The organism is Halomonas sp. B23F22_3 (assembly GCF_043496965.1).
In the GTDB taxonomy this organism is placed as follows: domain Bacteria; phylum Pseudomonadota; class Gammaproteobacteria; order Pseudomonadales; family Halomonadaceae; genus Halomonas.
Map to the genome: position 1 here is coordinate 1 of NZ_JBIEKG010000008.1, position 53940 is coordinate 53940.

Here is a 53940-nt window from a genome sequence, read left to right on the forward strand (position 1 = left end):
AGTGTGGGGCCTCCCCATGCGAGAGTAGGTCATCGTCAGGCACCTATTCCGAGAAAACCCCGAGCTCAACGAGCTCGGGGTTTTTTCATGCGCGCTCGCTTGATGATCGAGCCGGCTCGCCCGGCCGTCTGATCTGGCGCCCCAACGAAAACGCCCCCGTCTCGATTGAGGCGGGGGCGTTTTGGTTTGGAGGGGGATGGGGAGTCTCGGGCCAGCTGCTGCCAGGTGGTGTGGGGCAGGGCGACTGGGACGGCCTCGTCACGGGGCGCTGGGAAGGAAGAGGGGAGGAGGGCGCCCCTTCATGGGGCATCGGCGCACGCATGGCTCCAGGGTGCTGTCGGGGGAGTAAGGAAGGGTGTCGCGTCGACGACCTGGCGTCTTGGACGGGTGAGAGCCTCCCTGGCGGCGATCACGAGGCGCTCTCACCGGTATGTCGAATGCGTGATCGTCGTGCCGTGATTTCCGGGGCCTGCCCCCATCCGCTAGAATGGCTCATTTCCCGTCTGGGGCATGAGCATGACCATCGGTGACCTGATCCGCCTGTTGAGCGACGGCGAGTTCCACTCTGGCGAGCAGCTGGGAGTGCAGCTCGGCGTCTCGCGGGCGGCGGTATGGAAACAGCTGCAGAAACTGGAGTCTCTGGGGATCCCCATGGAGGCGGTGAAGGGGCAGGGGTATCGCCTGACGGAGCGCCTGGAGCTGCTCGACGGGCGCACCGTGGTGGCTGGCCTCTCCCGGGAGGCGCGCCCGTATCTGACGCGGCTGTTCGTGGAAGAGACCCTGCCCTCCAGCAATGCCTACCTGCGCGAACGATTCGCCCAGGGCGCTGGGCATGGCGAGGTCTGTCTGGTCGAGCAGCAGAGCGAAGGACGCGGGCGTCGGGGACGCACCTGGGTGACGCCCTGGGGGCGTACCCTGATGCTCTCGATCGGCTGGCGGGTCGACGCCGGCGTGGCGGCCCTGGAGGGGCTGAGCCTGGCCCTCGGCGTGGTGCTGGCCCGGGTGCTCGAGCGTCACGGTGCCACGCCTCGGCTCAAGTGGCCCAACGACGTGCTGCTGAAGCAGGAGGGCGGGGATCTGGGCAAGCTCGCGGGCATCCTGGTCGAGATCAGCGGCGACGCCGCCGGGCCCTGCGAGGTGGTGGTCGGCATGGGCATCAACGTCGACCTGCCCCAGGCGTTTCGCGAGCGCATCGACCAGCCCGTGGCCGCGGTGCACGACCAGGCGCCGCAACTGTCGCGCAATGCCCTGGCCGCGGCACTGCTCGATGAGCTGCTGCCGCTGCTGGCGGGCTTCGAGCAGCAGGGCTTCGCCGCCTGGCAGGAGGAGTGGAACGCCCGGCACGCCTACGCCGGCTGTGAGGTGGAGGTCCTGCAGCGCGGCGAGCGTGAAGCGGCGATTGCCGGCGACGTGGATGCGGCCGGCAATCTCTGGGTGCGCCAGGGCGAGCGGCAGTGGCGGCTGGCTGGCGGTGAAATCAGCGTGCGGAGACGGGCATGATCCTGGACCTGGATATCGGCAATACCCTGTCGAAGTGGCGACTCAAGGATGGCGACAGCAGCGAGATCCGTTCGCGCGGGGCGGTCTGGACTCGCGAGGAGTGGCGTCCCGGCGCCGATATCCCGGACCTCGACGTGGTCGAGGCGGTGCGCATCTCCAGCGTGGCGCGCCGGGCGGTTCTGGAGGAGACGGTGGCGCTGCTGCGCCGCCGCGTTGGCACCGTCCACGTGGCGCGCTCCACCCACGAGGCCCTGGGCGTCGCCAACGGCTATGAGGAGCCCGGCAAGCTGGGGGTCGATCGCTGGATGGGGGCCCTGGCCGGCTATCAGTTGGCGGGCGGCTGCTGCGCGGTGGACTGTGGCAGCGCCATCACCGTCGACTTCGTGCTGCCCGGCGGGCGACACCTCGGCGGCTATATCCTGCCGGGGCTGCGCCTGATGAAGGAGAGCCTCAAGCTCGGGACCCGCAACGTGGCCATCGACCCGGACAGCGAGGCGGAAGAGCTGCTCGAGCCGGGCCGGCGCACGGTCGAGGCGGTCAATCACGGCATCTACATGGCCGCGGTCAGCGCGGTCAACCGCATCTACAGCGAGGTCTGTGACCAGCAGGACGTCGCGCTGCCGATGCTGTTGACCGGGGGCGACGCGCGGGTGGTGTCGCGCGGCATCCAGGTCCCCCATGCGGTGTGGCCGGACATGGTCTATGGCGGACTCGAGGCCAGCTTTCCGCTGACGGCGGCGGAGCGCGCCGGCCGGCTCTCCGGGGCGCCGCAGGTGCCTGCGCCGGTGGCGATGGAAAAGATCCGTGCGGCGCTTGCATTCTCGATGCTGCTTTGACAGAATGCGTCGCGTTCCGGGAAGACGGGTCGGCTCGTTCGGCACGAAGTATCAAGATCCTGATAAATCAGAGGCTTGACACCGGAAGCAAAGGCGGTAGAATACATCGCCAGTTGGAGGGGTTCCCGAGTGGCCAAAGGGAGCAGACTGTAAATCTGCCGCGAAAGCTTCGAAGGTTCGAATCCTTCCCCCTCCACCAAGTTTGGCCGCATGCGATGCGTCGGGTGCTGGCAGCAAGAGTGGGTAGGCGGGCATAGTTCAATGGTAGAACCTCAGCCTTCCAAGCTGATGATGCGGGTTCGATCCCCGCTGCCCGCTCCAGGTATCGAGTGTTGATGCCGCAAGTTGTGCTCATGTAGCTCAGGGGTAGAGCACACCCTTGGTAAGGGTGAGGTCGACGGTTCAAATCCGTCCATGAGCTCCATATTGAGAAGGCGAGCCGCGGCTCGCCTTTTCTTTTTCTCCCTCGGGGCAACAATGTGTCGGGGGAGGGGTTGCCAGGCGAAGTGCCTTTCGCTATCATGGCGCCCGCTGTCGTGCAGGCCGCCTGCAAAGGGCGGTCGCGGAAGCAGATACAGGCCAGTAGCTCAATTGGCAGAGCAGCGGTCTCCAAAACCGCAGGTTGGGGGTTCGATTCCCTCCTGGCCTGCCAGTCTTCCCCAGGCTGGCGATATCTCATATACTTTCATGTTTCGATTGCCGCGCCCTGAGGAGTCTCGTTTTCATGAAGCATAACGCCGAGGTGCAGGAGTCGCGCCACGACGGGCTCAAGTGGGCGGTTGTCGTCACTCTGCTGGTCCTTGCCGTGGTCGGCAATACCTATTTTGCCGATCAGGCACTTCTCTATCGTGTGCTCGGTGTCGTCGTGCTCAGCGTGGCGGCGGCACTGGTGGCGCTGACCACGACCAAGGGTCGTGATCTGCTCGAGCTCGCCAGGAGTGCGAAGAAGGAAATTCAGCGCGTCGTCTGGCCGACACGGCCCGAGACCATCCAGACCACCGCCATCGTGCTGGTGGCCGTGCTGGTGGTCGGGCTGATGCTCTGGCTGATCGATACCCTTCTTGGCTGGGCGATGTCCGGCGTCATCGGTTAGGAGTTTTCATGTCCAAGCGTTGGTATGTCGTCCACGCCTATTCCGGCTTCGAAAAGCATGTCATGCGCTCGCTCACCGAGCGCGTGAAGATGTATGGCATGGAAGATCGCTTCGGCGAGATTCTGGTGCCCACCGAAGAAGTCGTCGAGGTGCGTGACGGCAAGCGTCGCAAGAGCGAGCGCAAGTTCTATCCCGGCTACGTGCTGGTCGAGATGGAGATGGACGACGAGACCTGGCACCTGGTCAACGAGACCCCGCGCGTCATGGGGTTCATCGGCGGTACCAAGGAGAAGCCGGCACCCATCACCCAGCGTGAGGCCGATGCGATCCTCAGCCGGGTGAAGGATGGCACCGACAAGCCGCGGCCCAAGACGCTGTTCGAGCCGGGCCAGTCGGTTCGCGTCATCGACGGCCCCTTCGCCGACTTCAATGGCGTCGTCGAAGAGGTCAACTACGACAAGAGCCGCGTGCAGGTCAGCGTGCTGATCTTCGGTCGCTCCACGCCCGTCGAGCTGGAGTTTGCCCAAGTCGAGAAGGAATAACCTTCCGGCCGCATCGTTTTTCGTGGCGGCCACCCGAGGGTGGTCGTCTAACCCGGGGAGCCGCAAGGCGCTACTACCCAACTGGAGTCCATCATGGCCAAGAAAGTACAGGCTTACATCAAGCTGCAGGTGGCAGCTGGCAAGGCCAACCCGAGCCCCCCCGTGGGTCCGGCACTGGGTCAGCACGGTGTCAACATCATGGAGTTCTGCAAGGCGTTCAACGCCGCGACGCAGGACATCGAAGTCGGCCTGCCGACTCCCGTGGTCATCACCGTCTACTCCGACCGCAGCTTCACCTTCGTCACCAAGACCCCGCCCGCCGCGGTCCTGCTGAAGAAGGCCGCTGGCATCAAGTCCGGCTCCGGTGAGCCGAACAAGACCAAGGTCGGCACCGTGACCCGCGAGCAGCTCGAAGAGATCGCCAAGACCAAGGAGCCCGATCTGACGGCTGCCGATCTCGACGCCGCTGTGCGTACCATTGCCGGTAGTGCCCGCAGCATGGGCCTGAACGTGGAGGGTCTCTGATCATGGCTAAACTGTCCAAGCGCGCCCAGCAGATTCGCGAGAAGGTCGACGCCAACAAGGCCTACTCCCTCGACGACGCCGTGGCCCTGCTCTCCGAGCTCTCCACCGTCAAGTTCAAGGAGTCCCTGGACGTCGCCATCAACCTCGGCGTCGATCCGCGGAAATCCGACCAGGTCGTGCGTGGCGCCACCGTCATGCCCAACGGTACCGGCAAGGACGTGCGTGTCGCCGTCTTCACCCAGGGTGCCAATGCCGATGCCGCGAAAGAAGCCGGCGCCGACATCATCGGCATGGACGACCTGGCCGAGCAGGTCAAGAAGGGCCAGCTCGACTTCGACGTGGTCATCGCCTCGCCGGACGCCATGCGCGTCGTCGGCCAGCTGGGTCAGATCCTCGGTCCGCGCGGCCTGATGCCGAACCCGAAGGTCGGTACCGTGACGCCGGACGTCGCCACCGCGGTCAAGAACGCCAAGGCCGGCCAGGTGCGCTTCCGTACCGACAAGAACGGCATCATCCATACCACTCTGGGCAAGGTCGACTTCGACGCTGCTGCCATCCGGGGCAACCTGGAGGCGCTGGTCGCCGACCTGAAGCGGCTCAAGCCGAGCACGTCCAAGGGTATCTATTTCAAGAAGTTCACCCTGTCCACCACCATGGGCCCGGGTCTGACCATCGATCATTCCGCCCTGGTCTGACCGGGCGTCGATCGAGACGAATGCAGGAACTTTGCGGTCCCCGTGCCGGGCTATCCTCGCCGGCGGGGCACCGTCAAAGACCGCAGGTGCCGCTCCTCTCCGGAAGAGCGGCTTAATCTTCCCTCGGGAAGGCCTGCGCAGATGGTGTGGCCGCCAGATCTCTGGTGAGCACCATCACCCAGGACTCCCGACCTCCGGTCGGGAGAGATGGTAACCACCGGAATCCTCTCGCGAGGTTCCGGCACGAAGGAGTGATCACTGTGCCACTAGCACTCGAAGGCAAGAAGGCAATCGTTGCCGAGGTCAGTGAAGCGGCCAAGGATGCGCTCTCCGTCGTAGTTGCCGACTCTCGTGGCGTCGCGGTCAGCGCGATGACCGACCTGCGCAAGCAGGCCCGCGAGAATGGCGTGCAGATCCGTGTTGTCCGCAACACCCTGGCACGCCGCGCCCTGTCCGGAACTCCCTGGGAGATTCTGGACGAGACCTTCTCCGGTCCGACCATGCTGGCTTTCTCCTACGAGCACCCGGGCGCCGCTGCCCGTCTGTTCAAGGAGTTCGCCAAGGGTCAGAAGGAGTTTGAGGTCAAGGCGCTGGCCTACGAAGGTGAGCTGATCCCGGCAAGCGACATCGACCGTCTGGCAACCCTGCCGACCTACGATGAGGCGATCGCCAAGCTGATGTCCGTCATGAAGGAAGCTTCTGCCGGCAAGCTGGTCCGTACCCTCGCTGCGCTGCGCGACCAGAAGCAGGAAGAGGCCGCCTGAACGGCGAACTCTTGCGCTCAGCCTGAATCGAACATTGAATCCCCGAGCCATCGCGATGCCGAGGCTCCCGCAAAGTTAGGAATCTAGACAATGGCACTGACCAAAGAAGACATCATCAACGCCGTCGCCGACATGTCCGTGATGGAAGTGGCCGAGCTGATCGAGGCCATGGAAGAGAAGTTCGGTGTCTCCGCTGCCGCTGCCGTCGTGGCCGGCCCGGGTGGCGGTGAAGCCGCTGCCGAGGAAGAGCAGACCGAATTCGACCTGGTGCTGACCGGCGCCGGCGACAAGAAGGTCAACGTCATCAAGGCCGTCCGTGAGATCACTGGCCTGGGCCTGAAGGAAGCCAAGGGTGCCGTCGACGGCGCACCGGCGACCATCAAGGAAGCCATGTCCAAGGACGACGCCGAAGAGGCGAAGAAGAAGCTGGAAGAAGCCGGCGCGAGCGTGGAGCTCAAGTAACCCTTGTGCCCATGGCTTCACGCGCTGCGTAAGCTTCCACGGCTGGTGGCGGGTCACCCGCTGCCGGCCTTTTTCTGTTGTCACTAGACGGTCGCCCTCGGGCCACCGCTAGCCGAATTCCGACGGCGAGCCTCCTGGTGGAGGCTTGCCGTCAGCGCCTGACGGAGCCGTACCCGTCGGGTGACGCCGACACGCATCGGTCACCCATGGTGAACAAGCTGGGGAATACAGATGGCTTACTCATACACTGAGAAAAAACGCATCCGCAAGGATTTCGGCAAACTGCCCCAAGTGATGGATGTGCCTTACCTGCTGGCCATCCAGCTTGATTCCTACTACGAGTTTCTCCAGCAGGATCGCTCACCCGAAGAACGCATGGAGATCGGCCTGCACGCCGCCTTCAAGTCGGTCTTCCCGATCGCGAGCTTCTCCGGCAACGCGGCCCTCGAGTATGTCAGCTACCGTTTCGGCACCCCGGCCTTCGACGTCAAGGAGTGCCAGCTGCGTGGCGTCACCTATTCGGCCCCCCTGCGCGTCAAGGTTCGCCTGATCATCTACGACAAGGATTCGTCGAACAAGGCGATCAAGGACATCAAGGAGCAGGAAGTCTACATGGGGGAGATCCCCCTGATGACCGAGAACGGTACCTTCGTGATCAACGGTACCGAGCGGGTCATCGTCTCCCAGCTGCACCGCTCGCCCGGCGTGTTCTTCGACCATGACAAGGGCAAGAGCCACTCCTCCGGCAAGCTGCTCTACTCGGCCCGCGTGATTCCCTACCGCGGCTCCTGGCTCGACTTCGAGTTCGATCCCAAGGACAGCGTCTTCGTGCGCATCGACCGTCGCCGCAAGCTGCCGGCCACGGTGCTGCTGCACGCCCTGGGCATGAGCGCCGAGGACATCCTCGCCGAGTTCTTCGAGTTCAGCACCTTCCACATCGAGAAGTCCGGCTTCTCCGTGGAGCTGGTGCCGTCGCGCCTGCGCGGCGAGACCGCGACCTTCGACATCAAGGACGGCGACGGCAACGTCATCGTCGAGGAGGGTCGCCGAGTCACCCAGAAGCACATCCGCCAGCTGGAGAAGGCCGGTCTCGAGCGCCTCGACGTGCCGATGGACTACCTCTTCGGCAAGACCCTGGCCAAGGATCAGGTCGATCCCGCCACCGGCGAGCTGATCTGCTCCTGCAACAGCGAGATCACCCCGGAGCTGCTCGAGAAGCTCGGCCAGGCCGGCGTCACCACCCTCGAGACCCTCTACACCAACGATCTCGACTGTGGTCCCTTCATCTCCGACACCCTCAAGCTGGACACCACCGGGTCCCGCCTCGAGGCGCTGGTCGAGATCTACCGCATGATGCGCCCCGGCGAGCCGCCCACCAAGGAAGCCGCCGAGACGCTGTTCACCAACCTGTTCTTCAGCGAGGATCGCTACGACCTGTCGGGCGTGGGCCGCATGAAGTTCAACCGTCGCCTGCGTCGCGACAGCGACACCGGCTCCGGCGTCCTCGACCAGCGCGACATCCTCGACGTGCTGCGCGAGATGATCGCCATCCGTAACGGCTTCGGCGACGTCGACGACATCGACCACCTGGGCAACCGCCGCATCCGCTGCGTCGGCGAGATGGCCGAGAACCAGTTCCGCGTGGGCCTGGTGCGCGTCGAGCGCGCGGTCAAGGAGCGTCTCTCCATGGCCGAGAGCGAAGGCCTGATGCCCCAGGACCTGATCAACGCCAAGCCGGTCGCGGCGGCGGTGAAGGAGTTCTTCGGTTCCAGCCAGCTCTCCCAGTTCATGGACCAGAACAACCCGCTCTCCGAGGTCACCCACAAGCGCCGTGTCTCCGCGCTCGGGCCGGGCGGCCTGACCCGCGAGCGGGCCGGCTTCGAGGTGCGTGACGTTCACGCCACCCACTACGGCCGCCTGTGCCCGATCGAGACGCCGGAAGGCCCGAACATCGGCCTGATCAACTCGCTGGCCACCTACAGCCACACCAACAGCTACGGCTTCCTCGAGACGCCGTACCGCAAGGTCGTGGACAGCCAGGTGACCGACGACGTGGTGCACCTCTCGGCGATCGAGGAGGGCGACTTCGTCATCGCCCAGGCCTCCGCCACCGTGGACGAGGGCGGCAAGCTGGTCGACGACCTGGTGCAGGTCCGTCACCGCGGCGAGACCACCTTCATGCGTCCCGAGCAGGTGACGCTGATGGACGTGTCGCCGCGCCAGGTGGTCTCCGTGGCCGCGGCCCTGATCCCCTTCCTCGAGCACGATGACGCCAACCGCGCCCTGATGGGGGCGAACATGCAGCGTCAGGCGGTGCCGACCCTGCGTGCCGACAAGCCCCTGGTGGGCACCGGCATGGAGCGCTTCGTGGCCCGTGACTCCGGCGTCTGCGAAGTGGCACGGCGTGGCGGCGTGATCGACTCGGTCGATGCCAAGCGCATCGTGGTGCGCGTCAGCGAGGACGAGATCATCGGCGGCGAAGCCGGCGTCGATATCTACAACCTGACCAAGTACCTGCGTTCGAACCAGAACACCTGCCAGAACCAGCGTCCGATCGTGCGCCCCGGCGACCGGGTGAGCCGCGGCGACATCCTGGCCGACGGTCCCTCCGTGGACATGGGCGACCTGGCCCTGGGCCAGAACATGCGCATCGCCTTCATGCCGTGGAACGGCTACAACTTCGAGGACTCCATCCTGCTCTCCGAGCGGGCGGTCCAGGAAGACCGTTTCACCACCATCCACATCCAGGAACTGACCTGCGTCTCTCGCGACACCAAGCTGGGGCCGGAGGAGATTACCTCCGACATCCCCAACGTCGGCGAATCGGCACTGGGCAAGCTGGATGAGGCCGGCGTGGTCTACATCGGCGCCGAGGTCGGCGCGGGCGACATCCTGGTCGGCAAGGTCACGCCCAAGGGCGAGACCCAGCTGACGCCGGAAGAGAAGCTCCTGCGTGCGATCTTCGGCGAGAAGGCCTCCGACGTGAAGGACACCTCCCTGCGTGCCCCGACCGGCATGAAGGGCACCGTCATCGACGTCCAGGTCTTCACTCGCGACGGCGTGGAGAAGGACTCCCGGGCGCTCTCCATCGAGCAGATGCAGCTCGACGAGGTCCGCAAGGACCTGCAGGAGACCTACCGCATCGCCGAGGATGCCACCTTCGAGCGCCTGCAGCGCACCCTCGTCGGCCAGGCCGTCAACGGCGGGCCGAAGCTGAAGAAGGGCGACGTGCTCTCCGACAGCTACCTCGAGGAGCTGCCGCGTCAGCAGTGGTTCAAGCTGCGCATGCAGGACGAGACCCTCAACGAGCTGCTGGCCCAGGCCGACGAACAGCTCGAGAACCGTCGCAAGGAGATGGACGAGCGGTTCGAGGACAAGAAGCGCAAGCTCACCCAGGGCGACGACCTGGCGCCGGGCGTGCTCAAGATCGTCAAGGTCTACCTGGCGATCAAGCGCCGCCTGCAGCCGGGCGACAAGATGGCCGGCCGTCACGGTAACAAGGGTGTCATCTCGGCGATCATGCCGATCGAGGACATGCCCTTCGACGGCTACGGCGAGCCCATCGACGTGGTGCTGAACCCGCTGGGCGTGCCGTCGCGGATGAACGTCGGTCAGATCCTCGAGACCCACCTGGGCATGGCCGCCCGCGGCCTCGGGGTGAAGATCGAGCACATGCTGCGCGACGCCCGCGAGCAGCAGGTCGGCCAGATCCGCGAGTTCCTCGGCCAGGTCTACAACGCCAGCGAGGGCACCCGCGTCGAGAACCTCGACCTGCTCTCCGACGACGAGGTGATCGCCCTGGCGAAGAACCTCAAGGGCGGCGTGCCGATGGCCACGCCGGTGTTCGACGGCGCCCAGGAGGGCGAGATCAAGCACCTGCTGCGCCTCGCCGATCTGCCGGACTCCGGCCAGACGACCCTGTACGACGGGCGTACCGGCGACGCCTTCGACCGTCCGGTCACGGTGGGCTACATGTACATGCTGAAGCTCAACCACCTGGTGGATGACAAGATGCACGCGCGTTCCACCGGCTCCTACTCGCTGGTCACTCAGCAACCGCTGGGCGGCAAGGCGCAGTTCGGGGGCCAGCGCTTCGGGGAGATGGAGGTCTGGGCCCTGGAGGCCTACGGCGCGGCCTATACGCTCCAGGAGATGCTCACGGTCAAGTCCGACGACGTGGAGGGTCGCACCAAGATGTACAAGAGCATCGTGGACGGCGACCACACCATGCAGGCGGGCATGCCGGAATCCTTCAACGTGCTGGTGAAGGAAATCCGCTCGCTGGGTATCGATATCGAACTGGAAAGCTGAGGCTGCACCGCCTGCGCTTCACAGAATGACGGTCCGCGGGGGTGGCAACGCCCCCGCCCATGACAACTCCGCAACGGAGCCGACCCCATGAAAGATTTGGTGAAAGTCCTCAAATCGCAGTCGCAGTCCGAAGAGTTCGACGCGATCAAGATCACGCTGGCGTCGCCGGACATGATCCGCAGCTGGTCCTACGGCGAGGTCAAGAAGCCGGAGACCATCAACTACCGCACCTTCAAGCCGGAGCGAGATGGCCTGTTCTGCGCCAAGATCTTCGGCCCGGTGAAGGACTACGAGTGCCTGTGCGGCAAGTACAAGCGCATGAAGCACCGCGGGATCATCTGCGAGAAGTGCGGCGTCGAGGTGACCAAGGCCGCGGTTCGCCGCGAGCGCATGGGCCACATCGAGCTGGCGAGCCCCGTCGCGCACATCTGGTTCCTGAAGTCGCTGCCGTCGCGCATCGGCATGTTCCTCGACATGACCCTGCGCGACATCGAGCGCGTGCTCTACTTCGAGAGCTTCATGGTCATCGATCCGGGCATGACCACCCTCGAGCGCGGCCAGCTGCTCAACGACGAGCAGTACTTCGAGGCCCTCGAGGAGTTCGGTGACGACTTCGACGCCCGCATGGGCGCCGAGGCGGTCCAGGCACTGCTCAAGGACATCGATCTCGAGGAGGAGATCGGTCGCCTGCGCGAGGAGATCCCGCAGACCAACTCCGAGACCAAGATCAAGAAGCTCTCCAAGCGGCTCAAGCTGCTCGAGGCCTTCCAGGGCTCGGGCAACGACCCGGCCTGGATGGTCATGGAAGTGCTGCCGGTGCTGCCGCCGGACCTGCGTCCGCTGGTGCCGCTGGATGGCGGCCGCTTCGCGACCTCCGATCTCAACGATCTGTACCGTCGCGTGATCAACCGCAACAACCGCCTCAAGCGGCTGCTCGACCTCAATGCCCCGGACATCATCGTGCGCAACGAGAAGCGCATGCTGCAGGAGTCGGTCGACGCGCTGCTCGACAACGGCCGTCGCGGCCGGGCCATCACCGGGTCCAACAAGCGCCCGCTGAAGTCGCTCGCCGACATGATCAAGGGCAAGCAGGGCCGCTTCCGTCAGAACCTGCTGGGCAAGCGCGTGGACTACTCCGGCCGCTCGGTGATCACCGTCGGCCCGACCCTGCGCCTGCACCAGTGCGGCCTGCCGAAGAAGATGGCGCTGGAGCTGTTCAAGCCGTTCATCTACTCCAAGCTGCAGTCTCTCGGCTATGCCTCTACCATCAAGGCCGCCAAGAAGATGGTCGAGCGCGAGCTGCCGGAGGTGTGGGACATCCTCGCCGACGTCATCCGCGAGCACCCCGTGCTGCTCAACCGCGCCCCGACCCTGCACCGTCTCGGCATCCAGGCCTTCGAGCCGCTGCTGATCGAGGGCAAGGCGATCCAGCTGCACCCGCTGGTGTGTGCCGCCTACAACGCCGACTTCGACGGTGACCAGATGGCGGTGCACGTGCCGCTGACCCTGGAGGCCCAGCTCGAGGCCCGCGCGTTGATGATGGCCACCAACAACGTGCTGTCACCGGCCAACGGCGAGCCGATCATCGTGCCGTCCCAGGACGTGGTGCTGGGTCTGTACTACATGACCCGCGAGCGCATCAACGCCAACGGCGAGGGCATGGTGTTCTCTGGCCTCGACGAGGTGGAGCGCGCCTTCGGCACCCAGAACGTGTCGATGCACGCCCGCGTCAAGGTGCGCCTGGACGAGGTCGAGATCGACGAGGAGACCGGCGAGGAGCGCCATCAGCGTCGCATCTACGACACCACCGTCGGCCGTGCACTGCTGTTCCGCATCCTCCCCGACGGCGTGCCCTTCGAGCTGGTCGACCAGCCGATGAAGAAGAAGGCCATCTCCAAGCTGATCAACGAGGTGTATCGCCGCGCGGGCCTCAAGCCGGCGGTGATCTTCGCCGACCAGCTGATGTACACCGGCTTCCGCATGGCCACCTGGTCCGGCGCCTCCATCGGCGTCAACGACTTCGTCATCCCGGACGAGAAGGCCGAGATCGTCGAGGCGGCCGAGGACGAGGTGAAGGAGATCGAGGACCAGTTCTCCTCCGGTCTCGTCACCGCCGGCGAGAAGTACAACAAGGTCATCGACATCTGGGCCCGCGCCAACGACCAGGTCGCCAAGGCGATGATGACCGGCATCTCCAAGGAGACCGTGGTGGACCGCGAGGGCAAGGAGGTCGAGCAGGACTCCTTCAACAGCGTCTTCATCATGGCCGACTCCGGCGCCCGGGGTAGTGCCGCCCAGATCCGCCAGCTGGCGGGCATGCGTGGCCTGATGGCCAAGCCGGACGGCTCGATCATCGAGACGCCGATCGTCGCGAACTTCCGCGAGGGCCTGAACGTCCTGCAGTACTTCATCTCGACCCACGGCGCGCGTAAGGGCCTGGCGGATACGGCCCTCAAGACCGCCAACTCCGGTTACCTGACCCGTCGCCTGGTCGACGTGGCCCAGGACATGGTCATCACCGAGCCGGACTGCGGCACCGAGAACGGCCTGACCCTGCACCCGGTCATCGAGGGCGGCGACATCATCGTCTCCCTGGCCCAGCGTGTGCTCGGCCGCGTGGTCGCCCAGGACGTGGTCGATCCGGCCACCGACGAGGTGCTGATCCCGCGCGACACCCTGCTCGACGAGGCCTGGTGTGCCGAGCTCGACACCATGGGCGTCGACGAGATCGTGGTGCGCTCGACCATCACCTGCCAGACCGCCCACGGCGTCTGCTCGGCCTGTTACGGTCGCGACCTGGCGCGTGGTCATCAGGTGAACATCGGCGAATCCGTCGGCGTCATCGCCGCCCAGTCGATCGGCGAGCCGGGTACCCAGCTGACCATGCGGACCTTCCACATCGGCGGCGCGGCCTCACGGGCCTCCGCGGTGGACAGCGTCCAGGTCAAGCACGGCGGCAAGGTGCGCCTGCACAACATCAAGCACGTCGAGCGCGGCGACGGCAAGCTGGTGGTGGTCTCCCGCTCCAGCGCCCTGGCCGTTGCCGACGACCACGGCCGCGAGCGCGAGTACTACAAGCTGCCCTACGGCGCCGAGCTGGACGTCCGCGACGGCGACCAGGTCGAGGCCGGCCAGGCCGTGGCCAAGTGGGATCCGCACACCCACCCGATCATCGCCGAGGCCGAGGGCCAGGTGCAGTACGCCGACCTCGACGAAGGCGTGACCATGCACCGCAGCGTGGACGAGATGACCGGTCTCTCCTCGATCGAGGTGATCGAGTCGGCGGCACGCCCCATGGCGGGCCGCGACAAGCGCCCGCTGATCATGCTCACCGACGCGGCGGGCAAGGCGGTCACCGTCGCGGGCTCCGACACCCCGGTCCAGTACCCGCTGCCCGGCAAGGCGATCATCACCGCCGACAACGGCGCGCGGATCGGCGTCGGTGAGGTCGTGGCGCGGATCCCGGTCGAGGCGACCGGCAACAAGGACATCACCGGTGGTCTGCCGCGCGTCGCCGACCTGTTCGAGGCGCGCAAGCCGAAGGAGCCGGCGATCCTCGCCGAGATCAGCGGCGTGATCAGCTTCGGCAAGGAGACCAAGGGCAAGCGTCGCCTGACGATCACCCCGGAAGCGGGCGATCCGTTCGAGATGCTGATCCCGAAGTGGCGCCAGATCGCGGTCTTCGAGGGCGAGTCGGTGGAGAAGGGCGAGGTCATCTCCGACGGCCCGAGCAACCCGCACGACATCCTGCGCCTGCTGGGCATCGCCGAGCTGGCCAAGTACATCACCGCCGAGGTGCAGGACGTCTACCGCCTGCAGGGCGTGGGCATCAACGACAAGCACATCGAGGTGATCGTGCGTCAGATGCTGCGCAAGGTGGAGATCACCGACGCCGGCGACAGCGACTTCATCCCGGGCGATCAGGCCGAGCTGGTGCGCGTGCTCGAGCAGAACGCTCGCCTGGAGCAGGAAGAGAAGTTCCCGGCCAAGTACCAGCGGCTGCTGCTGGGTATCACCAAGGCGAGCCTCGCCACCGAGTCGTTCATCTCCGCGGCCTCCTTCCAGGAGACCACGCGGGTGCTGACCGAGGCGGCGGTGACCGGCAAGCGTGATTACCTGCGCGGCCTGAAGGAGAACGTGGTGGTGGGTCGTCTGATCCCGGCCGGTACCGGCCTCACCCACCACGCGGAGCGCCGCCGCAAGCGTGAAGACGCCGAGCGGCTGCTCCACCCGTCGGCCTACGACGTCGAGCAGGAGCTGGGCGCCCAGCTCACCGCGCTGGACTCGGACGACGACGAGATCTGACGTTCGCATCGCGGCCTGCGCCCTCCCGGGGGGCGCAGGCTTGACGACGTGCCGCGTCAGCCATTAGAATGCGCAGCCTTTAACAGTGGGGCGGGTGCGCCCGCACCCGCTGAGTAAGGCAAGGCAACCCATTGGAGTCAGCTACACACCATGGCAACGATCAATCAGCTCGTGCGCAAGCCGCGCAAGCGTCAGGCCGCCAAGAGCGACGTGCCTGCGCTGCAGGCCTGCCCGCAACGTCGCGGTGTCTGCACCCGCGTCTACACCACCACCCCGAAGAAGCCGAACTCCGCACTGCGTAAGGTGTGCCGTGTTCGCCTGACCAACGGCTACGAGGTCTCCTCGTACATCGGTGGTGAAGGTCACAACCTCCAGGAGCACTCCGTGGTCCTGATCCGCGGCGGCCGTGTAAAGGACCTTCCCGGTGTGCGCTATCACACCGTGCGTGGCGCCCTGGACACCTCCGGCGTGCAGAACCGTAAGCAGGGCCGTTCCAAGTACGGCACCAAGCGTCCGAAGGCCTGATCGGCCTTCGCACGCAGCAGTCACCCTATTTTGACCACGGTCTGATAAGAGTAAGGTCGAGCACGGTCTGTCGCATGGCGAACGATCGCGCGTCTCGGGTTTACCTGAAGGATCCTTTGATGAGGGCTTATCATGCCTAGAAGAAGAGTTGCGGCTAAGCGCGAGATCCTGCCGGATCCCAAGTTCGGAAGTGAGCGCCTGGCGAAGTTCATGAACCACCTGATGATCAGCGGCAAGAAGTCCGTAGCTGAGCGCATCGTCTACGGTGCGCTGGACAGGGTTGCCGAGCGTAGCAAGGAAGAGCCGCTGGAGATCTTCGACAAGGCGCTGGAAACCATCCAGCCCATGGTCGAGGTCAAGTCCCGCCGCGTCGGCGGTGCGACCTATCAGGTGCCCGTGGAAGTTCGCCCCTCGCGCCGTCAGGCACTGGCCATGCGCTGGCTGGTCGACGCGGCCCGTCGCCGTGGCGAGAAGACCATGGTGCAGCGCCTCGCTGGTGAGATGCTCGATGCCGCCGAAGGCAAGGGCTCGGCCGTCAAGAAGCGTGAAGACGTGCATCGCATGGCAGAAGCCAACAAGGCCTTCTCTCACTACCGCTTCTAAGTGCGTCGTCTTCGACGCACCGCCAACCAACGGGGAGTTCCAACGTGGCTCGCAAGACTCCGCTAAATCGCTACCGCAACATCGGCATCGTTGCGCACGTAGACGCCGGCAAGACCACCACCACCGAACGCGTCCTGTTCTACACCGGCCTCTCCCATAAGGTCGGCGAGGTCCATGAGGGCGCTGCCACCATGGACTGGATGGAGCAGGAGCAGGAGCGTGGTATCACCATCACCTCCGCGGCGACCACCTGCTTCTGGCAGGGCATGAACAAGCAGTTCGATGAGCACCGCATCAACATCATCGACACCCCGGGGCACGTCGACTTCACCATCGAAGTCGAGCGTTCCCTGCGTGTGCTCGACGGCGCCGTCGTGGTGCTGTGCGGCTCCTCGGGCGTTCAGCCGCAGACCGAGACCGTCTGGCGTCAGGCCAACAAGTACGAAGTCCCGCGCATGGTGTTCGTCAACAAGATGGACCGTACCGGCGCCGACTTCTTCATGGTGGTCGACCAGCTGAAGGAGCGTCTCGGTGCCAACACCGTGCCGATCCAGATCAACTGGGGCACCGAGGACGAGTTCAAGGGCGTCATCGACCTCATCCAGATGAAGGCCATCCTGTGGGATGAGAGCAACTTCGGGATGAACTACGACCTCGTCGATATTCCGGCCGAGCTCCAGGAGACCGCCGAGAAGTTCCGCGAGGAGATGGTCGAGTCGGCCGCCGAGGCCTCCGAAGAGCTGATGGACAAGTACCTCGAAGAGGGCGAGCTGTCCGTCGAGGAGATCAAGGCCGGCCTGCGTCGTCGTACCCTCGACAACGAGATCGTCCTGGTCACCTGCGGCTCCGCCTTCAAGAACAAGGGCGTGCAGGCCGTGCTGGATGGCGTCATCGAGTACATGCCGTCGCCCACCGAGGTCAAGGCCATCGAGGGTGAGCTGGACGACAAGGATGGCACCATCGCCACCCGCGAGGCGGACGACAAGGCACCGTTCTCCGCCCTGGCGTTCAAGATCGCCACCGACCCCTTCGTCGGCACCCTGACCTTCATCCGCGTCTACTCGGGCGTGCTGAAGTCGGGTGACAGCGTCTACAACTCCGTCAAGCAGAAGAAGGAGCGCGTCGGTCGTATCGTCCAGATGCACGCCAACTCCCGCGAGGAGATCAAGGAAGTGCTGGCCGGCGACATCGCCGCCTGCATCGGCCTGAAGGACGTCACCACCGGCGACACCCTGTGCGATCTGAACGACAAGATCGTGCTCGAGCGCATGGAGTTCCCGGATCCGGTCATCTCGGTGGCCGTCGAGCCGAAGTCCAAGCCCGACCAGGAAAAGATGGGTATCGCACTGGGCAAGCTGGCCCAGGAAGATCCCTCTTTCCAGGTGCGCACCGATGAGGAGACGGGTCAGACCATCATCTCCGGCATGGGTGAGCTTCACCTGGATATCCTCGTCGACCGCATGCGTCGCGAGTTCAAGGTCGATGCCAACATCGGCAAGCCGCAAGTAGCCTACCGCGAGACCATTCGCGGCAAGGTCGAGCAGGAAGGCAAGTTCGTCCGCCAGTCCGGTGGTCGCGGTCAGTTCGGTCACGTGTACCTGCGTATCGAGCCGCTCACCGCCGAGGACAAGGGCGAGGACGAGGACATGCACTTCAAGTTCGCCTCGGAGATCGTTGGCGGCGTGGTTCCGAAGGAATACGTGCCGGCCGTCGAGAAAGGGGCCTACGAGCAGCTGCAGAACGGTGTCATCGCGGGCTACCCGATGATTGACGTCAAGGTCACGCTGTTCGACGGTTCCTACCATGACGTGGACTCGAACGAGACCGCGTTCAAGGTGGCCTCTTCCATGGCCATCAAAGAAGGTGCCAAGAAGGCGAAGGCCGTGCTCCTCGAGCCGGTGATGAAGGTCGAGGTCGTGACCCCCGAGGACTTCATGGGTGACGTCATGGGCGACCTGAATCGCCGTCGCGGCCTCGTCCAGGGCATGGATGACACCGCCATGGGCAAGGTCATCCGCGCCACGGTACCTCTGGCTGAGATGTTCGGTTACGCGACCGATCTGCGCTCTCAGACCCAGGGCCGCGCAAGCTACGTCATGGAGTTTGCGAACTACGAAGAGGCGCCGTCCAGCGTCGTTGAAGCCGTCATCAACCAGAACGGTTAACCGTTAGCTAACGTAAAGAGGTTATAGCAGTGGCTAAGGAAAAATTTGAACGTTCCAAACCGCATATCAACGTCGGTACCATTGGTCACGTCGACCACGGCAAGACCACGCTGACTGCGGCCCTGACTCGCGTTTCTGCCGAGGTGTTCGGCGGTGACTGGAGCGAGTTCGACGCCATCGATAACGCCCCGGAAGAGCGTGAGCGCGGTATCACCATCGCCACCTCTCACGTGGAGTATCAGTCCGAGACGCGTCACTACGCGCACGTCGACTGCCCGGGTCACGCCGACTACGTCAAGAACATGATCACCGGTGCCGCCCAGATGGACGGTGCGATCCTGGTCTGTTCCGCTGCCGACGGCCCCATGCCGCAGACTCGCGAGCACATCCTGCTGTCTCGCCAGGTTGGCGTGCCGTACATCGTCGTGTTCCTGAACAAGGCCGACATGGTCGACGACGAGGAGCTCCTGGAGCTGGTCGAGATGGAAGTTCGTGAACTCCTCGACGAGTACGACTTCCCGGGCGACGACACCCCGATCATCACCGGTTCCGCCCTGATGGCCCTGGAAGGCAAGGACGACAACGGCATGGGTACCACCGCCGTTGCCAACCTGATCAAGGCCCTGGACGAGTACATTCCGGAGCCGGAGCGTGCCATCGACCAGCCGTTCCTGATGCCGATCGAGGACGTCTTCTCCATCTCTGGCCGCGGCACCGTGGTCACCGGTCGCGTCGAGCGCGGCGTGGTCAAGGCGGGTGAAGAAGTCGAGATCGTCGGTATCAAGGACACCGTCAAGACCGTCGTGACCGGCGTCGAGATGTTCCGCAAGCTGCTCGACGAAGGTCGTGCCGGTGAGAACGTCGGCGCCCTGCTGCGCGGCACCAAGCGTGACGACGTCGAGCGTGGCCAGGTCCTGGCCAAGCCGGGCACCATCACCCCGCACACCAAGTTCGAGGCCGAGGTGTACGTGCTGTCCAAGGACGAGGGTGGTCGTCACACTCCGTTCTTCAAGGGCTACCGTCCGCAGTTCTACTTCCGTACCACCGACATCACCGGTACCTGTGAACTGCCGGAAGGCGTCGAGATGGTCATGCCGGGCGACAACGTCAAGATGGTCGTCAGCCTGATCGCTCCGATCGCCATGGACGACGGCCTGCGCTTCGCCATCCGCGAAGGCGGTCGTACCGTCGGCGCCGGCGTCGTGGCCAAGATCGTCGAGTAAGCGCTTCGCCGCTTGATCGATCGAAGGGGGCTCCGCCAGGAGCCCCCTTTCTGCGCACCGGAAGTGAGTGTTTGACTCTCACTGTCGGCGTGCCTATAATGCGCATCCTTTGAATGCGTGGGTTGACGGCTCGCGCCGTCAGAATCCATTGGAGTTAGGGCAAATGCAGAACCAGAAGATTCGCATTAGGTTGAAGGCCTTCGACCATCGCCTGATCGACCAGTCCGCCGCGGAGATCGTAGATACCGCCAAGCGTACCGGCGCCCAGGTCCGTGGTCCGATTCCTCTGCCGACCAATCGCGAGCGTTACACCGTGCTGGTGTCTCCGCACGTCAACAAGGACGCGCGCGATCAGTACGAGATTCGTACCCACAAGCGGGTGCTCGATATCGTCGAGCCCACCGAAAAGACCGTTGATGCCCTGATGAAGCTCGACCTCGCCGCCGGCGTTGACGTGCAGATCAAGCTCGACTGATACCACACTAGACACTCGCGGCCCAGCGTTCGCCCTCTCCTCTGAAGGTGTTCAGCAGCCGCCGCGCCGGGATGGCGCCACACAACGTGCTAGTGGAATGCTCTGGAAAGGGCAGCCATAGCGGGTGATAGCCCCGTACACTATAGGAGACTGAGAATGACTATCGGTTTAGTCGGTAGGAAGGCCGGTATGACCCGCGTCTTCACCGAAGACGGTGCATCCGTGCCCGTAACCGTGATCGAGGTTGAGCCTAACCGTGTGACTCGCGTCAAGTCCGTCGAGTCCGATGGCTACGCCGCGGTTCAGGTGACAACCGGCTCCCGCAAGGCCAAGCATCTGTCGAAAGCCCAAGCCGGGCAGTTCGCCAAGGCAGGTGTCGAGGCCGGTCGTTCGCTGATGGAGTTCCGCCTGGCAGCAGGTGACGAGGCTCCGGAAGTGGGCGGCGAACTCACCGTATCCCTCTTCGAAGCTGGTCAGATGATTGACGTGACCGGCACCTCCAAGGGCAAGGGTTTCCAGGGCGCCGTCAAGCGCTGGAACTTCCGCACCCAGGACAACAGCCACGGTAACTCCCTGGCCCACCGCGCACCGGGTTCCATCGGCATGTGTCAGACGCCGGGCCGCGTGTTCAAGGGCAAGAAGATGGCCGGTCAGATGGGCAATGCCCGTTGCACCGTGCAGAGCCTGGAAGTGGTCCGTGTCGACGCCGAACGTAACCTGCTGCTGATCAAGGGCGCCGTGCCTGGCGCTACCGGCAGTGATGTCATCGTGCGCAGCGCCGTCAAAGCAGGCTGAAGGGGAACTTACCGATGAATCTGAATCTTGCAGGTGCAGGCGCCGGTGCTGTCGAAGTATCCGATGCCACCTTTGGCAAAGAATTCAATGAGGCCCTGGTGCACCAGGTCGTCACCGCCTATCTGGCCGGTGGTCGTCAGGGTACTCGCGCCCAGAAGAATCGTTCCGACGTGCGTGGCGGTGGCAAGAAGCCGTGGCGCCAGAAGGGCACCGGTCGTGCCCGTGCCGGCACCATCCGCTCGCCGATCTGGCGCAGCGGCGGTGTGACCTTTGCGGCGCGTCCCCAGGACCATTCCCAGAAGGTCAACCGCAAGATGTACCGTGCGGCCATGCGCTCGATTCTCTCCGAGCTGGTCCGTCAGGAACGTCTGGTGGCCGTCGATGCCTTCGCCGTCGAAGCGCCCAAGACCAAGCAGCTGGTCGCCAAGCTCGAGGAGCTGGGTCTGGAGAAGGTGCTGATCGTCACCGAAGAGGTCGACGAGAACCTGTACCTCGCCGCCCGCAACATCCCGAACGTGGATGTGGTGGACGTCGCCGCCGCTGATCCGGTGAGCCTGGTCGCCTTCGACAAGGTGCTGGTCACCGTCTCCGCTCTGCGTAAATTCGAGGAGAAGCTGGCATGAACCAGGAACGTGTATTCAAGGTTCTGCTCGGTCCGCACGTGACCGAGAAGGCCGCCATGGCCGCCGAGCGCAACCAGTACGTGTTCAAGGTGGCAAGCGACGCGACCAAGCCCGAGATCAAGGCTGCCGTTCAGGAGCTGTTCGGCAAGAAGGTCGACCGTGTTCAGGTGCTGAACATGAAGGGCAAGACCAAGCGCACCGCGCAGGGTCTGGGTCAGCGCAAGGGTTATCGCAAGGCGTACGTGACACTGGCCGCCGGCGAGACGCTTGAAGACTTCTCTGGCGCCGAATAAGGGCAGGAGTACGGATCATGGCAATCGTCAAGACTAAACCCACATCCGCCGGTCGTCGCCACGTCGTCAAGATCGTTGGTGAGGAACTGCACAAGGGCCGCGCGTACGCGCCGCTGCTCGAGAAGCAGTCCAAGTCCGGTGGCCGTAACAACTACGGTCGCATCACCACCCGCCACGTGGGCGGTGGTCATCGTCATCACTATCGGATCATCGATTTCAAGCGCACCAAGGATGGCATTCCGGCCGTCGTCGAGCGCCTGGAACATGACCCGAACCGTAGCGCCCACATCGCGCTGCTGAAGTACATGGACGGCGAGCGTCGCTACATCATCGCTCCGCGTGGCGTGAGCGCTGGCGACCGTCTCGAGTCCGGCGTCAACGCGCCCATCAAGAAGGGCAACGCGCTGCCGCTGCGCAACGTCCCGCTGGGTTCCACCGTGCACTGCATCGAGCTGAAGCCCGGCAAGGGCGCACAGATCGCTCGCAGCGCCGGTACCAGCGCCCAGCTGGTGGCTCGCGAAGGCAACTACGCCACCCTGCGTCTGCGCTCCGGCGAGATGCGCAAGGTGCTGGCCGAGTGCCGCGCGACCCTGGGCGAAGTGAGCAACTCCGAGCACAGCCTGCGTCAACTTGGCAAGGCCGGTGCGAAGCGCTGGAGAGGCGTGCGTCCGACCGTTCGCGGCGTGGCCATGAACCCGGTGGATCACCCGCACGGCGGCGGCGAAGGCCGCAGCAGCGGTGGTCGTCACCCGGTGTCTCCGTGGGGCATCCCCACCAAGGGCCACAAGACCCGCAAGAACAAGCGCACCGACAAGCTGATCATCCGTCGCCGCAAGGCCCGGAAATAAGATCCAACGCCAAGACATTAAGAGGTAACGGCTGTGCCACGTTCACTGAAGAAAGGTCCTTTTATTGACCTTCATCTGTTGAAGAAGGTTGAGACTGCAGTGGAGAAGGGCGATCGCAAACCGATCAAGACCTGGTCGCGTCGCTCCATGATCCTGCCCAACATGGTCGGGCTCACCATTGCTGTCCATAACGGTCGCCAACACGTCCCGGTGCACGTCTCCGAGGAAATGGTTGGCCACAAGCTGGGCGAATTCGCTGCTACCCGCCTTTATCGCGGCCATGCGGCGGACAAGAAAGCCAAACGGTAAGCCAGAGAGGATTGAGAGATGGAAGTCACAGCAAAGCTGCGTGGCGCTCGTTTATCCGCCCAGAAGGCCCGTTTGGTGGCTGACCAGGTGCGCGATAAACCGGTCGCCGAGGCGCTCGATCTGCTGACCTTCTCCCCGAAGAAGGCCGCGAAGCTGGTCAAGAAGGTGCTGCAGTCCGCCATCGCGAATGCGGAAGAAAACAACGGCATGGATATCGACGAGCTGCGTGTCTCGACCATCTGCGTCGATGAGGGCATGACGCTCAAGCGCATCCGTCCGCGCGCCAAGGGCCGTGCGGATCGCATTCTGAAGCGCACTTGCCACATCACCGTCAAGGTAGCCGAGAAGTAGGAGTCGACCAGATGGGTCAGAAAGTCAATCCAACAGGCATTCGCCTGGGTATCGTCAAAGACCATACCTCGGTGTGGTATGCCGAGCGCGGCGCTTATGCCGACAAGCTGAACAGCGATCTCGAAGTGCGTCGCTTCCTGGAAGAGCGTCTCAAGAACGCCTCCGTGAGCAAGATCACCATCGAGCGCCCGGCCAACAACGCCCGTATCACCATTCACACCGCCCGTCCGGGCATCGTGATTGGCAAGAAGGGTGAAGATGTCGACCGCCTGCGTCGCGACGTCACTCAGATGATGGGCGTGCCCGTGCACGTCAACATCGAGGAAGTCCGCAAGCCGGAACTCGACGCCCAGCTTGTCGCGCAGAACATCGCCGGCCAGCTCGAGCGCCGCGTGATGTTCCGTCGTGCCATGAAGCGTGCCGTTCAGAACGCCATGCGTCTGGGCGCCGGCGGCATCAAGGTGCAGCTCTCCGGTCGCCTCGGCGGCGCGGAAATCGCCCGCACCGAGTGGTACCGCGAAGGTCGCGTCCCGCTGCACACGCTGCGCGCGGACATCGACTACGCCACCTACGAAGCCAAGACCACCTACGGCATCATCGGTGTCAAGGTCTGGGTCTTCAAGGGTGAAATCCTCGGGGGCATCGAGGAGGTCCGTGCCAAGGCGAAGCAGCCGCAGGCCGCACCCTCCAAGAAGAAAGGTTCCAGGTAAGGGGAGAGCGAGTCGATGTTACAACCTAAGCGTATGAAGTTCCGCAAGATGCAGAAGGGCCGCAACCGTGGCCTGGCGCATCGCGGAAGCAAGGTGAGCTTCGGCGAGTATGGCCTCAAGGCCACTGGCCGGGGTCGTGTCACCGCCCGTCAGATCGAAGCCGGCCGTCGTGCCATCACGCGTCACGTCAAACGTGGCGGCAAGATCTGGATCCGTGTCTTCCCCGACAAGCCGATTTCCAAGAAGCCGCTGGAAGTCCGCATGGGTAAGGGTAAGGGCTCCGTCGAGTACTGGGTCGCACAGATCCAGCCGGGTCGGGTCCTGTACGAGATCGAAGGCGTTTCCGAGGAGCTGGCTCGCGAGGCATTCGCCCTGGCTGCCCAGAAGTTCCCGGTCTCCACCACCTTTGTGAAACGGACGGTGATGTGATGAAAGCCCAGGAAATTCGTGAAAAGTCAGCAGAGCAGCTCCAGGAGCAGCTTTTCGAACTCCTCCGCGAGCAGTTCAACCTGCGCATGCAGAAGGCCACCGGTCAGCTGAGCCAGACTCATCTGCTCAAGCAGGTTCGTCGGGATATCGCCCGCGTGAAGACTGTGCTCAACGAGAAGGCAGGTGACTGAGATGGTCGAAGAGAAGAAAGCCCGTACGCTCACCGGCAAGGTGGTGAGCGACAAGATGGACAAGTCCATCGTTGTCATGATCGAGCGTCGTGAGCGCCACCCGATCTACGGCAAATATGTTAAGCGCTCCACCAAGCTGCACGCCCACGACGAGTCGAACCAGGCCAAGGCCGGCGACACGGTCTCCATTCAGGAGTGCCGTCCGCTGTCGAAGAACAAGTCCTGGACCCTGATCGAAGTCGTCGAACAGGCCAAGGGTTGATCGGCTTACGCCGGTCGATCCCGTGCAGTCAGATTAGGTTTGGAGAAAACCGATGATTCAGACTCAGACAATGCTGGATGTCGCCGACAACAGCGGAGCGCGCCGGGTGCAGTGCATCAAGGTGCTGGGCGGTTCGCACCGCCGCTACGCGCGCGTCGGCGACGTCATCAAGGTCACGGTGAAGGAAGCCATTCCGCGTGGCAAGGTCAAGAAGGGCCAGGTCCTCAAAGCGGTGGTGGTTCGCACCCGTAGTGGCGTCCGTCGTAACGACGGTTCGCTGATCCGCTTCGATGGAAATGCGGCTGTGTTGTTGAACAACACCAACGATCAGCCGATCGGTACCCGTATCTTCGGGCCGGTGACGCGTGAGCTTCGCAACGAGAAGTTCATGAAGATCATTTCCTTGGCGCCTGAAGTGCTGTAAGGAGCGAGGCGGATATGCAAAAGATCAAACGTGACGATGAAGTCATCGTCATCGCCGGCAAGGACAAGGGCAAGCGTGGCACCGTGAAGCGGGTTCTCGAAAACCGTTTCGTGGTGTCCGGTGTGAACATGATCAAGCGTCACACCAAGCCCAACCCGATGGCGGGCAACCAGGGCGGTATCGTCGAGCGCGAGGCATCGATTCACGCGTCCAACGTGGCCATCTTCAACCAGGAGACCGGCAAGGCGGATCGCGTCGGCATCCAGGTTCAGGAAGACGGTACCAAGGTACGTATCTACAAGTCGACGCAGTCGCAGATCGACGCCTAACGCGAGTCGGATAGCAAAATGGCGAACTTGAAAGAACGTTATCAAAACGAGGTGGTGGCTAAACTCCAAGAGCAGTTCAGCTACGCCAACGTGATGCAGGTACCCCGGGTCACCAAGGTGACCCTGAACATGGGGATCGGCGAGGCGACCAGCGACAAGAAGCTGATCGACAACGCCATCGGCGACCTGGAGAAGCTCTCCGGTCAGAAGCCGCTGGTCACCAAGGCACGCAAGTCGATCGCGGGCTTCAAGGTCCGTGAGGGCTGGCCGATCGGGATCAAGGTGACCCTGCGCTCCGAGCGCATGTGGGACTTCCTCGATCGCCTGGTGAACATCGCGATTCCCCGCGTTCGTGACTTCCGTGGTCTCAACCCGAAGTCCTTCGACGGTCGTGGCAACTACTCCATGGGGGTGCGTGAGCAGATCATCTTCCCGGAGATCGAGTATGATAAGATCGATCGGATCCGTGGTCTGGATGTCACTATCACCACCACCGCCAAAACCGATGAAGAAGGTCGTGCGCTGCTCGGCGCGCTGAACTTCCCGTTCAAGAAATAAGGGTGGGATCATGGCAAAGAAAAGCATGGTAGAGCGTGAGGCGAAGCGCACCAAGCTGGTGGAGAAGTATGCCGCCAAGCGCGCCGAGCTCAAGGCGCTCATCCAGGACGTGAACGCTTCTGACGAAGAGCGCTTCGACGCGCAGCTCAAGCTGCAGCAGCTGCCGCGTGACTCCAGTCCGGTGCGTCAGCGCAACCGCTGCCGTATTACCGGCCGTCCGCACGGCTACTACAACAAGTTCGGCCTCGGCCGCAACAAGCTGCGTGAAGCCGCCATGCGTGGCGATGTGCCCGGACTCAAGAAGTCCAGCTGGTAACGCCACGTAGAATCATCAGGAGCGCAACGTAAATGAGCATGCAAGACACTCTGGCGGATATGTTTACCCGTATCCGCAATGCGCAGATGGCCACCAAGGAGACGGTTTCCATGCCGTCCTCCAAGCTGAAGGTCGAGGTGGCCCGCGTGCTGAAAGAAGAGGGCTACATCGGCGATTTCGCCGTCAGCGAGTCCGCCAAGCCCGAACTGACCGTGACCCTCAAGTACTTCGAGGGTAAACCGGTCATCGAGCACCTGCAGCGGGTTTCCAAGCCGTCCCTGCGCCAGTACAAGGGCAAGGACGCGCTGCCGAAGGTCGCCGAAGGTCTGGGCGTCGCCATCGTCACCACCTCCAACGGTGTGATGACGGATCGCGCGGCTCGTCAGGCGGGTGTCGGTGGCGAAGTCATCTGCACCGTATTCTAGGAGTTTGGAATGTCCCGCGTAGCCAAATATCCGGTCAAATTGCCCGCAGGCGTCGAGATCAAGCTCGACGGTGACCAGCTGTCCGTCAAGGGCAGCCAGGGCACCCTGTCCATGCCCGTTCACCAGGATGTGGTGATCGGTCGGGAAGAGGGACAGCTGACCTTCCAGCCGAGCGAAAGCGCGAAGAGCTGGGCAATGGTCGGTACCACCCGTGCCCTGGTTCAGAACCTGGTCACCGGTGTCAGCGAGGGCTTCACCAAGACCCTCGAAATCATCGGCGTCGGTTATCGTGCCCAGGCCAAGGGCCAGACGCTCAATCTTACACTGGGCTTCTCGCACCCGGTCGACTACACCCTGCCTGAAGGTGTCACGGCGGAAACGCCGAAGAACACCGTCATCGTGCTGAAGAGCGCGGACAAGCAGGCGCTCGGCCAGTGTGCTGCGGAAATCCGCGCCTTCCGTCCGCCCGAGCCCTACAAGGGCAAGGGTGTCCGGTACGCCGACGAGCAGGTGCGTCGCAAAGAAGCCAAGAAGAAGTAAGGCAGGGTTATGAACGCGAAGAAAGAATCTCGTCTCCGTCGTGCCCGCCGTGCTCGCGCCAAGATCCGCGAGCTGGGCGTGTATCGCCTGTGCGTCAATCGTACCCCCCGCCACATCTACGCGCAGATCATCTCGCCGGATGGTGGCAAGGTCCTCGCCAGCGCTTCCACGCTGGACAAGGCCCTGCGCGAGGGTGCGACCGGCAACGCCGACGCCGCCTCCAAGGTGGGCGCGCTGATTGCCGAACGTGCCAAGCAGGCTGGCATCACCCAGGTGGCTTTCGATCGTGCCGGCTTCAAGTACCACGGTCGTGTGAAGGCCTTGGCTGACGCCGCTCGTGAAGGCGGCCTGGAATTCTAAAGGGTTTTACGATGGCGAAGAACGAACAGCAAAACGGCGATCTGCAGGAAAAGCTCGTGCAGATCAACCGTGTCGCCAAGGTGGTCAAGGGTGGCCGAATCTTCGGTTTCACCGCCCTGACCGTCGTGGGTGACGGTAACGGTCGTGTGGGCTTCGGCCGCGGCAAGGCACGTGAAGTGCCGGTCGCGATCCAGAAGGCCATGGACCAGGCGCGTCGCAACATGGTCAAGGTGAACCTCACCGGCGGCACTCTGCAGTACCCGGTCAAGGCCCGTCACGGCGCCTCCAAGGTGTACATGCAGCCGGCCTCCGACGGTACCGGGATCATCGCCGGCGGTGCCATGCGCTCCGTGCTCGAGCTGGCTGGCGTGCATAACGTCCTGGCCAAGTGCTACGGCTCCACCAACCCGGTGAACGTGGTGCGGGCGACCGTCAACGGTCTGGCCTCCCTGCAGTCGCCGGAAGACGTGGCCGCCAAGCGCGGTCTGCCTGTCGAAGCGATCACGGGGTAAGCACCATGTCAGCAACGATCAAGGTTACCCAGACCCGCAGCACCATCGGCGTACTGGCCAAGCACAAGGCCACCATGAAGGGCCTCGGCCTGCGTCGCATCGGTCACACGGTTGAGCTGGAAGACACCCCTGCCGTCCGCGGCATGATCCACAAGGTCAACTACCTTGTGCGTGTTGAGGGAGAGTAATCCATGAAACTCAATAGCCTGAGCCCGGCACCGGGCTCCAAGCACGCCGAGAAGCGCGTCGGTCGTGGCATCGGCTCCGGTCTGGGCAAGACCGGTGGCCGCGGCCACAAGGGCCTGAAGTCGCGCAGCGGCGGCAGCGTGAAGCCCGGTTTCGAGGGCGGTCAGATGCCGCTGCAGCGGCGCCTGCCCAAGTTCGGCTTCACCTCCGCGAAGTCGCTGGTTTCCGAGGAAGTCCGCCTGGCCGAGCTGGCCCGGGTCGCGGGTGATGACGTCACCCTGGACACCCTCAAGGAAGCCAACGTGCTCAAGGATGCCACCAAGCATGCCAAGGTGATCCTTTCCGGCGAACTGAACAAGGCGGTCACGGTCCGCGGTCTCAAGGTCACCAAGGGTGCCCGTGCCGCGATCGAAGCCGCCGGCGGCAAGGTAGAGGACTAAATGGCTAAGTCAGGAAACATGCCGGCGATGGGTAGCGGTCTGGGTGAACTCTGGGCGCGTCTGCGCTTCGTGCTCCTCGCCATCGTGGTCTACCGTATCGGTGCCCACATCCCCGTTCCCGGTATCAATCCTGACCAGCTTGCTGCCTTGTTCAGGGAGCAGCAGGGCACCATCCTGGGCATGTTCAACATGTTCTCGGGCGGTGCCCTGGAGCGCATGAGTATCATGGCGCTGGGCATCATGCCCTACATCTCGGCGTCGATCATCATGCAGCTGATGACTGCGGTCTCGCCTCAGCTCGAGCAGCTGAAGAAGGAGGGTGAGGCCGGCCGTCGCAAGATCAGCCAGTACACCCGCTACGGCACGGTACTGCTGGCTCTGGTCCAGGCCACCGGCATGTCGGTGGGTCTCGCCAGCCAGGGGATCGCCTACTCGGCCGACTTCAGCTTCTACTTCACCGCCATCGTGACCTTCGTCACCGGGGCGGTGTTCCTGATGTGGCTGGGTGAGCAGATCACCGAGAAGGGCATCGGCAACGGCATCTCGCTGCTGATCTTCTCGGGCATCGTCGCCGGCCTTCCGGGTGCCGTGGGGCAGGCCTTCGAGCTGGCCCGCAACGAAGGTGCCTGGAACGTCCTGCCGCTGCTGGCCCTGACCGTGCTGGGCATCGCCACCGTGGCCTTCGTGGTGTTCATCGAGCGCGGCCAGCGCCGCCTCACCGTGAACTATCCGCGTCGCCAGGTGGGCAACAAGATGTATGCCGGCCAGAGCAGCTACCTGCCGCTCAAGGTCAACATGGCGGGCGTGATTCCGGCGATCTTCGCCTCGAGCATCCTGCTGTTCCCGGCGTCGCTGGGTCAGTGGGTCGGGGCCGGGGATGGCATGGAATGGCTGCAGAGCGCCTCCCAGGCCCTGGGCCCGGGGCAGCCGCTCTACATCTTGCTTTTCGCCGCGGCGGTGGTATTCTTCTGCTTCTTTTACACAGCGCTGGTCTTCAACCCCAAGGATGTCGCTGACAACCTCAAGAAGTCAGGGGCCTTCCTGCCGGGCATCCGCCCCGGCGAGCAGACCGCTCGCTACATCGACAAGGTCATGACCCGCTTGACCCTGTTCGGCGCGCTTTACATCACTGCGGTTTCCCTGATGCCCCAGTTCCTGATCGTGGCCTGGAACGTGCCGTTCTTCTTCGGCGGTACCTCGCTGCTGATCGTGGTGGTGGTCATCATGGACTTCATGGCCCAGGTGCAGTCGCACCTCATGTCGCACCAGTACGAGTCGGTGATGAAGAAGTCCAACCTGAAAGGCTACGGTAGCGGCGGCATCATGCGCTGAGGCGCGCCGCTGGCGATTTGGAGAGAACGATGAAAGTTCGAGCTTCCGTGAAGAAAATGTGCCGCAACTGCAAGATCATTCGTCGCAATGGCGCCGTACGCGTCATCTGCAGCGAGCCGCGGCACAAGCAGCGTCAGGGCTAAGTCCGACGCTGCACTGAACCGGGTGCCGGCATGCCCCTTGTCCTCGAGCGAGGAAAGGGGTATGCTGTTGCGCCTTTTGTAGATGATTAATCGAGCAAGCCGCTCAAATTTCGGAGTAAGCTGATGGCCCGTATTGCAGGCGTCAATATCCCGGACAACAAGCATGCGGCGATCTCGCTGACCTATATCTTCGGGATTGGCCGTACTCGCGCGCAGGACATCTGTGCCGCGACCGGCATCGCGCCGACCACCAAGATCCAGGAGCTGTCCAGTGAAGATCTGGATACCCTGCGCTCTGAAGTCGGCAAGTACACCGTGGAAGGTGACCTTCGTCGTGATGTGACGCTGAATATCAAGCGTCTCATGGACCTGGGTTGCTATCGTGGTCTGCGTCATCGTCGTGGTCTTCCGCTGCGTGGTCAGCGTACCAAGACCAATGCGCGTACCCGTAAGGGCCCGCGCAAGCCGATCCGCAAATAACACGCACGTTCTGGCGTAAAGACAGGAATAGACATCAACATGGCTAACCCGCGTAGCAACCGTAAAAAGGTTAAAAAGCAGGTAGTGGATGCCGTCGCGCATATCCACGCCTCTTTTAACAACACGATCATTACGATCACAGACCGCCAGGGCAACGCCCTTTCCTGGGCGACTGCCGGTGGTTCGGGTTTTCGTGGTTCTCGCAAGAGCACCCCGTTCGCTGCTCAAGTGGCAAGCGAGCGTGCAGCGACCGCTGCAGCCGAGTATGGTGTGAAAAACGTCGACGTGCTGGTCAAGGGCCCCGGTCCTGGCCGTGAATCCGCCGTGCGCGCACTCAATGCCGCCGGCTTCCGCGTGCAGAGCATCACCGACGCGACGCCCATTCCGCACAATGGCTGCCGTCCGCCGAAGAAACGCCGCGTTTAAGGAGACAGATTCATGGCTCGTTACATTGGACCGAAGTGCAAACTGTCTCGTCGTGAGGGGACCGACCTCTTCCTCAAGAGCGGTGTCACTCCCTTCGAGAAGAAGTGCAAATCCGAGCAGATCCCGGGTGTGCACGGCCAGCGCCGTCAGCGTCTTTCCGACTACGGCTTGCAGCTTCGCGAGAAGCAGAAAGTACGTCGCATGTACGGCGTACTCGAGAAGCAGTTCCGCAACTACTACAAGGAAGCGGCCCGCCTGAAGGGCGCGACCGGCGAGTTGTTGCTGCAGCTTCTCGAATCCCGACTGGACAACGTCGTCTACCGCATGGGCTTCGGCTCCACGCGTTCCGAGGCGCGTCAGCTGGTCAGCCACAAGGCGATCGCCGTCAACGGCAAGACCGTCAACGTGGCGTCCTACCAGGTCAAGCCGGGTGACGTGGTCTCCGTCCGTGAGAAGGCGAAGAACCAGGCGCGCATCCAGACTTCCCTGGCCATCGCCGCCAATCGCGGCGACGTGGTGTGGGTCGAGACCGATGCCAAGAAGATGGAAGGCACTTTCAAGGCCCTGCCTGAACGCGGTGACCTGTCTGCCGACATCAACGAAAACCTGATCGTCGAGCTGTACTCCAAGTAAGCGGCGCCCGCGTCGCGCCGCCCCCGTCCGCGGGGGCGGCCTGGAGTACCGACAATCCGTTTGGCAGCCTGATAGGTGTTCATATGCAGCGTTCAGTGACAGAGTTTCTCCGTCCTCGCGACATCAAGGTCGAAGAGATCAGCGCACACCACGCCAAGATCGTGCTCGAGCCCTTCGAGCGTGGCTTCGGCCACACGCTGGGGAATGCCCTGCGTCGCATCCTGCTCTCGTCCATGCCCGGCTGTGCCGTGGTGGAAGCCGAGATCGCCGGCGTCGAGCATGAGTACAGCGCGATCGAGGGCGTCCAGGAAGATGTCATCGAAATCCTCCTGAACCTCAAGGACGTGGCGCTCCGGATGCATAGCCGCGACGAGGCAGTGCTCTCGCTGAACAAGCAGGGGCCGGCCGTCGTGACGGCAGGGGACATCGCGCTCGACCACGACGTCGAGATCGTCAACCCCGAGCATGTCATCGCCCACGTCAATGAGGGATCCGAGCTGAAGATGCAGCTCAAGGTCGCTCGCGGCCGCGGCTATGAGCCGGCGGACGCCCGTGGCGAGGCCGACGACGAGTCCCGCGCCATCGGTCGCCTGCAGCTGGATGCTACCTTCAGCCCCGTGCGCCGGGTTTCCTACTCGGTCGAGGCCGCGCGTGTCGAACAGCGCACCGACCTCGACAAGCTGATCATCAACCTGGAAACCGACGGCACCCTGGATCCGGAAGAGGCGATCCGTCGCAGCGCTACCATCCTGCAAGAGCAGCTGGCCGCGTTCGTCGACCTGGAAGCCGACAAGGAACAGGAAGTGGTGGAGGAAGAGGATCATATCGATCCGATCCTGCTGCGCCCCGTAGACGATCTCGAGTTGACCGTTCGCAGCGCCAACTGCCTGAAGGCCGAGAACATCTACTACATCGGGGATCTGATCCAGCGCACCGAAGTGGAGCTGCTGAAGACCCCCAATCTCGGCAAGAAGTCCCTGAATGAGATCAAGGACGTGTTGGCCGCCCGCGGGCTTTCTCTGGGCATGCGGCTGGAGAACTGGCCGCCCGCTAGCCTGAAGGACGACAAGGCCTCCGCGTGAGCCTCGACTCGAGTCCCAGTTTGGTAAGGAATCACAACCATGCGTCATCGTAAGAGTGGTCGTCATCTGAATCGTACCAGCACGCATCGTCAGGCCATGTTCAAGAACATGTCTGTCTCGCTGGTCGAGCACGAAGTGATCAAGACAACCCTGCCCAAGGCCAAGGAGCTGCGTCGCGTCATCGAGCCGCTGATCACCCTGGCCAAGCAGGACAGCGTCGCTAACCGTCGTCTGGCCTTCAGCCGCACCCGCTCGAAGGAAGCGGTCGGCAAGCTCTTCAACGAGCTGGGTCCGCGTTACGCCGAGCGTCCGGGCGGTTACGTCCGTATCCTCAAGTGCGGTTTCCGCACCGGCGACAACGCCCCCATGGCCTTCGTCGAACTGGTCGACCGTCCGGTCGTCGAGGAAGCCGCCGAGGAGTGATCCTCGACCGGCGACCCTCGCGTCCCGAGACCAAACCGGCTCCCCCTGGGAGCCGGTTTTTTTGTGCCTGCGGGCGGGCCAGGTGTCAGAAGCGGTAGCTGAAGGCCAGCAGCGGACCCTCGTAGATGACCTGGTCGAGGTAGTCGCCGTCGTCGAGCTTCCACTTCATGTAGCGATAGGCCGCTGTCACGCTGCTGGCCCCCCAGTCGTACGAGAGGCCGGTGAAGGCGTGCAGGGTAACCTCGGTGCTGCCGGTGCCGACGTCCAGGATGTACGGCGAGGACCAGTGCGGCGTGTAGGCATAGTGTCCGCGCACGCCGAGGGTGGCGTCGGTGAGGTTCTCCTCGGTCTCGAAGCGCCGGGCGATGCCGGTATCGGTCTCCACGGTGAGCTCGGTCTCGAACCGCGTGTAGCGAACGCCGCCGGTGGCGTAGACGGCCCATCGGGGACCACGATACCACTCGTGGCCGACATAGGCGTGGACCAGGGTCGTCTTACTGGTGAAGTCCAGCGCCGTGTCGATGCTCTCGGGGCCGTCGGGCACTGCGTTCCGTACCGGCACGTCGACGTCGCCATCCTTGCCGACGTCGGCATAGAGCGCATCGAAGCCGTACAGCCAGGGTCCGGTGCGATGCACCAGTGCGCCCATCAGGCCGAACTCCAGGTTCTCGATCAGCGTCTCGCTGCTGGTCTCCAGGCGGGTGCCGCCCTCCAGCTTCTGGTCGACGTCGTTGGCCCAGAGGAAGAGTGTGGCCGTCGTCTCGGCGGCGGCGACCTGGGTGGCCGGCAGGGCCAGGCAGAGTGCCGTACTGGCGAGCAGGCGCGAGGCTGGAGCGAAGCGGGAGGGGAAGGCGACGAGGGGCATGGGCGTTCTCCAGAGGCGCGCAGGACAGGCGATGACCGCGTCTGACCTCAAGCTAGCACATCCTGGCGGGTGCGCCGTAGGCGGGGCCTCTGGCGAGGGGCGAGGGCGCGGCTGCCCGCCCATGAGGAGGGGCAGCCGCAGCGGAGTGGGATCAGGCCGGCACGGTGTCGTCGCCGGCCTTGCTGCGCTCGAGCAGCGGCTTCAGGAAGCGGCCGGTGTGTGACGCCTCGTGGCGCGCCACCTGCTCCGGCGTGCCCTCGGCGACGATGCGCCCGCCCCCGGAGCCGCCCTCGGGGCCGAGGTCGATCAGCCAGTCCGCGGTCTTGATCACGTCCAGGTTGTGCTCGATCACCACGATGGTGTTGCCGTGGTCGCGCAGGCGGTGCAGCACCGTGAGCAGCTGACGGATGTCCTCGAAGTGCAGGCCGGTGGTCGGCTCGTCGAGGATGTAGAGCGTCTTGCCGGTATCGCGCTTGGCCAGCTCCCGGGCCAGCTTGACCCGCTGGGCCTCGCCGCCGGAGAGGGTGGTGGCGCTCTGCCCCAGGCGGATATAGGAGAGCCCGACGTCGAGCAGGGTCTGCAGGCGCCGGGCGATGGCCGGCACCGGCGAGAAGAACGCCAGCGCCTCCTCGACGGTCATCTCCAGCACCTCGTGGATGCTCTTTCCCTTGTAGGCGATCTCCAGGGTCTCGCGGTTGTAGCGCTTGCCCTTGCAGACGTCGCAGGGCACGTAGATGTCCGGCAGGAAGTGCATCTCCACCTTGATCATCCCCTCGCCCTGGCACGCCTCGCAGCGACCGCCCTTGACGTTGAAGGAGAAGCGGCCCGGCTTGTAGCCCCGGGCGCGCGCCTCCTGGGTGCCGGCGAACAGCTCGCGGATCGGCGTGAAGATGCCGGTGTAGGTGGCCGGGTTGGAGCGCGGCGTGCGCCCGATGGGGCTCTGGTCGATGTCGATCACCTTGTCGAGGTGCTCGAGGCCCTCGAGGCGATCGTGGGCGGCCGGGGTCAGGCTGGTGGCGCGGTTGAGTTCCCGGGCGGCGATCGGCATCAGGGTGGCATTGATCAGCGTCGACTTGCCGGAACCCGAGACGCCGGTGATGCAGACGAACAGCCCCAGCGGAAGCGTCAGGGTGACCTCCTGGAGGTTGTTGCCCCGCGCGCCGGAGAGGCGCACCACCTTCTCGGGGTTGCCGGGAATCCGCCACGGCGGCACCTCGATGCGCCGGCTACCGCACAGGTACTGGCCGGTGAGGGAGTCGGGGGTCGCCATGATGTCCTGGGGCGTGCCCTGGGCGACGATCTGCCCGCCGTGGACGCCGGCCCCGGGGCCGATGTCGAGCACGTGGTCGGCGGCGCGGATGGCATCCTCGTCGTGCTCGACCACGATCACGGTGTTGCCCAGGTCGCGCAGCCGCTCCAGGGTCTGCAGCAGGCGGTCGTTGTCGCGCTGGTGCAGGCCGATGGAGGGTTCGTCGAGGATGTACATCACCCCGACCAGGCCGGCGCCGATCTGGCTGGCCAGGCGGATGCGCTGGGCCTCGCCGCCGGAGAGCGTCTCGGCGCTGCGCTCCAGGTTCAGGTAGTCGAGCCCGACGTTGACCAGGAACTCCAGGCGCGCGTGGATCTCGTTGATGATCTTCACGGCGATCTCGCCGCGCCGCCCCGGCAGGCTGAGCTCGCCGAAGTAGGCCAGCGCCTCGCCGATGGGCAGCCGGACGAGCTGCGGCAGGGTGTTGTCGTCGATGTAGACGTGCCGCGACTCCCGGCGCAGTCGCGAGCCGTGGCAGGTCGGGCAGGGCTGCACGGCGATGTGCCGGGCCAGGTCCTCGCGCACCATGCTCGACTCGGTCTCGCGATAGCGGCGCTGCATGTTGGGCAGCACGCCCTCGAAGGGGTGCTCGCGAGTGACCTTGCGGCCGCGGTCGTTGACGTAGTGGAAGGCGATGTCGTCGCTGCCGCTGCCGTGGAGGATGACCTCACGTTCGTGGCGGGCCAGGTCCTGCCAGGGCGTCTCCAGGGTGAAGCGATAGTGGTCGGCGACCGCCTGCAGCTGGTTGAAGTAGTAGACGCTGCGCCGGTCCCAGCCCTTGATCACGCCCTCGGCCAGGGAGAGTTCGGGGTGGCTGATCAGCTTGTCGGGATCGAAGAACTGCTGCACGCCCAGGCCGTCGCAGGTGGAGCAGGCGCCGGCCGGGTTGTTGAAGGAGAACATGCGCGGCTCGAGCTCGGCGATGGAGTAGCCGCACACCGGGCAGGCGAAGCGCGCCGAGAAGGCGAGATCCTCCGCCTCGCCGTCCATGAAGTGGATCATGGCGGTGCCGTCGGCGAGGTTGAGCGCCGTCTCGAAGGATTCCGCCAGGCGCTGGGCCAGCCCCTCGCGGACCTTGATGCGGTCGACCACCACGCTGATGTCGTGCTTCTTGTTCTTGTCCAGCGGGGCGATGTCGTCGAGCTCCAGCACCTGGCCATCGATCATGGCGCGCACGAAGCCCTGGGCGCGCAGCTCGGCCAGCAGCTGCAGGTGTTCGCCCTTGCGTCCCTTCACCACCGGGGCCAGCAGCATCAGCTTGCTGCCCTCGGGCAGGGCCAGCACCTGGTCGACCATCTGCGACACGGTCTGCGCCTCGAGATCCTCGCCGTGCTCGGGGCAGCGCGGGGTGCCGGCGCGGGCGAACAGCAGGCGCAGGTAGTCGTAGATCTCGGTGATGGTGCCGACGGTGGAGCGCGGGTTGTGGGAGGTGGACTTCTGCTCGATGGAGATCGCCGGCGACAGCCCCTCGATGTGGTCGACGTCGGGCTTCTCCATCATCGACAGGAACTGGCGCGCGTAGGTGGAGAGCGACTCCACGTAGCGGCGCTGGCCCTCGGCATAGAGGGTATCGAAGGCCAGCGACGACTTGCCCGATCCGGAGAGCCCGGTGACCACGATCAGCTTGTCACGGGGCAGTTCGACGTCGATGTTCTTCAGGTTGTGGGTGCGCGCACCCCTGACCAGAATTGTGTCCATTCCCACCTCGCCGGACGCGGCAAAACCTCGATTATACGGGGCGGGCCGCACCGGCGGCAAAGCGCCGCCGCCCTCGGCTTTCCCTGGGGGGTGGCGAGCCGCTAGAATATGCGGTCCACCTCCGGGCCCCAGGGCCCGTCCACGGAAGTTCTAATCGCTATGCGAAAGGTCTCAGGACTGCTGTTAGCCACCGAGCGTCGTGCCATCACCGGGCTGGCCGGGCTCTATGCCACGCGCATGCTCGGGCTGTTCATGGTGCTGCCGGTGCTCGCCCTGTACGCCGACGACCTGGCGGGCGCCACGCCCCTGCTGGTCGGCCTGGCGCTGGGCATCTACGGCCTCACCCAGGCGGTGCTGCAGATCCCCTTCGGGCTGCTCTCCGACCGCCTGGGGCGCAAGCCGGTGATCGCCTTCGGCCTCGTGCTGTTCATGCTCGGCAGCCTGGTGGCCGCCCAGGCCGACTCCATCGGCGCGGTGATCCTGGGGCGCTGCCTTCAGGGCAGCGGCGCCGTGGCGGCGGCCATCATGGCGCTGCTCGCCGACCAGACCCGCGAGCAGGTGCGTACCGCCGCCATGGCCACCATCGGGCTCTCCATCGGCGTGGCCTTCGCCGTGGCCATGGTGCTGGGGCCCTGGCTCGCCGCGGATCATGGCCTCGCCGGCGTCTTCTGGTTCACCGCCGCCCTGGCGCTGCTGGGGCTCGGCGTGCTGTGGAAGCTGGTGCCGCCAGCGCCGCGCCGTGTGCGTCACCGCGACGTGGGCATGGACCGCGAGCAGCTGCGCGGCATCCTGGCGCGCAGCGACCTGTGGCGCATGGATCTCTCGATCTTCGCCCTGCACCTGGTGCTGATGGCGATCTTCGTCGCCGTGCCCTTCCGGCTGGTGGAAGCGGGGATCGCCGTCGAGCAGCACGGCCTGACCTATCTCGGCGTTATGCTGCTGGCCTTCGTGGCCATGGTGCCGCTGGTGATCGTCGCCGAGAAGCGCCGCCGCATGAAGAGCATGTGCCTCGCCGCGATCACCGGCATCACCCTGAGCCTGTTCGGGCTGGCGGGCCTCGGCGAAGGGATCTGGGCGCTGTTCGGCTGGCTGCTGCTGTTCTTCATCGCCTTCAACCTGCTCGAGGCCACACTGCCCTCGATGCTCAGCAAGCTCGCCCCGGCCGGTGCCAAGGGCACCGCCATGGGCGTCTATTCCACCAGCCAGTTCCTGGGCGCCTTCCTCGGCGGGGTGCTGGGCGGCTGGCTCGCCCAGCAGTGGGGGCTCTCCGCGGTCTTCATCGGCTGCGGCCTGCTGGGCCTCGCCTGGCTGGCGGCGATGGCCGGCATGACGCCCCCTCGCCACCTCTCCAGCGAGGTGGTGGCGCTCGATGACCACGAGCAGGACGATGCCCTGGAGACGCTGATGGCGCGCTTCGCCGACGTGGCCGGGGTGGAAGACGTGCTGGTCGTTCCCGAGGAGCGCCTGGCCTACCTTAAGGTGGACCGGCAGCGCCTCGACGAGCAGGCCCTGGCGCGCCTCACCGGCTCCGGCAATCCCCACAGCGGCGGCTGAGCCGCGTATGATCCGGAGAGGGCGCCCTGGGTGCCACTCGATCGCCGTATAACGCATTTCATGACAGCAAGGAGTTCCCCATGGCCCGTGGCATCAACAAGGTCATCCTCATCGGCAACCTCGGCCAGGATCCGGAAGTGCGTTTCACGCCCTCCGGCACCGCCGTTGCCAACCTCAACCTGGCCACCACGGACACCTGGATGGACCGCCAGAGCGGCCAGCGCCAGGAGCGCACCGAGTGGCACCGGATCGTGCTGTTCAACAAGACCGCCGAGATCGCCCAGCAGTACCTCAAGAAGGGCTCCAAGGTCTACATCGAGGGCCGCCTGCAGACCCGCAAGTGGCAGGATCAGAACGGCCAGGACAAGTACAGCACCGAGATCGTCGCCAACGACATGCAGATGCTCGACGGCCGCGGTGACGGCGGCCAGGGCGGCGGCTTCGGCGGCGGCCAGCAGGGCGGCGGTCGTCCCCCGCAGCAGGGTGGCCAGTACGGCGGCGGCCAGCCTCCGCAGCAGGGCGGCAACTTCGGCGGCGGCCAGCAGCCGCCTCAGCAGGGCGGTCAGTACGGTGGCGGTCAGCCCCAGCGTCCGGCCCCGCAGCCGGCCCCGCCTCAGCAGGGTGGCCAGCAGGGCGGCAACTACGGCGCTCCGGATCCGGGCAGCTTCGACGATTTCGACGACGAGATCCCGTTCTGATCGGGCGTTAGCCGAGGAGATGCCGTGAAGCTGCTGATTCTGGAGGCCGGCCACTGCCTGAGCCTGGCGATGGCCCGCGAGGCCAACCGGCGCAGCGACACCGAGCTCACCATCGAGCCGGCGTTGCAGACCACGCCGGCGCGGCTCGAGACGCTGCGCCCGGATGCGCTGGTGATCCCGCCGCTGTCCCGGCCGCTCAGCGCCGAGCCGGCGGCCGTCACGGCCCACGCCGAGGCGGTCGAGGCCTGCATGGAGCTCTGTCGCGAGGCGGAGATCCCGCTGGTGTGGTGCGTCTCCGACCAGCTCTACGAGGACGGCTTCGACGTCCCCATCGACGAGCACGTGATTCCCGAGCCCCGGGACGACGGCCTGCGGCGGCTGGTGCGCACCGGTGATCGGATCCGCGCCGAGCTGCCGCGCCATCTGATCGTGCGCCTGGGGCCGCTGTTCGCCCTGGAGGGCAGCCACGCCTGGTTGAGCGAGCTGCTCGACACCTTCATCGAGGGCGGCGAGGTGCGCGCGGAGTCCGACGTGATCTTCTGTCCGACCTCGGCGGATGCCGTGGCCATGGCGCTGATCGGCATGCTCCAGCAGCAGCACTGCGGCGCCGATGCCTGGGGCAGCTATCACCTGGCCGGCTCCGAGCCGGTGAGCGCCTACACCTTCGTCTCGATGGTGCGTACCCAGCTCGACACGCGCCTCGAGGGGCGCGGCGAGCGGGTCGCCCTGGGCAGTGCCAAGGCACTCAAGCACCACCACGACCAGCCGCTGCGTCGGGTGCTGAACTGCCGGCGGGTGCTGGATGTGTTCGGCGTCCACCAGAAGCCCTGGCGGCTGGAGGTCGGTCGCATGCTGGATGCCTGGTGCCTGGTCAGGGCCGAGGAGTCGGCGCCGCGATGAACGTGATCCGCAGCCTGATCTTCTACGTCGGCTATGTCCTGGCCATGCTGGTCTGCGGGGTGCTCTTCCTGCCCCCGGCCCCCTTCCTGCCGCTGGCCTCCCGCTACCGGCTGCTCAACCTCTACAACCACTTCATCATCGCCTGGTTCCGGCTGGTCTGCGGCGTGCGCTACGAGTTCCACGGCCATGAACGCCTGCCGGACGGCCCCTGCGTGATTCTCTCCAATCATCAGTCCGAGTGGGAGACGGTCTACCTGCAGCTGCTGCATCCGCCGGTCTGCACGGTGCTCAAGCGTGAACTCCTGAACATCCCGGTCTTCGGCTGGGGGCTTCGCCTGCTGCATCCGATCGCCCTGGACCGCTCGAAGCCGGCCCGGGCCATGAAGCAGGTGCTCACTCAGGGCAAGGCGCGTCTCGAGGAGGGGCTCTCGGTGCTGATCTTCCCCGAGGGCACCCGGGTCTCCCCTGGGCAGCGCGTGCGCTACAACAAGAGCGGCGCGGTGATCGCCTGTCGCGCGGGCATGCCGGTGGTACCGGTGGCCCATAATGCCGGGGAGCGCTGGCCGGGGCGCCACTGGGTCAAGAAGCCGGGGCGCCTGACGCTGGAAGTCGGCCCGCCGATCGAGACCCACGGCCGTACGGCGGAAGAGGTGATGGCGGAGGCCGAGGCCTGGATCGAGGCGCGGCTGGCCGAGATCTCCGAGGTGCCGCGGCCCGAGGCGGCCGCCGAGCGGGTGAAGCGCCCGGCCTGAGGTCGGCCCCTCATCTTGGAGGCTAACGCAAGCCGCAACGCAAGAAGGCGCCCCAAGGGGCGCCTTCTTGCGTTCTTGCGTCGATCGGGCTGGCGTGCTGGATCAGCTGAGCTCAGTCCTTGAACTTCTCCAGCACCAGGCAGGCGTTGGTGCCGCCGAAGCCGAAGCTGTTGGACAGCACGCGATCGACCGTCACGCCATCGCGGCGCTCGGTGACGATGTCGAAGCCGGCCGCCTGCTCGTCGAGGTGCTCGATGTTGGCCGAGGCGGTGATGAAGTCGTTCTCCATCATCAGCAGCGAGTAGATCGCTTCCTGCACGCCGGTGGCGCCCAGCGAATGACCGGTCAGCGACTTGGTCGAGCTCATCGCCGGGGTGCGATCGCCGAACACCTCACGAATCGCCTTCAGCTCGGCGACATCGCCCACCGGGGTGGAGGTGCCGTGGGTGTTGACGTAGTCGATGTCGCCGTCGACCGTGGCCATGGCCTGGCGCATGCAGCGGGCCGCGCCCTCGCCGGACGGGGCAACCATGTCGTGGCCGTCGGAGGTGGCGCCGTAGCCGACCACCTCGGCGTAGATCTTGGCGCCACGGGCACGGGCGTGCTCCAGGTCCTCGAGCACCAGCATGCCGCCGCCGCCGGCGATGACGAAGCCGTCGCGAGCCTGGTCATAGGGGCGTGAGGCCTTGTCCGGCGTCTCGTTGTAATGGGTCGAGAGCGCGCCCATGGCATCGAACAGGCAGGACAGGGTCCAGTGCTCTTCCTCGCCGCCGCCGGCGAACACCACGTCCTGCTTGCCCAGCTGGATCTGCTCGACGGCACTGCCGATGCAGTGGGCCGAGGTGGCGCAGGCCGAGGAGATCGAGTAGTTGACGCCCTTGATCTTGAACGGCGTCGCCAGGCAGGCCGAGACGGTGCTGCCCATGGTGCGGGTGACCCGATAGGGACCCACGCGGCGCAGGCCCTTCTCGCGCATCACGTCGGCGGCCTCGACCTGGTTGGCGCTGGACGCGCCGCCGGAGCCGGCGATCAGGCCGGTGCGCTCGTCGGAGACCTGCTCCGGCGTGAGGCCGGCATCCTCGATGGCCTGGGCCATGGAGACGTAGGCGTAGGCCGCGGCATCGCCCATGAAGCGGCGCAGCTTGCGGTCGATCAGGGCGTCCAGGTCGATGTCGACGCTGCCGGCCACCTGACTGCGGAAGCCGCGTTCGGCGTACTCTTCCTTGAAGCGAATGCCCGAGCGCCCGTTCCGGAGCGCCTCCAGCACCTGTTGTGCATCGTTGCCCAGGCAGGACACGATGCCCAGGCCGGTGACTACCACTCGTCGCATGGGAGCCTCCTGATCAGAAGTTCGCGGTGGAGGTGAACAGGCCGACGCGCAGGTCGTTGGCCTGATAGATGTCGCGGCCGTCGACGCACACGGTGCCGTCGGCAATGCCCAGGATCAGGCGCCGGGTGATGATGCGCTTGATGTTGATGCGGTAGGTGACCTTCTCCGCCTCGGGCAGGATCTGGCCGGAGAACTTGACCTCGCCGCAGCCCAGGGCGCGACCGCGACCGGGGTGGCCGAGCCAGCCCAGGTAGAAGCCGACCAGCTGCCACATGGCATCCAGGCCCAGGCAGCCGGGCATCACCGGGTCGCCCGGGAAGTGGCAGTCGAAGAACCACAGGTCGGGGCGGATATCCAGCTCGGCGATCAACTCGCCCTTGCCGTGATCCCCACCTTCCTCGTGGATGTGCATGATGCGATCGAGCATCAGCATGTTGGGGGCCGGCAATTGCGCATTGCCCGGACCGAACAGCTCGCCGCGTGAGCAGGCCAGCAGTTCTTCGCGATCAAAGGAGTGTTGCTTGGTCACTGAATCGTTCCGAGTGTCGGGATTATTGTCTGCCGAAAGCGGCCTGAGGCCGCCGGGCGGCTGTGCCTAGTCTACTGTCCACACTCGACGAATGCACGCCGAGCGGGCTGCCCCGCCGCCTCGAGACCCGTGGCGTCACCATGCCCGGCCGCTCCCGGGACGCACCGTGTGGTGGCGGGCGCGCCCGGGTCCGGTGCGGGCCGTTCGCCGCCGGCCCGGGGGCGTCGCCCGTCGGGGAGGGGTCAAGCTTCCGCCGGCGCGGCCGATAACCACTCCAGAGCCCCGCCGCCGGGGCGTTCGTCCACTCATCAAGTGAGCGTCAGCCCATGTGGCCAGCCTTCTCTCTCAATCGACCGATGACCTGGATGGCCCTCTCGGCCTTCTCGGCCAGCATCTGGCTGCCCGGCATTCCGCTGCGCCTGGCCGCGGCCGTGCTGGTGGCGCTCGGGCTGCTGGATGCCTGGCGCCAGGTGCGCCTGGAGCATCAGCGCGCGCGCCTGGGGGAGGAGGCCCTCTCGCTCTCGGACGAGGGGGTGGTCATCACCGATGCCGCCAACCGCATCCAGGCCGTCAACCCGGCCTTCACCCGCATCACCGGCTACACCCTCGAGGAGGTCCGCGGCCGCGTGGCCAGCTCCCTGTCGGCCCCGCGCCACGACAAGGCCTTCTACGAGCACTACTGGCAGGTCCTGCACAGCACCGGGCGCTGGGAGGGCGAGATCTGGAGCCGGCGCAAGCAGGGCGACGAGTACCCCGAGTGGCTGCGGGCCCGGGTCGTCGCCGACGAGGCGGGCCGCATCAGCCACCACGTCTGCCTGTTCACCGATATCTCCGTCCACAAAGCCCGTGAGCGCGATCTGCAGCGGATCGGCTTCGAGGACCCGCTGACCGGCCTGCCCAACCGTCGGCGGCTCGGTGACCTGCTGGCCTCGCGCCTGCGTCACCTGCGGGCCGGCGAGAGCCTCGACATGGCGCTGATCGACATCGACGGCTTCAAGGAGATCAACGACGGCATCGGCGTGGAGCTTGGGGACCGGTTGCTCGCGCGCTTCGGGGAGCGGCTGGCGCGGCACGTGGCCGGAGGCGTGGTCGGGCGACTGGGCGGCGACGAGTTCATGGTGATCCGCACCACGACCCACGACGACCACGATCGCTGGATCAAGGGGCTGCAGGAGCACCTCGGCCAGCCCTTCGAGATCGATACGCACAGCCTGCGGCTGGGGCTGACGATCGGCAGCTGCCGCTGTCCCGAGGACGGTCGCGAGTCCGGGGAGCTCTTCCAGCGCCTGGAATCGGCGCTGTTCAGCGCCAAGCGCAACGGCCGCAACCACAGCCAGCGCTTCCGGCCTGCCCTCGACGTTCAGGACAGTCCGCAGCTCGGCCTGCTCAACGACCTGCGCAACGCGCTGGCCGTCGGCGGACAGCTGGAACTGCACTATCAGCCGCAGTATCGGCTGGGGGACGACCGCCTGGTCGGGCTGGAGGCCCTGCTGCGCTGGCGCCACCCCCGGGACGGCATGATCTCGCCCGGCGACTTCATCCCGCTGGCCGAGCGCCACGGCCTGATGTCGACCCTGGGGGACTGGGTGATCGATCAGGCGCTGGCCCAGCTGGCCCACTGGCAGCGCAAGGGGCTGCCGGACGCGGTGGTGTGGATCAACATCTCGGCCATGCAGCTCTTCCAGGGGGATCTGGAGACCGCGCTCGCCACCGGCCTCGCCCGCCATCGGGTGCCGGCGCAGCGGCTGGGGCTGGAGCTGACCGAGTCGGTGCTGCTCGACGAGCGGGCCGGCGACATCGCCCCGCGGCTGGAGCGGCTGCGCGGCCAGGGACATCGCGTGGCCATCGATGACTTCGGCACCGGCTACTCGTCGCTGGGCTACCTCAAGCACCTGCCGCTGGACAAGCTCAAGCTCGATCGCGCCTTCATCCGCGCGCTGCCCGATGATCGCGCCGATGCCGCCATCGTTTGTGCCGTCCTGGCCATGGCCGAGGGGCTGGGGCTTGCGGTGGTGGCGGAGGGGGTGGAGACCGAGGCGCAGCGCGACTTCCTGCTGGCCCACGGCTGCGCCGAGGTGCAGGGCTTCTTCTATGCCAGGCCCCAGCCGGCGGCGCGGCTGGAGGCCGAGTGGCAGGCCCAGGCCTCAGCGGGCGCGTCCCTCGAGGGCCGGCGCTTGGCCAAGGCGACGGCTTAGCGTCAGGCAGATCAGCGCCCAGGCCAGCGCCTCGACGGGCAGCAGCCAGGGCGCCAGCTCGACCCCGGCGAGCCGGGCACCGGCGAAGTAGGAGAGCGGACCGCTGGTGGCCCCGCCGAGCACGGCGAGCCAGGGGAGCGACCAGAGCCAGGCCAGCGAGTGGTGGATCAGGGTCGCGAACAGCGGCCAGAGCAGCCACAGCCACGGCGGCATGCCGGCGATGGCGAGCGTGTCGTCGGGGAACGCGAAGCCGCCGGCGAGCGCCAGGCTGCCGTCGACCGCGAGCCCCAGGACGGCGAAGGCCAGAAGCCAGCGCCACTCCCCGGGGCGACCCAGCCAGGCGAGGTGCAGGGTGACGATCAGCGCCACCGCGAGCCCGCCGAACAGCGAGCCGCCCAGCACGCAGGCGAACCAGCCGGCCTGGAAGGCGGCCAGGTTGGCCAGCATCTTCATGGGGCCGTCGGAGAGGGCGATCATCGCGACTCAAGCCTCCCCGGTGAGCGGCGCCGGCCGGGCGCCGGGCTTGGCCAGCAGCAGCTGGCAGGTACCGATGCTGCGCTCCATGAAGCCGCCCTCGCAGTAGCAGAGGTAGTAGCGCCACATGCGGATGAAGCGCTCGTCGTAGCCGAGCTTGCGCACGGTGTCCAGGCTCGCCTCGAAGCGGTGGCGCCACTCGCGCAGGGTGCGCGCGTAGTGCAGGCCGATCTCGTCCAGGTCGGTCAGGTTGAGCGAGGTGTGGCGGGCCACGCCGTCGAGGATGGCGCGATGCGACGGCAGGAAGCCCCCCGGGAAGATGTAGCGCTTGATGAAGTCCATCTCGCGCTTGGCCTCCTCGTAGCGTTGGTCGCGGATGGTGATCGCCTGCAGCATCGCCTGGCCGTCGTCGGTGAGCAGCCGGTCCAGCGTCGCCAGGTAGGTGCCGAGGTACTGGTACCCCACCGCCTCGATCATCTCCACCGAGATCAGCCGGTCATAGCGCCCCTCGAGCTGGCGGTAGTCCTGCTGCAGCAGGGTGATGCGATCGCCGAGCCCCTCCTCCTCGATGCGCCTTGCCGTGAAGGCATGCTGCTCCGCGGAGATGGTGGTGGTGGTGACGCGACAGCCGCGGGTCTTCGCCGCGTGGATGGCGAGCCCGCCCCAGCCGGTGCCGATCTCCAGCAGGTGGTGATGCGCCTGGACGTCGAGCTTGTCGAGCATCAGGTCGAGCTTGTGGGTCGAGGCCTCCTCGAGGCTCGCCTCGGCGTGGGGGAAGACCGCGCTCGAGTACATGCGGTGCTCGCGGTCGAGGAAGGTCGAGAAGAGCGCGTTGCCGATGTCGTAGTGAGCGGCGATGTTGCGCTTCGAGCCGCTCAGGCTGTTGCGCTGCAGGCGATAGAGGCCGCCCAGCAGCCAGCGGCCGAGCCGCGCGGTGCCGTTCTCCATCTCGCCGTTGACCCGTTCCAGGTTGGCGGCGAACAGCCGCACCAGGGCCACCGGGTCGTCGGCGTCCCAGTCGCCGTCCATGTAGGCCTCGGCGGCCCCCACGGTGCCGCCCAGGGCCAGGCGCTTCCAGGCGCGGTGGTGGCGCACCACCAGCGTCACGCGCAGCGCGCCGCCCTGGCCGAGGCGATGGCGTTGATGGCCGTCGGTCAGGATGATGGTGCCGCCCTCCAGGCGGTCGAGCTGGGCCATCACCCGCGGCTTGAGCCAACGCGTCAGGCGATCGCCCTCGGCGGCCAGGGGGCGGGCGGTGGCGGAGCGAAGCGTGTTCACGACGAGCTCTCCTCACGGGAAGGGTGGTCTTGTCCGGGGTGGTCATGGACCGGGAGGCGCTTGAGCCACAGCCGCAGCGCCTCGAAGTGAATGCCGGCCAGCGTCTTCAGGCTCATCCAGGGCTGGCGCGCCAGGGTGGCGAGCAGTGCGCCTCGGGTCGCCGGGCGACCCTCGAGGGTCAGGGTGGCGTCGAAGTGGCGCTGGCCCTCCTTCCAGTTCTCCATGTGCATCGACAGCGACTCGCCGGGCGTGTCGAAGCGCCAGCGATAGGTCATGTCCATGGGGTTGAAGGGCGAGACGTGCATCGCCTTGTCGAACTCGGCGGTGTGGCCATGGCGCCGGGGCTCCACGGCGCAGGCGTAGCGGGTCCGCTCGCCCCAGGGGGTGTTGCTCACCTCGCCGAGCAGGGCGCGCAACTCGCCGCGGGCATCGAAGGCGTAGTAGAGCGAGACCGGGTTGAAGCCGAGCCCGAAGGTACGCAGCTGGGTCAGCACGCAGATGCGACCGTCAGGGGCGCTGCCGAGCTGGCGCTCGAGCTCCTCACGCACGGCCTGCTTGAGGGGGCGGTCGTGGGGGCCGAGATAATCCCGGCGGCGAAATCTCGCCAGGGCCGGTCGCCGCGCGCTGAAGGCAGGCACGCCGTCGAAGAGCTCCGGCAGCTCGTCCAGGTCGAGCCAGGCCATCCACACGTCGTAGGTGAAGGCGTGGGGACGGGGCAGGAAGCGGCGATGGCGCAGCCTGCCCCGGTAGATCCGCGAGCGCGGTGTGCGCCTCATGCCAGGCCCTCTTCGGCCGCCGGCGACCGGGTGGCGGGGCGTTCGGTGCCCGGGCCCTGCTCGCCACAGCCCAGGTCCCGGGCAACCCGCAAGGCGCTCCAGACGCCATCCTCGTGGAAGCCGTTGCGCCAGTAGGCGCCGCAGTAATGAGTGCGCCGCGACGCGCCCGAGATCTCGGCGTGGTGCGCCTGGGCCGCCTGGCCGGCCAGGGTGAACTGCGGGTGGGCGTAGGTGAAGCGGCCCAGCACCCTGGCGGGGTCGATGGCGGCGCTGTCGTTCAGGGTCACGCAGAAGGTATGCGGCGCTTCGATGCGCTGCAGGATGTTCATGTCGTAGGTGACCGAGACGCGGGCCTCGTCGCCGCGGCCGTCGAGCCGGTAGTTCCAGCTCGCCCAGGCGCGCGGCCGACGCGGCAGCAGGCGGGTGTCGGTGTGCAGCACCACCTCGTTGTCCCGGTAGGGCAGGGCGCCGAGGATCTCGCGCTCGGCGTCGCTCGGGTCGTCGAGCATCGCCAGCGCCTGGTCGGCGTGGCAGGCCAGCACCACCTGGTCGAAGGCCTCCACGCCGGCGTCGCTTCGCACCTCGACCCGATCGGCGTGGCGGCGAAGCCCGCGCACCGGGGTCGCGAGCCGGATGCGCTCGGCGTAGGGCGCGGTCAGGGCCGGGATGTAGGCGCGCGAGCCGCCCACCAGGGTGTACCACTGAGGCCGGTCGTTGACCGACAGCAGGCCGTGGTGGCGGAAGAAGCGCACGAAGAACAGCAGCGGGAAGTCGCGCAGGTCGCGGATGCTGGCCGACCAGATGGCGGCGCCCATGGGCAGCAGGTAGCGCTGCTGGAAGTCGGCGTCGTAGCCGCCGGCGTCGAGCCAGGCGCCCAGCGTCATGGCCGGGTCGAGCCGGTCCTCCTCCAGCGCCCGGGTCGCCTCGCGGTTGAAGCGCAGGATGTTGCGCAGCAGCCGGTAGAAGCGGGGGCGCAGCAGGTTGCCCCGCTGGGCGAAGAGGCTCGCCAGGGTGTGGCCGTTGTACTCGAAGTCGCGGGCCGTCTCGTGCACCGAGAAGCTCATCTCGGTGGGCTGGGCGGCGACCCCGAGACGCCCCAGCAGGCGCTGGAAGTGCGGGTAGGTCCAGTCGTTGAAGACGATGAAGCCGGTGTCGATGGCGTAGTTCCGGCCGTCGAGCGAGACGTCGATGGTCGCGGTGTGGCCGCCGAGGCGCTCCTCGGCCTCGAAGAGCGTCACCTCGTGGCGGCTCGACAGGTACCAGGCGGCCGCCATGCCGCCGATGCCGCTGCCGATCACGGCGATTCGCTGGGCGGCATTTCGCTGGGCGGCATTCCGCCGGGCGGCACCCCGCTGGGGGGCGTCATGCGGGGGGCGGATCGGGGCGTTCATCGGCGGGCCTCCACGGGCGAATCCTGCCGGGTCATGCGCAGGCCCAGACGGTGGCGCAGGCCCGGGGGCAGGATGCCCATCAGCCGGACCAGCAGCGTGAAGCGGCGCGGGAAGTGGATGTCCAGGCGGCGTCGCGCGAGGCCTTCGAGGATCGCCTCGGCGGCGGCGTCGGTGGAGATGCGCATGGGCATGTCGAAGTCGTTGCGGTCGGTGAGCGGCGTCTTCACGAAGCCGGGATGAATCAGGCTGACTCCGATCCCTTCGCCGGCCAGGTCCAGGCGCAGCGACTCCATGAAGTGGCTAAGCGCCGCCTTGGAGGCGCCATAGGCCTCGGCCCGGGGCAGCGGCAGATAGGCCGCGGCGCTGGAGGTGGCGGCCAGCAGCGGATGGCCTCCCTCCTCGCGGGCCCGGCGCAGCAGCGGCAGCGCCGCCTCGATGCAGTAGACGGCGCCGAAGAAATTGGGGGCGAAGACACGCTCGACGAGCGCGACCTCGAAGTCGCGAGCGTCCAGGTATTCGCAGGTGCCGGCGTTGAGGATCGCCAGGTCCAGGCCACCGAACGCCTCGGTCAGGCGCTCGCCGGCCCGCGCGACGGCGTCCCGGTCCGCCACGTCCAGGGGCAGCGGCAGGGCATTCTCAAAGCCGTCGCAGAGCTCGGCCAGGGCCGATGCGCTGCGGGCGCTCAGCGCCACCCGGTGGCCCTGCGCGAGCAGGCGCTCGGCCAGGGCGCGGCCGATGCCGGAGGTGGCCCCCGTCAGCCAGATGCGCTGTGTGTCGCTCGCGTTGCTCATGCGCTCTCCCCATCCTCGATGGCCGTCATTGGCCCAGTTGTCGCTTCACCCGACGTATCACCCCGCCCAGCAGGGGAAGGCGTTCGTAGAGCAGGGCGCCCGCATCGAAGTAGTCGCGATGCCGAGCCACCCGGCCATCCGGGGCGAAGCGCAGGTGTGAGCACCCCTCGACCTCGATGCCGCGTCCCCCGTCGAGCCTCGGATGCACCAGGTGCATCGTCCAGGTGACGAAGGCCGTGTCCTCCTGCTGCCATCGCTCGTGGAAGGTGAAACGGCACGATGTCACGTTGTCGTACAGGTTCTGGAAATACCCCTCCAGCGCCTCGCGGCCCTCGATCTGGTGCAGCGGGTCGGTGAAGCTCACCTCCGCAGTGTATACCTCGTCGAGTTTGTTTGTACAGGTCTTGTCCAGTTTATTGAAGAAGGCGCAGAAGGCCTCCAGGTCCGCCGTCGCGTGCATCAAGGGTCTCCCCGATGAGTGGCTGGTCAGTCCGTCTTCAGGGCCTTGAAGGCCGCAAGCGCCCGCGCCCGGGCGGCCCGGTGATCGACGATGGGGGCCGGATAGTCGACGCCGCCGAGCAGGTCGCCGGCGGGCGCGTGGCGAGCCTTCTTCGGCAGGTCGGCCAGCGTCGGCAGCCACTCCGCCAGGAAGGTGCCGTCGGGATCGAAGCGCATGGACTGGGTCGTGGGGTTGAAGATGCGGAAGTAGGGCGCGGCATCGGTGCCGGTGGAGGCCGCCCACTGCCAGCCGCCGTTGTTGGCGCAGAACTCGCCGTCCACCAGGTGGCGCAGGAAGAAGGCCTCGCCGCGGCGCCAGTCGATCAGCAGGTGCTTGGTGAGAAACATGGCGGTGACCATGCGCAGCCGGTTGTGCATCCAGCCGGTGGCCACCAGCTGGCGCATGGCGGCATCGACGATCGGGTAGCCGGTGCGCCCCTCGCACCAGGCGGCGAAGCCGGCCTCGTCGTCGCGCCAGGCGAGTGCCTCGGTATGCGCCTGGAAGGCGCGATGGCGGCAGACCCGCGGGAAGCCGACGGCCACGTGGCGGTAGAACTCCCGCCACACCAGCTCGTTGACCCAGGCCGTGAGCCCGGCGTCGCCCTCGGCCAGGGCGCCGTCGTTCTCGGCCAGCACCGCCTGCAGGCACTGGCGGTGGGAGATCATGCCCAGCGCCAGGTAGGGCGACAGCTCGCTGGTGCCGCGGATCGCCGGGAAGTCCCGCTGGCGCTGGTAGTGGCGACCGCGAAAGCGCAGGAAGCGTTCCAGGCGATCCGCGGCGGGGCCCTCGCCGGCGGGCCAGATCCGCCCGTCGATCGGGGTGTCATCGAGCTCGGGGAGCGGGGGCAGCGGATCGGAGGCGATCGGCAGCGGCGCCTGGGGCGCGGGGGTGTCGCGCAGGGCGATGCGTTCAGGTGTCAGCTGGCGATGCCAGGCCTTGGCGAAGGGGGTGAAGACCCCGTAGTAGTCGCCCTTGCCGGTGATCAGCTCGCCGGGGGCGAAGGCCACGGCGTCATGGTGGCCGGTGGCCGCGAGGCCGGCCTCCTGGAAGGCGGCGATCACCTCGCGATCGCGGCGCTGCTCGTCCAGCGGGTACTCGTGATTGAAGTGCAGGGCGCGGGCGCCGGTCTCGCGGGCGATCTCGAGCAGCGTGGCCGGGGCCTCGGTGAAGTCGTCGATATCGCGGTGCAGCAGGGGGATGCCGAGGCCCGCCAGGTCATCGCCCAGGGCGGCGACGCCGCGGCCCCAGAAGTCGAGCTTGTTGGCGCCGTGGCCATGGCGCCGCCAGTGGGGCAGGCAGCGCAGGAAGACGGCGACCACGGGGCCCTGGCGGGCGGCCGCGGCCAGGGCGGTGTTGTCGTGGATCCGCAGGTCGCTGCGAAACCAGACGATCGCGGGAGTGGGCATGGACGGCTCCGGGTCAGCGGGCGGGGAGTCGGGCCTGGAGGCACTGCATGGCCTCGTCGAGATCATCGCCGAGCAGCTCCACCTGGGTCGCCTCCAGGTCGGCCTCGCGGATGCGGGCCATGGGGCCGCAGGCCATCAGCGGCACCTCGAGCTGCTCGGCCAGGCGCGGTAGCTGGCGGCGCACCAGTTCGGCCTTCTCGGCCTTGCCGCTGGCCAGCAGCAGGCCGGCGGCCTGGAAGCGCTCCACCGCCAGCGGCACCTCGCCGAAGGGCAGCGGGGCGTCGAAGAGCCGGATGCGATAGCCGCGGTCGCTGGCGGCCAGCGCCGCGAGCAGCACCCAGAGCGGCGAGGGGTCGTCCGGCAGCGGGGCGACGAGCAGCGTCGGACCATTGCTGAGCCGGTTGGCGTGCAGCAGCCGAGTGCCGATACGGGTGCGCAGGAAGGATTCCAGGGTGCGGCGCTGCAGGGTGTCGCCCAGCTGCTCGCCCCAGCCCTCCTCGAGCTGGCGCACCACCGGCTGCCACAGCTCGGCCAGGCAGATCGGCACCGGATAGAGGGCCAGGGACTGGTTGAAGAGCGCCTCGAGGCGGTCGAGGTCCAGCGCCTGGAGGGCGCTGATCAGCTGGCGACGCTGGCCCGGCCAGTCGCCGGCCGCCGGCGCCGGGGTCTCGGCCGTCTCCGGCTGGTCGAGCAGCTCGCGGACCTGGCTGACCGGCACGCCGCGGTTGAGCCACTGCAGGATGCGCTCGACGCGCTCGATGTCCTCGCGGGCATAGAGGCGGTGTCCCTTGGGGGTCCGCTGGGGCTGGATCAGCCCGTAGCGACGCTCCCAGGCGCGCAGGGTCACGGAGTTCACGCCGGTCAGCCGAGAGACTTCGCGGATCGGATAGAGCGGGGTGTCGGCCGGGCGCCGTGCCTCGTCGTTCATGAGCGTGCCGACTCCCCTGCCTGCTCGGCGACCACCGCCGCCAGCGCCTCGACGAAGGCCGGGTGCTCGCCGACCGGCGACAGCAGGGTCAGCTCGAGGCTCGGATGCTCGGCGGTCAGCGCCTCGACCTGGCCGGGCACGTCGCGGCGCAGGTGGCGGCCGGCGGCGAAGAACAGCGGCAGGATCTCGGCGCGTGCGATGCCGGCCGCGGCCAGCTCGGCCACCGTGGACTCGAGCGACGGCTCGCTGAGCTCCATGTAGGCGAGGCGCAGCGGGGTCGACAGCCGCTCGGTCAGGGCCTTGGCGAAGTGTTCGAAGGGGGCTCGCCAGTTCGGGTCGCTGGAGCCGTGGGCGAGCAGGATCAGGGCGTAGGACATGGATGTCTCCAGTCGCGAAGAGGGAGTCAGGAAGCGTCGGCCGCCAGGGCCTCGCCGAGGTGGTGACCGGAGAGCCAGGCGTCCTCGACCCGCGGCCCGCGCCAGCCGTCGCCGCACAGCGAGAGCCCGTTGGGCGAGCGGCGGTGGTCGAGGTTGACCGCCTCGCCGCTGGCGAAGACGTCCGGCTGGGCGTAGCGCCAGCGATGGGCGCCCAGCGAGGTCGGCTCGGGCAGCGTCACGCCCGCCGGCAGCTGCGCGCGGAAGGCCTCGAGCAGGCGCCGGGCGACGCTTTCGGCGTTACGTTCCAGGTGCGCCTCGCTCCACTCGAGTCGCGCCAAGAGGCTCAGGCTCTCGCCTTGGCCGTGGCGGCCCGGCTTGTGGTCGTTGCGGCTGACGAAGCGCAGCGGCTGCTCGGCCGGGGAGCGAGTCGGGTCGGGCGCCAGGCGCACCGCCTGCCAGTCGTCGTCGACCTCTGGCAGGTCGGGCAGCGGCGCCTCGAAGCAGGCCCAGGCGGCCCAGCAGGGGCGCTGAATGACCGCCTCGCAGGCGGTCGCGAGGCTCGGCTCGTGGGGTTCGAGCAGCGCCTGGGCCTGGGGCGAGGGCAGGGCGAGCACGACGCGGGCGAAGGGGCCGTGGCGCTCGCCGTGCTGGTCGATCAGCCACCAGTCATCGCCCCGGGGCTCGAGGCGTTCGATGCGGATGCCGGTCGCGAGGGTGAGCCCCTCGGCCAGGCGGCGGCTGACCGC

The 53940-nt window shown here is 66.2% G+C and carries 61 protein-coding genes and 4 tRNA genes (1 of these 65 only partly in view); 51 read left to right on the forward strand and 14 right to left on the reverse strand.

All coding sequences use genetic code 11. The features are described 5' to 3' along the window. Nucleotides 1-516 precede the first annotated feature (516 nt). The 46 genes from ACGTNG_RS17150 to rplQ all read left to right on the forward strand — a co-directional run bounded on the left by ACGTNG_RS17150 (nt 517) and on the right by rplQ (nt 33444). Entirely contained in the window at nt 517-1500 is a 984-nt protein-coding gene (locus tag ACGTNG_RS17150; protein ID WP_394797739.1) for a biotin--[acetyl-CoA-carboxylase] ligase, read from the forward strand. Continuing rightward, entirely contained in the window at nt 1497-2336 is an 840-nt protein-coding gene (locus ACGTNG_RS17155) for a type III pantothenate kinase (RefSeq protein ID WP_394797740.1), read from the forward strand. The genes ACGTNG_RS17150 and ACGTNG_RS17155 overlap by 4 nt, the downstream gene beginning before the upstream one ends. A 115-nt stretch (nt 2337-2451) precedes the next feature. After that, nucleotides 2452-2535, forward strand: a tRNA-Tyr gene (locus ACGTNG_RS17160). Nucleotides 2536-2583: 48 nt separating this feature from the next. After that, nucleotides 2584-2657 (forward strand) — tRNA-Gly (locus ACGTNG_RS17165). Nucleotides 2658-2685: 28 nt separating this feature from the next. Beyond that, nucleotides 2686-2760: transfer RNA gene (locus ACGTNG_RS17170), tRNA-Thr, on the forward strand. A 152-nt stretch (nt 2761-2912) separates the two neighbouring features. Beyond that, nucleotides 2913-2988 (forward strand) — tRNA-Trp (locus tag ACGTNG_RS17175). Nucleotides 2989-3060: 72 nt separating this feature from the next. Then, on the forward strand, nt 3061-3429 hold the full coding sequence (gene secE / locus ACGTNG_RS17180; RefSeq protein ID WP_089848278.1) for a preprotein translocase subunit SecE: 369 nt from the start codon (nt 3061-3063) through the stop codon (nt 3427-3429). A gap of 8 nt (nt 3430-3437) precedes the next feature. Next, nucleotides 3438-3971 carry a transcription termination/antitermination protein NusG gene (gene nusG, locus ACGTNG_RS17185; RefSeq protein WP_394797741.1) on the forward strand — a complete coding sequence of 178 codons (534 nt, stop codon included), beginning with the start codon at nt 3438-3440 and terminating at the stop codon, nt 3969-3971. 93 nt (nt 3972-4064) lie between these two features. Continuing rightward, the gene (gene rplK, locus ACGTNG_RS17190) at nt 4065-4496 is read left to right on the forward strand and encodes a 50S ribosomal protein L11 (protein ID WP_108447080.1); all 432 of its coding nucleotides are present in this window, start codon (nt 4065-4067) and stop codon (nt 4494-4496) included. Nucleotides 4497-4498: 2 nt separating this feature from the next. Beyond that, nucleotides 4499-5191, forward strand: a complete 693-nt coding sequence (rplA, locus tag ACGTNG_RS17195) for a 50S ribosomal protein L1 (protein WP_394797742.1) — start codon at nt 4499-4501, stop codon at nt 5189-5191. Between the two features lie 260 nt (nt 5192-5451). Then, on the forward strand, nt 5452-5955 hold the full coding sequence (gene rplJ / locus ACGTNG_RS17200) for a 50S ribosomal protein L10 (RefSeq protein ID WP_071943769.1): 504 nt from the start codon (nt 5452-5454) through the stop codon (nt 5953-5955). A 90-nt stretch (nt 5956-6045) separates the two neighbouring features. Further along, the gene (rplL, locus tag ACGTNG_RS17205) at nt 6046-6417 is read left to right on the forward strand and encodes a 50S ribosomal protein L7/L12 (protein WP_394797743.1); all 372 of its coding nucleotides are present in this window, start codon (nt 6046-6048) and stop codon (nt 6415-6417) included. Nucleotides 6418-6648: 231 nt separating this feature from the next. Continuing rightward, nucleotides 6649-10728: a DNA-directed RNA polymerase subunit beta gene (rpoB, locus tag ACGTNG_RS17210; RefSeq protein WP_394797744.1), complete on the forward strand. Its 4080-nt coding sequence runs from the start codon at nt 6649-6651 to the stop codon at nt 10726-10728. An 87-nt stretch (nt 10729-10815) separates the two neighbouring features. Then, a complete protein-coding gene (rpoC, locus tag ACGTNG_RS17215; RefSeq protein WP_394797745.1) occupies nt 10816-15033 on the forward strand; it encodes a DNA-directed RNA polymerase subunit beta' in 4218 nt (1405 codons plus the stop codon). 150 nt (nt 15034-15183) lie between these two features. Then, nucleotides 15184-15558 (forward strand): 30S ribosomal protein S12, encoded by a 375-nt coding sequence (gene rpsL, locus ACGTNG_RS17220; protein ID WP_089848264.1) that lies wholly within the window; start codon nt 15184-15186, stop codon nt 15556-15558. A gap of 132 nt (nt 15559-15690) precedes the next feature. Then, on the forward strand, nt 15691-16161 hold the full coding sequence (gene rpsG / locus ACGTNG_RS17225; RefSeq protein WP_089848262.1) for a 30S ribosomal protein S7: 471 nt from the start codon (nt 15691-15693) through the stop codon (nt 16159-16161). A 44-nt stretch (nt 16162-16205) separates the two neighbouring features. Beyond that, the gene (gene fusA, locus ACGTNG_RS17230; protein ID WP_394797746.1) at nt 16206-18326 is read left to right on the forward strand and encodes an elongation factor G; all 2121 of its coding nucleotides are present in this window, start codon (nt 16206-16208) and stop codon (nt 18324-18326) included. Between the two features lie 29 nt (nt 18327-18355). Next, on the forward strand, nt 18356-19549 hold the full coding sequence (gene tuf, locus ACGTNG_RS17235; protein ID WP_394797747.1) for an elongation factor Tu: 1194 nt from the start codon (nt 18356-18358) through the stop codon (nt 19547-19549). A gap of 163 nt (nt 19550-19712) precedes the next feature. Next, nucleotides 19713-20024, forward strand: a complete 312-nt coding sequence (rpsJ, locus tag ACGTNG_RS17240) for a 30S ribosomal protein S10 (protein ID WP_089848256.1) — start codon at nt 19713-19715, stop codon at nt 20022-20024. A 156-nt stretch (nt 20025-20180) separates the two neighbouring features. Continuing rightward, complete coding sequence (gene rplC, locus ACGTNG_RS17245) at nt 20181-20819, forward strand: 50S ribosomal protein L3 (protein WP_089848254.1); 639 nt, start codon at nt 20181-20183, stop codon at nt 20817-20819. A 14-nt stretch (nt 20820-20833) separates the two neighbouring features. Continuing rightward, nucleotides 20834-21442: a 50S ribosomal protein L4 gene (gene rplD, locus ACGTNG_RS17250; RefSeq protein WP_394797748.1), complete on the forward strand. Its 609-nt coding sequence runs from the start codon at nt 20834-20836 to the stop codon at nt 21440-21442. Next, complete coding sequence (rplW, locus tag ACGTNG_RS17255) at nt 21439-21735, forward strand: 50S ribosomal protein L23 (RefSeq protein ID WP_040183135.1); 297 nt, start codon at nt 21439-21441, stop codon at nt 21733-21735. The genes rplD and rplW overlap by 4 nt, the downstream gene beginning before the upstream one ends. A gap of 17 nt (nt 21736-21752) precedes the next feature. After that, complete coding sequence (gene rplB / locus ACGTNG_RS17260; RefSeq protein ID WP_349759286.1) at nt 21753-22583, forward strand: 50S ribosomal protein L2; 831 nt, start codon at nt 21753-21755, stop codon at nt 22581-22583. Nucleotides 22584-22616: 33 nt separating this feature from the next. Continuing rightward, nucleotides 22617-22892: a 30S ribosomal protein S19 gene (gene rpsS / locus ACGTNG_RS17265; protein WP_071943800.1), complete on the forward strand. Its 276-nt coding sequence runs from the start codon at nt 22617-22619 to the stop codon at nt 22890-22892. 18 nt (nt 22893-22910) lie between these two features. Next, nucleotides 22911-23243: a 50S ribosomal protein L22 gene (gene rplV, locus ACGTNG_RS17270; protein ID WP_089848247.1), complete on the forward strand. Its 333-nt coding sequence runs from the start codon at nt 22911-22913 to the stop codon at nt 23241-23243. Nucleotides 23244-23254: 11 nt separating this feature from the next. Further along, a complete protein-coding gene (gene rpsC / locus ACGTNG_RS17275; protein WP_089848246.1) occupies nt 23255-23953 on the forward strand; it encodes a 30S ribosomal protein S3 in 699 nt (232 codons plus the stop codon). Between the two features lie 15 nt (nt 23954-23968). Next, the gene (rplP, locus tag ACGTNG_RS17280; RefSeq protein ID WP_021819610.1) at nt 23969-24382 is read left to right on the forward strand and encodes a 50S ribosomal protein L16; all 414 of its coding nucleotides are present in this window, start codon (nt 23969-23971) and stop codon (nt 24380-24382) included. Beyond that, nucleotides 24382-24573 carry a 50S ribosomal protein L29 gene (rpmC, locus tag ACGTNG_RS17285; protein ID WP_040183129.1) on the forward strand — a complete coding sequence of 64 codons (192 nt, stop codon included), beginning with the start codon at nt 24382-24384 and terminating at the stop codon, nt 24571-24573. The genes rplP and rpmC overlap by 1 nt, the downstream gene beginning before the upstream one ends. 1 nt (nt 24574) lies before the next feature. After that, the gene (gene rpsQ / locus ACGTNG_RS17290; RefSeq protein WP_071943809.1) at nt 24575-24835 is read left to right on the forward strand and encodes a 30S ribosomal protein S17; all 261 of its coding nucleotides are present in this window, start codon (nt 24575-24577) and stop codon (nt 24833-24835) included. Between the two features lie 52 nt (nt 24836-24887). Then, nucleotides 24888-25259, forward strand: coding sequence for a 50S ribosomal protein L14 (gene rplN / locus ACGTNG_RS17295; RefSeq protein ID WP_071943813.1), 372 nt, complete (start codon nt 24888-24890; stop codon nt 25257-25259). A gap of 14 nt (nt 25260-25273) precedes the next feature. Further along, nucleotides 25274-25588 (forward strand): 50S ribosomal protein L24, encoded by a 315-nt coding sequence (gene rplX / locus ACGTNG_RS17300; RefSeq protein WP_394797749.1) that lies wholly within the window; start codon nt 25274-25276, stop codon nt 25586-25588. Nucleotides 25589-25606: 18 nt separating this feature from the next. Then, on the forward strand, nt 25607-26146 hold the full coding sequence (rplE, locus tag ACGTNG_RS17305; protein ID WP_108447069.1) for a 50S ribosomal protein L5: 540 nt from the start codon (nt 25607-25609) through the stop codon (nt 26144-26146). Nucleotides 26147-26156: 10 nt separating this feature from the next. After that, nucleotides 26157-26462, forward strand: coding sequence for a 30S ribosomal protein S14 (gene rpsN, locus ACGTNG_RS17310; protein ID WP_394797750.1), 306 nt, complete (start codon nt 26157-26159; stop codon nt 26460-26462). A 32-nt stretch (nt 26463-26494) separates the two neighbouring features. Next, nucleotides 26495-26887, forward strand: coding sequence for a 30S ribosomal protein S8 (gene rpsH / locus ACGTNG_RS17315; RefSeq protein WP_089848240.1), 393 nt, complete (start codon nt 26495-26497; stop codon nt 26885-26887). 9 nt (nt 26888-26896) lie between these two features. Then, the gene (gene rplF / locus ACGTNG_RS17320; protein ID WP_394797751.1) at nt 26897-27427 is read left to right on the forward strand and encodes a 50S ribosomal protein L6; all 531 of its coding nucleotides are present in this window, start codon (nt 26897-26899) and stop codon (nt 27425-27427) included. A gap of 9 nt (nt 27428-27436) precedes the next feature. Next, nucleotides 27437-27787 carry a 50S ribosomal protein L18 gene (gene rplR, locus ACGTNG_RS17325; protein WP_089848238.1) on the forward strand — a complete coding sequence of 117 codons (351 nt, stop codon included), beginning with the start codon at nt 27437-27439 and terminating at the stop codon, nt 27785-27787. A gap of 11 nt (nt 27788-27798) precedes the next feature. Then, a complete protein-coding gene (gene rpsE, locus ACGTNG_RS17330; RefSeq protein ID WP_089848236.1) occupies nt 27799-28299 on the forward strand; it encodes a 30S ribosomal protein S5 in 501 nt (166 codons plus the stop codon). A gap of 5 nt (nt 28300-28304) precedes the next feature. Continuing rightward, the gene (gene rpmD, locus ACGTNG_RS17335) at nt 28305-28487 is read left to right on the forward strand and encodes a 50S ribosomal protein L30 (protein ID WP_013331010.1); all 183 of its coding nucleotides are present in this window, start codon (nt 28305-28307) and stop codon (nt 28485-28487) included. Nucleotides 28488-28490: 3 nt separating this feature from the next. Next, complete coding sequence (gene rplO, locus ACGTNG_RS17340) at nt 28491-28925, forward strand: 50S ribosomal protein L15 (protein WP_138181607.1); 435 nt, start codon at nt 28491-28493, stop codon at nt 28923-28925. Then, nucleotides 28926-30257 (forward strand): preprotein translocase subunit SecY, encoded by a 1332-nt coding sequence (secY, locus tag ACGTNG_RS17345; protein ID WP_071943836.1) that lies wholly within the window; start codon nt 28926-28928, stop codon nt 30255-30257. A gap of 29 nt (nt 30258-30286) precedes the next feature. Continuing rightward, complete coding sequence (gene rpmJ / locus ACGTNG_RS17350; RefSeq protein ID WP_008959154.1) at nt 30287-30400, forward strand: 50S ribosomal protein L36; 114 nt, start codon at nt 30287-30289, stop codon at nt 30398-30400. A gap of 123 nt (nt 30401-30523) precedes the next feature. After that, entirely contained in the window at nt 30524-30880 is a 357-nt protein-coding gene (gene rpsM, locus ACGTNG_RS17355; RefSeq protein ID WP_282734482.1) for a 30S ribosomal protein S13, read from the forward strand. Nucleotides 30881-30919: 39 nt separating this feature from the next. After that, nucleotides 30920-31306, forward strand: a complete 387-nt coding sequence (gene rpsK, locus ACGTNG_RS17360) for a 30S ribosomal protein S11 (protein WP_013331014.1) — start codon at nt 30920-30922, stop codon at nt 31304-31306. 12 nt (nt 31307-31318) lie between these two features. Further along, a complete protein-coding gene (gene rpsD, locus ACGTNG_RS17365) occupies nt 31319-31939 on the forward strand; it encodes a 30S ribosomal protein S4 (RefSeq protein WP_108447061.1) in 621 nt (206 codons plus the stop codon). An 83-nt stretch (nt 31940-32022) separates the two neighbouring features. Next, nucleotides 32023-33021 (forward strand): DNA-directed RNA polymerase subunit alpha, encoded by a 999-nt coding sequence (locus ACGTNG_RS17370; RefSeq protein WP_138181610.1) that lies wholly within the window; start codon nt 32023-32025, stop codon nt 33019-33021. A gap of 39 nt (nt 33022-33060) precedes the next feature. Further along, nucleotides 33061-33444, forward strand: a complete 384-nt coding sequence (gene rplQ, locus ACGTNG_RS17375) for a 50S ribosomal protein L17 (protein ID WP_349759282.1) — start codon at nt 33061-33063, stop codon at nt 33442-33444. A gap of 85 nt (nt 33445-33529) precedes the next feature. Here rplQ and ACGTNG_RS17380 read toward each other — a convergent pair whose 3' ends face one another. Both ACGTNG_RS17380 and uvrA read right to left on the reverse strand, forming a co-directional pair. Next, complete coding sequence (locus tag ACGTNG_RS17380; protein ID WP_394797752.1) at nt 33530-34309, reverse strand: TonB-dependent receptor; 780 nt, start codon at nt 34307-34309, stop codon at nt 33530-33532. A gap of 151 nt (nt 34310-34460) precedes the next feature. Next, complete coding sequence (gene uvrA, locus ACGTNG_RS17385) at nt 34461-37316, reverse strand: excinuclease ABC subunit UvrA (protein WP_394797753.1); 2856 nt, start codon at nt 37314-37316, stop codon at nt 34461-34463. Nucleotides 37317-37475: 159 nt separating this feature from the next. Here uvrA and ACGTNG_RS17390 point away from each other — a divergent pair, with 159 nt between their 5' ends. The 4 genes from ACGTNG_RS17390 (at nt 37476) to ACGTNG_RS17405 (ending at nt 41220) form a co-directional block, all read left to right on the forward strand. Next, on the forward strand, nt 37476-38870 hold the full coding sequence (locus ACGTNG_RS17390; RefSeq protein ID WP_394797754.1) for an MFS transporter: 1395 nt from the start codon (nt 37476-37478) through the stop codon (nt 38868-38870). An 80-nt stretch (nt 38871-38950) separates the two neighbouring features. Next, complete coding sequence (gene ssb, locus ACGTNG_RS17395; RefSeq protein ID WP_394797755.1) at nt 38951-39568, forward strand: single-stranded DNA-binding protein; 618 nt, start codon at nt 38951-38953, stop codon at nt 39566-39568. Nucleotides 39569-39592: 24 nt separating this feature from the next. After that, entirely contained in the window at nt 39593-40468 is an 876-nt protein-coding gene (locus tag ACGTNG_RS17400; protein ID WP_394797756.1) for a sugar nucleotide-binding protein, read from the forward strand. Further along, nucleotides 40465-41220, forward strand: coding sequence for a lysophospholipid acyltransferase family protein (locus ACGTNG_RS17405; protein ID WP_394797757.1), 756 nt, complete (start codon nt 40465-40467; stop codon nt 41218-41220). The genes ACGTNG_RS17400 and ACGTNG_RS17405 overlap by 4 nt, the downstream gene beginning before the upstream one ends. Nucleotides 41221-41332: 112 nt before the next feature. Here the strand turns inward: ACGTNG_RS17405 and fabB are convergent, their stop codons facing one another. Together fabB and fabA are read right to left on the reverse strand one after the other, a co-directional pair. Then, nucleotides 41333-42550 (reverse strand): beta-ketoacyl-ACP synthase I, encoded by a 1218-nt coding sequence (fabB, locus tag ACGTNG_RS17410; RefSeq protein WP_394797758.1) that lies wholly within the window; start codon nt 42548-42550, stop codon nt 41333-41335. Nucleotides 42551-42563: 13 nt separating this feature from the next. Further along, a complete protein-coding gene (gene fabA, locus ACGTNG_RS17415; RefSeq protein WP_089848204.1) occupies nt 42564-43079 on the reverse strand; it encodes a 3-hydroxyacyl-[acyl-carrier-protein] dehydratase FabA in 516 nt (171 codons plus the stop codon). Between the two features lie 326 nt (nt 43080-43405). Between fabA and ACGTNG_RS17420 the strand changes: the two genes are divergently transcribed. Beyond that, complete coding sequence (locus ACGTNG_RS17420; RefSeq protein ID WP_394797759.1) at nt 43406-45274, forward strand: putative bifunctional diguanylate cyclase/phosphodiesterase; 1869 nt, start codon at nt 43406-43408, stop codon at nt 45272-45274. On the opposite strand, the gene ACGTNG_RS17425 is transcribed toward ACGTNG_RS17420, so the two are convergent. The 10 genes from ACGTNG_RS17425 to ACGTNG_RS17470 form a co-directional block, all read right to left on the reverse strand. Continuing rightward, nucleotides 45224-45751 (reverse strand): DUF2878 domain-containing protein, encoded by a 528-nt coding sequence (locus tag ACGTNG_RS17425; protein WP_394797760.1) that lies wholly within the window; start codon nt 45749-45751, stop codon nt 45224-45226. The genes ACGTNG_RS17420 and ACGTNG_RS17425 overlap by 51 nt on opposite strands. Before the next feature lie 6 nt (nt 45752-45757). Then, on the reverse strand, nt 45758-46945 hold the full coding sequence (locus tag ACGTNG_RS17430) for a class I SAM-dependent methyltransferase (RefSeq protein WP_394797864.1): 1188 nt from the start codon (nt 46943-46945) through the stop codon (nt 45758-45760). A 77-nt stretch (nt 46946-47022) separates the two neighbouring features. Then, on the reverse strand, nt 47023-47802 hold the full coding sequence (locus ACGTNG_RS17435) for a DUF1365 domain-containing protein (protein WP_394797761.1): 780 nt from the start codon (nt 47800-47802) through the stop codon (nt 47023-47025). Further along, nucleotides 47799-49193: an NAD(P)/FAD-dependent oxidoreductase gene (locus ACGTNG_RS17440; RefSeq protein WP_394797762.1), complete on the reverse strand. Its 1395-nt coding sequence runs from the start codon at nt 49191-49193 to the stop codon at nt 47799-47801. Before ACGTNG_RS17440 ends, ACGTNG_RS17435 begins: the two co-directional genes overlap by 4 nt. Continuing rightward, nucleotides 49190-49984: an SDR family NAD(P)-dependent oxidoreductase gene (locus ACGTNG_RS17445; RefSeq protein ID WP_394797763.1), complete on the reverse strand. Its 795-nt coding sequence runs from the start codon at nt 49982-49984 to the stop codon at nt 49190-49192. The genes ACGTNG_RS17440 and ACGTNG_RS17445 overlap by 4 nt, the downstream gene beginning before the upstream one ends. A gap of 25 nt (nt 49985-50009) precedes the next feature. Beyond that, entirely contained in the window at nt 50010-50444 is a 435-nt protein-coding gene (locus tag ACGTNG_RS17450; protein ID WP_394797764.1) for a nuclear transport factor 2 family protein, read from the reverse strand. 26 nt (nt 50445-50470) lie between these two features. Beyond that, nucleotides 50471-51889, reverse strand: coding sequence for a deoxyribodipyrimidine photo-lyase (gene phrB / locus ACGTNG_RS17455; protein WP_394797765.1), 1419 nt, complete (start codon nt 51887-51889; stop codon nt 50471-50473). A gap of 13 nt (nt 51890-51902) precedes the next feature. Beyond that, nucleotides 51903-52817 (reverse strand): MerR family transcriptional regulator, encoded by a 915-nt coding sequence (locus tag ACGTNG_RS17460; protein WP_394797766.1) that lies wholly within the window; start codon nt 52815-52817, stop codon nt 51903-51905. After that, the gene (locus ACGTNG_RS17465; RefSeq protein ID WP_394797767.1) at nt 52814-53194 is read right to left on the reverse strand and encodes a sirohydrochlorin chelatase; all 381 of its coding nucleotides are present in this window, start codon (nt 53192-53194) and stop codon (nt 52814-52816) included. The genes ACGTNG_RS17460 and ACGTNG_RS17465 overlap by 4 nt, the downstream gene beginning before the upstream one ends. 26 nt (nt 53195-53220) lie before the next feature. Then, a protein-coding gene (locus ACGTNG_RS17470) for an NAD(P)/FAD-dependent oxidoreductase (protein ID WP_394797768.1) crosses the window boundary here: on the reverse strand, nt 53221-53940 show its 3' portion. The gene runs 339 nt beyond the window's last position; 720 of the gene's 1059 nt are visible here — the last part of the coding sequence; its start codon lies off the right edge, out of view; it ends in the stop codon at nt 53221-53223.

What these genes read in the sequence shown, in the direction of transcription:
- ACGTNG_RS17150 (WP_394797739.1), top strand. Translation starts at nt 517, where the DNA reads ATGACCATCGGTGACCTGATCCGCCTGTTGAGCGACGGCGAGTTCCAC.
- ACGTNG_RS17155 (WP_394797740.1), top strand. Translation starts at nt 1,497, where the DNA reads ATGATCCTGGACCTGGATATCGGCAATACCCTGTCGAAGTGGCGACTC.
- secE (WP_089848278.1), top strand. Translation starts at nt 3,061, where the DNA reads ATGAAGCATAACGCCGAGGTGCAGGAGTCGCGCCACGACGGGCTCAAG.
- nusG (WP_394797741.1), top strand. Translation starts at nt 3,438, where the DNA reads ATGTCCAAGCGTTGGTATGTCGTCCACGCCTATTCCGGCTTCGAAAAG.
- rplK (WP_108447080.1), top strand. Translation starts at nt 4,065, where the DNA reads ATGGCCAAGAAAGTACAGGCTTACATCAAGCTGCAGGTGGCAGCTGGC.
- rplA (WP_394797742.1), top strand. Translation starts at nt 4,499, where the DNA reads ATGGCTAAACTGTCCAAGCGCGCCCAGCAGATTCGCGAGAAGGTCGAC.
- rplL (WP_394797743.1), top strand. Translation starts at nt 6,046, where the DNA reads ATGGCACTGACCAAAGAAGACATCATCAACGCCGTCGCCGACATGTCC.
- rpoB (WP_394797744.1), top strand. Translation starts at nt 6,649, where the DNA reads ATGGCTTACTCATACACTGAGAAAAAACGCATCCGCAAGGATTTCGGC.
- rpoC (WP_394797745.1), top strand. Translation starts at nt 10,816, where the DNA reads ATGAAAGATTTGGTGAAAGTCCTCAAATCGCAGTCGCAGTCCGAAGAG.
- rpsL (WP_089848264.1), top strand. Translation starts at nt 15,184, where the DNA reads ATGGCAACGATCAATCAGCTCGTGCGCAAGCCGCGCAAGCGTCAGGCC.
- rpsG (WP_089848262.1), top strand. Translation starts at nt 15,691, where the DNA reads ATGCCTAGAAGAAGAGTTGCGGCTAAGCGCGAGATCCTGCCGGATCCC.
- rpsJ (WP_089848256.1), top strand. Translation starts at nt 19,713, where the DNA reads ATGCAGAACCAGAAGATTCGCATTAGGTTGAAGGCCTTCGACCATCGC.
- rplC (WP_089848254.1), top strand. Translation starts at nt 20,181, where the DNA reads ATGACTATCGGTTTAGTCGGTAGGAAGGCCGGTATGACCCGCGTCTTC.
- rplD (WP_394797748.1), top strand. Translation starts at nt 20,834, where the DNA reads ATGAATCTGAATCTTGCAGGTGCAGGCGCCGGTGCTGTCGAAGTATCC.
- rplW (WP_040183135.1), top strand. Translation starts at nt 21,439, where the DNA reads ATGAACCAGGAACGTGTATTCAAGGTTCTGCTCGGTCCGCACGTGACC.
- rplB (WP_349759286.1), top strand. Translation starts at nt 21,753, where the DNA reads ATGGCAATCGTCAAGACTAAACCCACATCCGCCGGTCGTCGCCACGTC.
- rplV (WP_089848247.1), top strand. Translation starts at nt 22,911, where the DNA reads ATGGAAGTCACAGCAAAGCTGCGTGGCGCTCGTTTATCCGCCCAGAAG.
- rpsC (WP_089848246.1), top strand. Translation starts at nt 23,255, where the DNA reads ATGGGTCAGAAAGTCAATCCAACAGGCATTCGCCTGGGTATCGTCAAA.
- rplP (WP_021819610.1), top strand. Translation starts at nt 23,969, where the DNA reads ATGTTACAACCTAAGCGTATGAAGTTCCGCAAGATGCAGAAGGGCCGC.
- rpmC (WP_040183129.1), top strand. Translation starts at nt 24,382, where the DNA reads ATGAAAGCCCAGGAAATTCGTGAAAAGTCAGCAGAGCAGCTCCAGGAG.
- rpsQ (WP_071943809.1), top strand. Translation starts at nt 24,575, where the DNA reads ATGGTCGAAGAGAAGAAAGCCCGTACGCTCACCGGCAAGGTGGTGAGC.
- rplN (WP_071943813.1), top strand. Translation starts at nt 24,888, where the DNA reads ATGATTCAGACTCAGACAATGCTGGATGTCGCCGACAACAGCGGAGCG.
- rplX (WP_394797749.1), top strand. Translation starts at nt 25,274, where the DNA reads ATGCAAAAGATCAAACGTGACGATGAAGTCATCGTCATCGCCGGCAAG.
- rplE (WP_108447069.1), top strand. Translation starts at nt 25,607, where the DNA reads ATGGCGAACTTGAAAGAACGTTATCAAAACGAGGTGGTGGCTAAACTC.
- rpsN (WP_394797750.1), top strand. Translation starts at nt 26,157, where the DNA reads ATGGCAAAGAAAAGCATGGTAGAGCGTGAGGCGAAGCGCACCAAGCTG.
- rpsH (WP_089848240.1), top strand. Translation starts at nt 26,495, where the DNA reads ATGAGCATGCAAGACACTCTGGCGGATATGTTTACCCGTATCCGCAAT.
- rplF (WP_394797751.1), top strand. Translation starts at nt 26,897, where the DNA reads ATGTCCCGCGTAGCCAAATATCCGGTCAAATTGCCCGCAGGCGTCGAG.
- rplR (WP_089848238.1), top strand. Translation starts at nt 27,437, where the DNA reads ATGAACGCGAAGAAAGAATCTCGTCTCCGTCGTGCCCGCCGTGCTCGC.
- rpsE (WP_089848236.1), top strand. Translation starts at nt 27,799, where the DNA reads ATGGCGAAGAACGAACAGCAAAACGGCGATCTGCAGGAAAAGCTCGTG.
- rpmD (WP_013331010.1), top strand. Translation starts at nt 28,305, where the DNA reads ATGTCAGCAACGATCAAGGTTACCCAGACCCGCAGCACCATCGGCGTA.
- rplO (WP_138181607.1), top strand. Translation starts at nt 28,491, where the DNA reads ATGAAACTCAATAGCCTGAGCCCGGCACCGGGCTCCAAGCACGCCGAG.
- secY (WP_071943836.1), top strand. Translation starts at nt 28,926, where the DNA reads ATGGCTAAGTCAGGAAACATGCCGGCGATGGGTAGCGGTCTGGGTGAA.
- rpmJ (WP_008959154.1), top strand. Translation starts at nt 30,287, where the DNA reads ATGAAAGTTCGAGCTTCCGTGAAGAAAATGTGCCGCAACTGCAAGATC.
- rpsM (WP_282734482.1), top strand. Translation starts at nt 30,524, where the DNA reads ATGGCCCGTATTGCAGGCGTCAATATCCCGGACAACAAGCATGCGGCG.
- rpsK (WP_013331014.1), top strand. Translation starts at nt 30,920, where the DNA reads ATGGCTAACCCGCGTAGCAACCGTAAAAAGGTTAAAAAGCAGGTAGTG.
- rpsD (WP_108447061.1), top strand. Translation starts at nt 31,319, where the DNA reads ATGGCTCGTTACATTGGACCGAAGTGCAAACTGTCTCGTCGTGAGGGG.
- ACGTNG_RS17370 (WP_138181610.1), top strand. Translation starts at nt 32,023, where the DNA reads ATGCAGCGTTCAGTGACAGAGTTTCTCCGTCCTCGCGACATCAAGGTC.
- rplQ (WP_349759282.1), top strand. Translation starts at nt 33,061, where the DNA reads ATGCGTCATCGTAAGAGTGGTCGTCATCTGAATCGTACCAGCACGCAT.
- ACGTNG_RS17380 (WP_394797752.1), bottom strand. Translation starts at nt 34,309, where the DNA reads ATGCCCCTCGTCGCCTTCCCCTCCCGCTTCGCTCCAGCCTCGCGCCTG.
- uvrA (WP_394797753.1), bottom strand. Translation starts at nt 37,316, where the DNA reads ATGGACACAATTCTGGTCAGGGGTGCGCGCACCCACAACCTGAAGAAC.
- ACGTNG_RS17390 (WP_394797754.1), top strand. Translation starts at nt 37,476, where the DNA reads ATGCGAAAGGTCTCAGGACTGCTGTTAGCCACCGAGCGTCGTGCCATC.
- ssb (WP_394797755.1), top strand. Translation starts at nt 38,951, where the DNA reads ATGGCCCGTGGCATCAACAAGGTCATCCTCATCGGCAACCTCGGCCAG.
- ACGTNG_RS17405 (WP_394797757.1), top strand. Translation starts at nt 40,465, where the DNA reads ATGAACGTGATCCGCAGCCTGATCTTCTACGTCGGCTATGTCCTGGCC.
- fabB (WP_394797758.1), bottom strand. Translation starts at nt 42,550, where the DNA reads ATGCGACGAGTGGTAGTCACCGGCCTGGGCATCGTGTCCTGCCTGGGC.
- ACGTNG_RS17420 (WP_394797759.1), top strand. Translation starts at nt 43,406, where the DNA reads ATGTGGCCAGCCTTCTCTCTCAATCGACCGATGACCTGGATGGCCCTC.
- ACGTNG_RS17425 (WP_394797760.1), bottom strand. Translation starts at nt 45,751, where the DNA reads ATGATCGCCCTCTCCGACGGCCCCATGAAGATGCTGGCCAACCTGGCC.
- ACGTNG_RS17430 (WP_394797864.1), bottom strand. Translation starts at nt 46,945, where the DNA reads ATGGCCCAGCTCGACCGCCTGGAGGGCGGCACCATCATCCTGACCGAC.
- ACGTNG_RS17435 (WP_394797761.1), bottom strand. Translation starts at nt 47,802, where the DNA reads ATGAGGCGCACACCGCGCTCGCGGATCTACCGGGGCAGGCTGCGCCAT.
- ACGTNG_RS17440 (WP_394797762.1), bottom strand. Translation starts at nt 49,193, where the DNA reads ATGAACGCCCCGATCCGCCCCCCGCATGACGCCCCCCAGCGGGGTGCC.
- ACGTNG_RS17445 (WP_394797763.1), bottom strand. Translation starts at nt 49,984, where the DNA reads ATGAGCAACGCGAGCGACACACAGCGCATCTGGCTGACGGGGGCCACC.
- ACGTNG_RS17450 (WP_394797764.1), bottom strand. Translation starts at nt 50,444, where the DNA reads ATGCACGCGACGGCGGACCTGGAGGCCTTCTGCGCCTTCTTCAATAAA.
- phrB (WP_394797765.1), bottom strand. Translation starts at nt 51,889, where the DNA reads ATGCCCACTCCCGCGATCGTCTGGTTTCGCAGCGACCTGCGGATCCAC.
- ACGTNG_RS17460 (WP_394797766.1), bottom strand. Translation starts at nt 52,817, where the DNA reads ATGAACGACGAGGCACGGCGCCCGGCCGACACCCCGCTCTATCCGATC.
- ACGTNG_RS17465 (WP_394797767.1), bottom strand. Translation starts at nt 53,194, where the DNA reads ATGTCCTACGCCCTGATCCTGCTCGCCCACGGCTCCAGCGACCCGAAC.